This is a genomic window from Pseudomonas sp. NPDC090755 (assembly GCF_044769005.1).
Classification (GTDB): Bacteria; Pseudomonadota; Gammaproteobacteria; order Pseudomonadales; family Pseudomonadaceae; genus Aquipseudomonas.
This window is the reverse complement of record NZ_JBIVXC010000019.1, coordinates 25,598-79,818: the sequence shown is the minus strand read 5'-3', so window position 1 is coordinate 79,818 and position 54,221 is coordinate 25,598. Positions and strand designations below refer to the sequence as shown.

The 54,221-nt window shown below is 63.8% G+C and carries 58 protein-coding genes and 1 riboswitch (1 of these 59 cut by a window edge); of the genes, 20 read left to right on the top strand and 38 right to left on the bottom strand.

From position 1 onward, the window contains the following. Positions 1-314, bottom strand: the 5' portion of a protein-coding gene (locus ACIQUS_RS22775) for a tetratricopeptide repeat protein (protein ID WP_403051840.1). 115 nt of this gene lie to the left of the window's left edge; only the first 314 of its 429 coding nucleotides appear in the window; its start codon is at positions 312-314; its stop codon lies beyond the left edge, outside the window. Positions 315-1,272: 958 nt separating this feature from the next. On the opposite strand from ACIQUS_RS22775, the gene ACIQUS_RS22770 reads away from it, so the two are divergent. The 3 genes from ACIQUS_RS22770 (at position 1,273) to ACIQUS_RS22760 (ending at position 3,642) form a co-directional block, all read left to right on the top strand. Next, on the top strand, positions 1,273-1,497 hold the full coding sequence (locus ACIQUS_RS22770) for a hypothetical protein (protein WP_403051837.1): 225 nt from the start codon (positions 1,273-1,275) through the stop codon (positions 1,495-1,497). Between the two features lie 256 nt (positions 1,498-1,753). Continuing rightward, a complete protein-coding gene (locus ACIQUS_RS22765) occupies positions 1,754-2,236 on the top strand; it encodes a hypothetical protein (RefSeq protein WP_403051834.1) in 483 nt (160 codons plus the stop codon). Between the two features lie 146 nt (positions 2,237-2,382). Further along, positions 2,383-3,642: an OmpP1/FadL family transporter gene (locus tag ACIQUS_RS22760; protein ID WP_403051831.1), complete on the top strand. Its 1,260-nt coding sequence runs from the start codon at positions 2,383-2,385 to the stop codon at positions 3,640-3,642. A 45-nt stretch (positions 3,643-3,687) separates the two neighbouring features. Here the strand turns inward: ACIQUS_RS22760 and ACIQUS_RS22755 are convergent, their stop codons facing one another. Next, positions 3,688-4,620 (bottom strand): LysR family transcriptional regulator, encoded by a 933-nt coding sequence (locus ACIQUS_RS22755; RefSeq protein WP_403051828.1) that lies wholly within the window; start codon positions 4,618-4,620, stop codon positions 3,688-3,690. A gap of 116 nt (positions 4,621-4,736) precedes the next feature. Between ACIQUS_RS22755 and ACIQUS_RS22750 the strand changes: the two genes are divergently transcribed. After that, on the top strand, positions 4,737-5,000 hold the full coding sequence (locus ACIQUS_RS22750; RefSeq protein WP_403051825.1) for a DUF2798 domain-containing protein: 264 nt from the start codon (positions 4,737-4,739) through the stop codon (positions 4,998-5,000). Positions 5,001-5,009: 9 nt separating this feature from the next. On the opposite strand, the gene ACIQUS_RS22745 is transcribed toward ACIQUS_RS22750, so the two are convergent. The 14 genes from ACIQUS_RS22745 to cobO all read right to left on the bottom strand — a co-directional run bounded on the left by ACIQUS_RS22745 (position 5,010) and on the right by cobO (position 16,202). Then, entirely contained in the window at positions 5,010-5,561 is a 552-nt protein-coding gene (locus ACIQUS_RS22745; RefSeq protein ID WP_403051822.1) for a glutathione peroxidase, read from the bottom strand. Positions 5,562-5,603: 42 nt separating this feature from the next. Continuing rightward, complete coding sequence (locus tag ACIQUS_RS22740) at positions 5,604-5,726, bottom strand: hypothetical protein (protein ID WP_403051819.1); 123 nt, start codon at positions 5,724-5,726, stop codon at positions 5,604-5,606. After that, complete coding sequence (locus ACIQUS_RS22735) at positions 5,723-6,925, bottom strand: MFS transporter (protein ID WP_403051817.1); 1,203 nt, start codon at positions 6,923-6,925, stop codon at positions 5,723-5,725. The genes ACIQUS_RS22740 and ACIQUS_RS22735 overlap by 4 nt, the downstream gene beginning before the upstream one ends. Before the next feature lie 62 nt (positions 6,926-6,987). Beyond that, positions 6,988-7,392, bottom strand: coding sequence for a MarR family winged helix-turn-helix transcriptional regulator (locus ACIQUS_RS22730; protein ID WP_403051814.1), 405 nt, complete (start codon positions 7,390-7,392; stop codon positions 6,988-6,990). A gap of 50 nt (positions 7,393-7,442) precedes the next feature. Further along, complete coding sequence (locus ACIQUS_RS22725; protein ID WP_403051811.1) at positions 7,443-8,171, bottom strand: adenosylcobinamide-GDP ribazoletransferase; 729 nt, start codon at positions 8,169-8,171, stop codon at positions 7,443-7,445. A 1-nt stretch (position 8,172) separates the two neighbouring features. Continuing rightward, positions 8,173-8,739 (bottom strand): alpha-ribazole phosphatase family protein, encoded by a 567-nt coding sequence (gene cobC / locus ACIQUS_RS22720; RefSeq protein ID WP_403051808.1) that lies wholly within the window; start codon positions 8,737-8,739, stop codon positions 8,173-8,175. Continuing rightward, positions 8,736-9,791 carry a nicotinate-nucleotide--dimethylbenzimidazole phosphoribosyltransferase gene (cobT, locus tag ACIQUS_RS22715; RefSeq protein ID WP_403051805.1) on the bottom strand — a complete coding sequence of 352 codons (1,056 nt, stop codon included), beginning with the start codon at positions 9,789-9,791 and terminating at the stop codon, positions 8,736-8,738. The genes cobC and cobT overlap by 4 nt, the downstream gene beginning before the upstream one ends. Then, complete coding sequence (gene cobU, locus ACIQUS_RS22710) at positions 9,788-10,309, bottom strand: bifunctional adenosylcobinamide kinase/adenosylcobinamide-phosphate guanylyltransferase (RefSeq protein WP_403051802.1); 522 nt, start codon at positions 10,307-10,309, stop codon at positions 9,788-9,790. The genes cobT and cobU overlap by 4 nt, the downstream gene beginning before the upstream one ends. A gap of 1 nt (position 10,310) precedes the next feature. Then, a complete protein-coding gene (locus ACIQUS_RS22705) occupies positions 10,311-11,765 on the bottom strand; it encodes a cobyric acid synthase (RefSeq protein WP_403051799.1) in 1,455 nt (484 codons plus the stop codon). Continuing rightward, positions 11,762-12,754 carry a threonine-phosphate decarboxylase CobD gene (gene cobD, locus ACIQUS_RS22700; protein ID WP_403051796.1) on the bottom strand — a complete coding sequence of 331 codons (993 nt, stop codon included), beginning with the start codon at positions 12,752-12,754 and terminating at the stop codon, positions 11,762-11,764. Before cobD ends, ACIQUS_RS22705 begins: the two co-directional genes overlap by 4 nt. Further along, positions 12,747-13,655 (bottom strand): adenosylcobinamide-phosphate synthase CbiB, encoded by a 909-nt coding sequence (cbiB, locus tag ACIQUS_RS22695; protein ID WP_403051793.1) that lies wholly within the window; start codon positions 13,653-13,655, stop codon positions 12,747-12,749. The genes cobD and cbiB overlap by 8 nt, the downstream gene beginning before the upstream one ends. Beyond that, positions 13,655-14,302: a 5,6-dimethylbenzimidazole synthase gene (gene bluB, locus ACIQUS_RS22690; protein ID WP_403051790.1), complete on the bottom strand. Its 648-nt coding sequence runs from the start codon at positions 14,300-14,302 to the stop codon at positions 13,655-13,657. Before bluB ends, cbiB begins: the two co-directional genes overlap by 1 nt. Further along, positions 14,299-15,594 carry a cobyrinate a,c-diamide synthase gene (locus ACIQUS_RS22685; protein WP_403051787.1) on the bottom strand — a complete coding sequence of 432 codons (1,296 nt, stop codon included), beginning with the start codon at positions 15,592-15,594 and terminating at the stop codon, positions 14,299-14,301. Before ACIQUS_RS22685 ends, bluB begins: the two co-directional genes overlap by 4 nt. Then, positions 15,591-16,202, bottom strand: a complete 612-nt coding sequence (gene cobO / locus ACIQUS_RS22680; RefSeq protein ID WP_403051784.1) for a cob(I)yrinic acid a,c-diamide adenosyltransferase — start codon at positions 16,200-16,202, stop codon at positions 15,591-15,593. Before cobO ends, ACIQUS_RS22685 begins: the two co-directional genes overlap by 4 nt. Before the next feature lie 166 nt (positions 16,203-16,368). Next, positions 16,369-16,594, bottom strand: a riboswitch (cobalamin riboswitch). A 149-nt stretch (positions 16,595-16,743) separates the two neighbouring features. On the opposite strand from cobO, the gene ACIQUS_RS22675 reads away from it, so the two are divergent. Next, positions 16,744-17,322, top strand: a complete 579-nt coding sequence (locus tag ACIQUS_RS22675; RefSeq protein WP_403051781.1) for a hypothetical protein — start codon at positions 16,744-16,746, stop codon at positions 17,320-17,322. Between the two features lie 101 nt (positions 17,323-17,423). On the opposite strand, the gene ACIQUS_RS22670 is transcribed toward ACIQUS_RS22675, so the two are convergent. The 5 genes from ACIQUS_RS22670 to ACIQUS_RS22650 form a co-directional block, all read right to left on the bottom strand. Continuing rightward, on the bottom strand, positions 17,424-17,954 hold the full coding sequence (locus tag ACIQUS_RS22670; RefSeq protein ID WP_403051778.1) for a C40 family peptidase: 531 nt from the start codon (positions 17,952-17,954) through the stop codon (positions 17,424-17,426). 135 nt (positions 17,955-18,089) lie between these two features. Further along, entirely contained in the window at positions 18,090-18,722 is a 633-nt protein-coding gene (locus ACIQUS_RS22665; protein WP_403051775.1) for a C40 family peptidase, read from the bottom strand. Positions 18,723-18,838: 116 nt separating this feature from the next. Next, on the bottom strand, positions 18,839-19,543 hold the full coding sequence (gene hda, locus ACIQUS_RS22660; protein ID WP_028943584.1) for a DnaA regulatory inactivator Hda: 705 nt from the start codon (positions 19,541-19,543) through the stop codon (positions 18,839-18,841). Between the two features lie 157 nt (positions 19,544-19,700). Further along, positions 19,701-20,774, bottom strand: coding sequence for an AI-2E family transporter (locus ACIQUS_RS22655; RefSeq protein ID WP_403051771.1), 1,074 nt, complete (start codon positions 20,772-20,774; stop codon positions 19,701-19,703). 25 nt (positions 20,775-20,799) lie between these two features. Beyond that, a complete protein-coding gene (locus ACIQUS_RS22650) occupies positions 20,800-21,849 on the bottom strand; it encodes a DUF2066 domain-containing protein (protein ID WP_403051768.1) in 1,050 nt (349 codons plus the stop codon). A gap of 342 nt (positions 21,850-22,191) precedes the next feature. Here ACIQUS_RS22650 and purM point away from each other — a divergent pair, with 342 nt between their 5' ends. From purM to ACIQUS_RS22630, 4 genes are all read left to right on the top strand, one after another. Then, positions 22,192-23,250: a phosphoribosylformylglycinamidine cyclo-ligase gene (purM, locus tag ACIQUS_RS22645; protein ID WP_403051766.1), complete on the top strand. Its 1,059-nt coding sequence runs from the start codon at positions 22,192-22,194 to the stop codon at positions 23,248-23,250. Beyond that, on the top strand, positions 23,250-23,903 hold the full coding sequence (gene purN, locus ACIQUS_RS22640) for a phosphoribosylglycinamide formyltransferase (protein WP_403051763.1): 654 nt from the start codon (positions 23,250-23,252) through the stop codon (positions 23,901-23,903). The genes purM and purN overlap by 1 nt, the downstream gene beginning before the upstream one ends. An 8-nt stretch (positions 23,904-23,911) precedes the next feature. Then, positions 23,912-24,622, top strand: a complete 711-nt coding sequence (locus ACIQUS_RS22635) for a DUF3108 domain-containing protein (protein WP_403051760.1) — start codon at positions 23,912-23,914, stop codon at positions 24,620-24,622. Positions 24,623-24,861: 239 nt separating this feature from the next. Next, a complete protein-coding gene (locus ACIQUS_RS22630; protein ID WP_403051757.1) occupies positions 24,862-25,044 on the top strand; it encodes a hypothetical protein in 183 nt (60 codons plus the stop codon). 45 nt (positions 25,045-25,089) lie between these two features. On the opposite strand, the gene ACIQUS_RS22625 is transcribed toward ACIQUS_RS22630, so the two are convergent. From ACIQUS_RS22625 to ACIQUS_RS22595, 7 genes are all read right to left on the bottom strand, one after another. Next, complete coding sequence (locus ACIQUS_RS22625; protein WP_403051754.1) at positions 25,090-25,629, bottom strand: DUF2058 domain-containing protein; 540 nt, start codon at positions 25,627-25,629, stop codon at positions 25,090-25,092. A 25-nt stretch (positions 25,630-25,654) separates the two neighbouring features. After that, positions 25,655-26,485: a nucleoside triphosphate pyrophosphohydrolase gene (gene mazG, locus ACIQUS_RS22620; protein WP_403051751.1), complete on the bottom strand. Its 831-nt coding sequence runs from the start codon at positions 26,483-26,485 to the stop codon at positions 25,655-25,657. Positions 26,486-26,566: 81 nt separating this feature from the next. Further along, a complete protein-coding gene (gene relA / locus ACIQUS_RS22615) occupies positions 26,567-28,807 on the bottom strand; it encodes a GTP diphosphokinase (RefSeq protein WP_403051748.1) in 2,241 nt (746 codons plus the stop codon). A 99-nt stretch (positions 28,808-28,906) separates the two neighbouring features. Further along, positions 28,907-30,265 carry a 23S rRNA (uracil(1939)-C(5))-methyltransferase RlmD gene (rlmD, locus tag ACIQUS_RS22610; protein WP_403051745.1) on the bottom strand — a complete coding sequence of 453 codons (1,359 nt, stop codon included), beginning with the start codon at positions 30,263-30,265 and terminating at the stop codon, positions 28,907-28,909. Beyond that, complete coding sequence (cysM, locus tag ACIQUS_RS22605) at positions 30,265-31,167, bottom strand: cysteine synthase CysM (protein ID WP_403051742.1); 903 nt, start codon at positions 31,165-31,167, stop codon at positions 30,265-30,267. The genes rlmD and cysM overlap by 1 nt, the downstream gene beginning before the upstream one ends. A 118-nt stretch (positions 31,168-31,285) precedes the next feature. After that, complete coding sequence (locus ACIQUS_RS22600) at positions 31,286-32,698, bottom strand: histidine kinase sensor domain-containing protein (RefSeq protein ID WP_403051739.1); 1,413 nt, start codon at positions 32,696-32,698, stop codon at positions 31,286-31,288. Next, positions 32,670-33,386, bottom strand: coding sequence for a response regulator transcription factor (locus ACIQUS_RS22595; protein ID WP_403051736.1), 717 nt, complete (start codon positions 33,384-33,386; stop codon positions 32,670-32,672). The genes ACIQUS_RS22600 and ACIQUS_RS22595 overlap by 29 nt, the downstream gene beginning before the upstream one ends. 218 nt (positions 33,387-33,604) lie before the next feature. Between ACIQUS_RS22595 and ACIQUS_RS22590 the strand changes: the two genes are divergently transcribed. From ACIQUS_RS22590 to ACIQUS_RS22575, 4 genes are all read left to right on the top strand, one after another. After that, on the top strand, positions 33,605-36,358 hold the full coding sequence (locus ACIQUS_RS22590) for a response regulator (protein ID WP_403051733.1): 2,754 nt from the start codon (positions 33,605-33,607) through the stop codon (positions 36,356-36,358). Positions 36,359-36,423: 65 nt separating this feature from the next. After that, the gene (locus tag ACIQUS_RS22585) at positions 36,424-37,413 is read left to right on the top strand and encodes a 2-hydroxyacid dehydrogenase (RefSeq protein ID WP_403051730.1); all 990 of its coding nucleotides are present in this window, start codon (positions 36,424-36,426) and stop codon (positions 37,411-37,413) included. A gap of 31 nt (positions 37,414-37,444) precedes the next feature. Then, a complete protein-coding gene (locus ACIQUS_RS22580; protein WP_403051727.1) occupies positions 37,445-37,882 on the top strand; it encodes a hypothetical protein in 438 nt (145 codons plus the stop codon). Further along, on the top strand, positions 37,861-38,283 hold the full coding sequence (locus ACIQUS_RS22575; protein ID WP_403051724.1) for an META domain-containing protein: 423 nt from the start codon (positions 37,861-37,863) through the stop codon (positions 38,281-38,283). Before ACIQUS_RS22580 ends, ACIQUS_RS22575 begins: the two co-directional genes overlap by 22 nt. 80 nt (positions 38,284-38,363) lie before the next feature. Here the strand turns inward: ACIQUS_RS22575 and ACIQUS_RS22570 are convergent, their stop codons facing one another. Next, complete coding sequence (locus ACIQUS_RS22570) at positions 38,364-38,834, bottom strand: TlpA disulfide reductase family protein (RefSeq protein WP_403051721.1); 471 nt, start codon at positions 38,832-38,834, stop codon at positions 38,364-38,366. A gap of 86 nt (positions 38,835-38,920) precedes the next feature. On the opposite strand from ACIQUS_RS22570, the gene arsC reads away from it, so the two are divergent. The 3 genes from arsC to ACIQUS_RS22555 are packed head-to-tail and all read left to right on the top strand — an operon-like array spanning position 38,921 to position 40,285. Beyond that, a complete protein-coding gene (gene arsC, locus ACIQUS_RS22565) occupies positions 38,921-39,274 on the top strand; it encodes an arsenate reductase (glutaredoxin) (RefSeq protein ID WP_403051718.1) in 354 nt (117 codons plus the stop codon). Further along, the gene (gene wrbA, locus ACIQUS_RS22560; RefSeq protein WP_403051715.1) at positions 39,271-39,876 is read left to right on the top strand and encodes an NAD(P)H:quinone oxidoreductase; all 606 of its coding nucleotides are present in this window, start codon (positions 39,271-39,273) and stop codon (positions 39,874-39,876) included. The genes arsC and wrbA overlap by 4 nt, the downstream gene beginning before the upstream one ends. Continuing rightward, a complete protein-coding gene (locus tag ACIQUS_RS22555) occupies positions 39,869-40,285 on the top strand; it encodes a DUF2069 domain-containing protein (protein WP_403051712.1) in 417 nt (138 codons plus the stop codon). The genes wrbA and ACIQUS_RS22555 overlap by 8 nt, the downstream gene beginning before the upstream one ends. 86 nt (positions 40,286-40,371) lie before the next feature. On the opposite strand, the gene ACIQUS_RS22550 is transcribed toward ACIQUS_RS22555, so the two are convergent. Both ACIQUS_RS22550 and ttcA read right to left on the bottom strand, forming a co-directional pair. Further along, on the bottom strand, positions 40,372-41,043 hold the full coding sequence (locus ACIQUS_RS22550; RefSeq protein WP_403051709.1) for a DNA-3-methyladenine glycosylase I: 672 nt from the start codon (positions 41,041-41,043) through the stop codon (positions 40,372-40,374). 5 nt (positions 41,044-41,048) lie between these two features. Further along, positions 41,049-41,873 carry a tRNA 2-thiocytidine(32) synthetase TtcA gene (gene ttcA, locus ACIQUS_RS22545; protein WP_403051706.1) on the bottom strand — a complete coding sequence of 275 codons (825 nt, stop codon included), beginning with the start codon at positions 41,871-41,873 and terminating at the stop codon, positions 41,049-41,051. 273 nt (positions 41,874-42,146) lie between these two features. Here ttcA and ACIQUS_RS22540 point away from each other — a divergent pair, with 273 nt between their 5' ends. Both ACIQUS_RS22540 and ACIQUS_RS22535 read left to right on the top strand, forming a co-directional pair. Then, complete coding sequence (locus tag ACIQUS_RS22540; RefSeq protein WP_403051703.1) at positions 42,147-42,746, top strand: Yip1 family protein; 600 nt, start codon at positions 42,147-42,149, stop codon at positions 42,744-42,746. Between the two features lie 150 nt (positions 42,747-42,896). Continuing rightward, positions 42,897-43,391: a SprT family zinc-dependent metalloprotease gene (locus ACIQUS_RS22535; RefSeq protein ID WP_403051700.1), complete on the top strand. Its 495-nt coding sequence runs from the start codon at positions 42,897-42,899 to the stop codon at positions 43,389-43,391. Positions 43,392-43,588: 197 nt separating this feature from the next. On the opposite strand, the gene ACIQUS_RS22530 is transcribed toward ACIQUS_RS22535, so the two are convergent. The 4 genes from ACIQUS_RS22530 to ACIQUS_RS22515 all read right to left on the bottom strand — a co-directional run bounded on the left by ACIQUS_RS22530 (position 43,589) and on the right by ACIQUS_RS22515 (position 47,935). Beyond that, complete coding sequence (locus ACIQUS_RS22530) at positions 43,589-44,911, bottom strand: dicarboxylate/amino acid:cation symporter (protein ID WP_403051697.1); 1,323 nt, start codon at positions 44,909-44,911, stop codon at positions 43,589-43,591. 289 nt (positions 44,912-45,200) lie between these two features. After that, entirely contained in the window at positions 45,201-46,547 is a 1,347-nt protein-coding gene (locus tag ACIQUS_RS22525; RefSeq protein ID WP_403051694.1) for an ATP-binding protein, read from the bottom strand. Beyond that, a complete protein-coding gene (locus tag ACIQUS_RS22520) occupies positions 46,544-47,221 on the bottom strand; it encodes a response regulator (protein WP_403051691.1) in 678 nt (225 codons plus the stop codon). The genes ACIQUS_RS22525 and ACIQUS_RS22520 overlap by 4 nt, the downstream gene beginning before the upstream one ends. 111 nt (positions 47,222-47,332) lie before the next feature. Then, positions 47,333-47,935, bottom strand: a complete 603-nt coding sequence (locus ACIQUS_RS22515; protein WP_403051688.1) for an outer membrane beta-barrel protein — start codon at positions 47,933-47,935, stop codon at positions 47,333-47,335. Positions 47,936-48,058: 123 nt separating this feature from the next. On the opposite strand from ACIQUS_RS22515, the gene ACIQUS_RS22510 reads away from it, so the two are divergent. Further along, entirely contained in the window at positions 48,059-48,760 is a 702-nt protein-coding gene (locus ACIQUS_RS22510) for a 4'-phosphopantetheinyl transferase (protein ID WP_403051685.1), read from the top strand. A gap of 3 nt (positions 48,761-48,763) precedes the next feature. Here the strand turns inward: ACIQUS_RS22510 and fhuF are convergent, their stop codons facing one another. From fhuF to ACIQUS_RS22495, 3 genes are read right to left on the bottom strand one after another with little or no spacing between them, the layout of a single operon-like run. Beyond that, the gene (gene fhuF, locus ACIQUS_RS22505; RefSeq protein ID WP_403051682.1) at positions 48,764-49,312 is read right to left on the bottom strand and encodes a siderophore-iron reductase FhuF; all 549 of its coding nucleotides are present in this window, start codon (positions 49,310-49,312) and stop codon (positions 48,764-48,766) included. Next, on the bottom strand, positions 49,309-50,925 hold the full coding sequence (locus tag ACIQUS_RS22500) for an ATP-binding protein (protein ID WP_403051679.1): 1,617 nt from the start codon (positions 50,923-50,925) through the stop codon (positions 49,309-49,311). The genes fhuF and ACIQUS_RS22500 overlap by 4 nt, the downstream gene beginning before the upstream one ends. Continuing rightward, positions 50,922-51,644 carry a response regulator gene (locus tag ACIQUS_RS22495; RefSeq protein WP_403051676.1) on the bottom strand — a complete coding sequence of 241 codons (723 nt, stop codon included), beginning with the start codon at positions 51,642-51,644 and terminating at the stop codon, positions 50,922-50,924. The genes ACIQUS_RS22500 and ACIQUS_RS22495 overlap by 4 nt, the downstream gene beginning before the upstream one ends. A 765-nt stretch (positions 51,645-52,409) precedes the next feature. On the opposite strand from ACIQUS_RS22495, the gene ACIQUS_RS22490 reads away from it, so the two are divergent. Next, on the top strand, positions 52,410-54,221 hold a 1,812-nt coding region (locus ACIQUS_RS22490; RefSeq protein WP_403051673.1), incomplete at its 3' end, for a ribonucleoside-diphosphate reductase subunit alpha.

The window sequence follows — 54,221 nt, the reverse complement described above, 5'->3', positions numbered from 1 at the left end:
AGCCGACCGTATTCGAGCTGGGCACGCCGGTCACCGGCACGGGCCGCCTGGCGCAACAGGTCATGACCGATGCGTCGGTCACGGGCATTGCCGCAATCACGACAGAGCATTTGCCCCAGGCGGCTCTGGGCGACCACCACCCCCTGGCGGGCCGGTTGTTTGAGCAGGCGTCCGGCAAAATGCTTGATATTGGGGTTGTCACCCAGGCGCGGGTTGTCGAGCAGCCACAGGGCGACCTTCAAGGAGAAACGCTTGGGCTCGGACGAAGGCGATTGTGGGGAAGCATTTTCAGGAGGGTTAGCACGAAACTTCATGACAAACAGCGAAGGCAACTCGAGAGGCGCGCCACTCTACCCCATTTTTCTGACAATGGCCCGAGCGTTTTCCACACTTTTTTCAAAATATTTCTGTGTTTATTTATTGACGCTGATCCGAGGAATTTATCCCGATGAGAAGCCCACCTGACGATTGTCCGACACATCGGAAAAAGCTGGCACGCCCGTCCTAGAGCAAGCGCTCGGGACAATCCACAGAAGCTGTGGATAACTCGGTGGACAACCCCCTCCAACACCCCGCAAACCCCTATGGAATGGGGCTTTGGCTCAAACTGTCGATTTTTTCACCAGCTAAAATAAGTGTTTTTTTTCATTGACTTAAGCGCTTAGCCAAGTCATTGGCGGGTCGCTCGGGTGCTGTTGCAGGGCTGTAACATCGATTGCGCCAAGTGTGTACAACCGCCCCAAAGAAAGGCAGATCGCTGCACGAATTTGGCACGTTGCCTGCCTTGCGCCCGCAAAACTGCCCTTCCCAGCGAGCCAAAAACACGCGATACTGATCGGCTTCCCCGATGAAAAACCCATATTCCTTGCCAAGACCCGGCCAGTGCTGTAGTCTTGCCGCCGTTAGTACCAAGCTGAAAGTCAATTCTGGCCAAAGCAGTCCTTTCAGTGCCCTGCCCACCTCCGGACAGCGCCTGTTGAAACCAGGACCGGCCCACTCGATGGTTCCCAGGTAAATCTCACACTTACCCTGACCGAACCAACCTGCAGATTGATCAGGATCTTCACCCCGCGGCATAGAACCTCGACCCGGTGTGTTGCCTGTCCTCTGACGTACCTACCAGTCAGCCCCAGCGCCACATGATCAATGCGCCCACAACTGGCTGCCCTGTTCCAGTCAGGTTCTTCGCCCAGGCCTAAATGCCGGCGTTACTGGAACGTTTTAACAGTGCACGGATCGAAACCGTGTCTATTGCAGGAACATCCAATAACTATGACTCACTCTACCCATACTCAGGCTGCGATTCGCACCCTATCCCAGGCATTTGCCCCACTGAACTGCTTGATCCTGGCGTCGCGCAAAGGCGGCTTCAGCTTCACCCTGGTCAATGAGCACGGCATTGCCCGTCACAGCGAGCGCCTGTACCCCGAGCAGTACAGCGAAGCCGAACCGCTCCAGGCGGTGATCGAGCGCACCCGCCAGGCCCTGGTTGCCTGATTCGCGCTGTCGCTGCACCGCTCAAGCCCCGCCCTCTGGCGGGGCTTTTTGTTTCCAGGCCCCAGGAATGGCCTAATCACTCCACGGCATATGATTTATAACTGGAAGCTGCAAATGTTTTTAAAACAGGCCTTTACAGCTCGAATATGACACTACACTTCAACTCAAGCGGCCCAAGCCGCTTCCGGCGGGCCTGACCGACTCACCAGCTGCCAAGCTCCAGTGTCCGCCGGCCATCTTCAAGTTCGAGGGCTTTATGGGTATCGCCGCGAGCGAGTTGAGCCAGTTTGTCATCCGCCCGACCCTGATCTACCTGGGTCGTCACTGTGCAAGCGCCGAAGCTTTGTTACTGGGAGTTGCCGCCAGCCAGTCGGCCCTGGGTTCGGCCCTGCACGACCGCCGTGGTCACGGCCTCTACCGCATCGGCGAACACCGCCATCAGACGCTCTGGGATCAGTTCCTGGCCCGCGACCCGGAACTGGCCAGCCTGGTTCGTGGCCTGGCCAGCCAGCACGCCTTTCTCAGCGGCCCGCACCTGGAACTGACCGTCAACCTGCGTTACGCCACCGCGATCGCCTGGATGCTGATCGAGGAACAGGCGCCGAAACTCCCCGCTGCCGATGATCTTCTGGGCTTGGCGCGCATCTGGCGCCAGACCTTCCAGCCCCAGGGACGCCTGCGTGATTTCACCTGCGCATGGGAAACCTGCATCGCCCCTGTGACTCTTCAAGCCTGCTGATAGTCACTGAACTCCATTTTGGGAGAATCCCCGCAATTTTGGTCGGATTGTCCTACAAAACCGCTCTATCTCCAGTGTTTCAGCCTATAGCGCTGAGGTCGAAATGTTGGTAATTTTCGCCCCGGAGATCCCAAGGAGTTCTAATAATGAAAAAAGTAATGCTCAAAACCTCTCTCAGCCTCGCCGTCACACTCGCCTCGACTCAACTGTTCGCCAGCGGCTTCGCCCTCAACGAACAGAGCGTCAGCGGCATGGGCACAGGTTTCGCGGGTCGTTCTTCTTCTGCCGATGACGCCAGCACTGTTTTCGGCAACCCTGCCGGTATGTCGCGCCTGAAACGTGAACAGGTCACCGTAGGTGGCGCGGCCATCATCGCCAAGTCCGACATTTCGGGCAGCGGCACCTTCGGCGGCAGCACCGATGGCGACATGGTTCCTGTCGTCGGCGTGCCCATGGGCTTCTACGTCAAGCCTATCGACGATCACTGGAGCGTCGGTTTCGGCGTCTACGCACCCTTCGGCCTGGTGACCGACTACGAAAGCGACGCCGCCAGCCGCTACTGGGGCAAGAAAAGCTACGTTGAAGTCATCACCTTCCAGCCGACTGTCAGCTATGCCTTCAACGACAAGGTCTCGATCGGCTTCGGTCCGACCTTCAACCGTATCAAGGGCGAGCTGAGCTCGAACATCCTCAACCCACGCACCCCGGGCCGCAACGACGGCGAGGTGAAGATCAAGGGTGACGACGTCGCCGTCGGCTACAACATCGGCGTGATGGTCCAGGCCACTGACAGCACCCGCCTGGGCCTGACCTACCACTCGATGGTCGACTACAAGCTCGAAGGCAACACCAAGATCAACTCGGCCCTGATCGGCCCGTTCAGCGGCAGCAAGTTCGACGCCGAACTGAAGATCAAGACCCCCGAATCGGTGGACATGTCGGTCACCCACGAGCTGGATGACCAGTGGACCCTCTACGCGGGCAGCACCTGGACCCGCTGGAGCCGCCTGGAAGCCATCACCGTCACCAACGAAGTGCCTGCGCCGCTGGCCGGCCCGTTCGGTACCATCAGCGAAGAGCAGAACTGGCACGACACCTGGGCTCACGCCATCGGTGCCTCGTACAAGCTGAACAAGCAGTGGGTATTGCGCACCGGCTTCACCGTCGACCAGTCGCCGACCAACAACCACGACCGTTCGCCACGTATCCCGACCGGCGATCGCAAGGTCTTCAGCCTGGGTGCCGGCTACAGCCCGAACGACGACATGACCATCGACCTGGCCTACTCCTACCTGTGGGAAGAAGACACCAAGGTCAACCTGAGCAGCCCGACCAAGGGTGCGTACAACGCCAAGTACGAGAACAGTGCTCACGGCCTGGGGGCCTCGCTCACCTACCGCTTCTGATTCATCCCCCTGCTGCACAAAAAACCGCCGGATCCGGCGGTTTTTTTATGCCGCAGAACCAGGCCAGGTCCCGGCCAGGTTTTCCTGCAGGTAATCCATGAACGCCCGCACCTTGGGGGTTATGGCAAAGCGGTCGGCGACACACAGGTAGATGTCCATCGGCTCGGTTTGCGCATAGGCCTGGCTCGGCTGCGAGTATTCGAACAGTGCCACCAACTGCCCTCGCTCGATAAAGGGCCTGGCGATGAACTCGGCCAACCGGGTAATGCCGCCATGGTGGGCAGCCATTTGCGCCAGCACTTCGATGTCGTCGCTGATCAGCACATCGCCGAACTCGGCTTCAAAGCGCAATCCATCACGCACAAAACCCCAGCGCAGGAATCGCCCGTCCACCGGGTAGCGGAACACCAGGCAGCGGTGCGCCTTGAGCTGCTCCGGCGCTGCCGGCCAGCCCGCTTGAGCCAGGTAGTGCGGGGATGCGCAGCAAATGAACGGGACCTGGGCAATACGCCGTGCCAGCAAGCCGTCGTCCAGTTGAGGCTTGATACGGATACTCACATCCACGCCCTCCCGGGCATGGTCGACTCGCCGATCATTCGTAACCAATTCAATCGAAAGCTGCGGATAGCGAGCATTGAACGCGGGAATCAACGGTGCCAGCACATGACGGGCGAAGGCCGAGGACGAAGCGATGCACAGGCGCCCCTTGGGTTCGCTGTCGGGCGTCAGTACAGCCAGGTGCGCCTGCTCGAGATCACGCTCGATGTGCTTGACCTTCTCGTAGTAGAGCGTGCCACTGGGCGTCAATGCCATGCTGCGGGTGGTTCTCGACAACAAGCGTACGTCCAGGTGCGCTTCGAGGCGGGCAATGTTCTGACTGACCGCTGCCGCACTCAAGCCCAGGCTGCGGGCGCCACCGGCAATGCTGCCAGCCTCCACCACCTTGATGAAACTCTTGATCGAGCCCAGTAGATTCATACGGATCAATCCTGCATTCGTAAGAATCCCTTTATAAACACCTAAGCCCCGCAGGTCTACCGGACGCGGCTGCCTGCTTGTTAGGCTGCGCTACCCGATTCAGTCCAGGAGCACGCATGAGCATCACCACCACTACCCGCAACCGCCGCAAGCTTGGCGCTCGCGCCACCCCGTACGTGTTCGCCTTCTACATGTCGGCGATCATGGCCATGCTGATGTGCCTGGTCATCACGGCGGCCAATTCAGGCATTGACGAGCACCTGCTGGGCAAGGCGCTCAAGGCCTATCAGTTGGCCATGCCGGTCGCCTTCGCCTGCGTGCTGGTGGTGCGCCCACTGGTGCTCAAGCTGGTGGCCTGGACCGTCCACCCCGGCAACTGAAGCGGCCATTCACGGCTGCGAAGCGATGGCTTTCTCGATGGCGGCGGTGAATGCCGGATCGTCCGGCTTGGTCAGGCTGGAGAAACTACCGACCACGTTGCCCTGGCGATCGACCACGTACTTGTAGAAATTCCACTTCGGCGCGCTGCTCTGCCTGGCCAGCTCAGCGAACAGCGGCACGGCGTCTTTGCCACGTACCGGCTGGGCCTTGGTCATGGTGAAGGTGACGCCGTAGTTGGCGTAGCAGACCTTGGCGGTCTTCTCGGCGTCGGCGTCTTCCTGCTTGAAGTCATTGGAGGGTACACCGAGCATCTCCAGGCCTTGCCCATGGTAGGCCTTGTAGACCCCCTCCAGGCCCTCAAACTGCGGAGCAAAGCCACAGTAGCTGGCGGTATTGACCACCACCAGCGGCTTGCCGGCAAAGCGCTGGCACAGGTCGATCTGCTCCTTGCCGCGCAGCTCCGGCAGGCTGCCCTGAAGCAGCGCCGGGCAATCGGCCGCCTGCACGAGCGCGGCGGCCATCAGGGAAAACAGTGGAGCCAACATCCAGCGTGTGCGCATTGTTCTCTCTCCGTTGAACCACCTAAGAAGTGCAGAGTACTCCTAGCACACGCCCATGCCCAACTGCATCAACGCCAGGCCACCCTCATGCCAACCCCACCAGACCAGGGCCAGCAGCAACAGCGCCGCCAGGGCCAGCAGTCCGCGCAGGGCCAAGCGGTTCATGCCGCTTGCGCCTGCAAGCGGGCCACAGGACGCTCGCGCACCGGCCAGTTGAGCGCCGCCGCCAACAGGCTGAGCAGGATCGAGATCTGCCAGACCAGGTCGTAGTTGCCGGTCTGGTCATACACCACCCCGCCCAGCCAGCCACCCAGGAACGCACCCAACTGATGGAACAGGAAGACAATGCCGCCCAGCATCGACAGGTTGCGCACGCCGAACAGGGTCGCCACCGTACCGTTGGTCAGCGGTACGGTCGACAGCCACAACAGACCCATGGCGATACCGAACAGGTAAGCGCTGAACTGAGTCACCGGCGCCCACAGGAACAGTACGATCACCACCGCTCGCAGCAGGTACAGGGCCGTCAGCAACCGCGGCTTGGACATGCGCCCGCCCAACCAGCCGGCCGTGTAGGTGCCGACGATGTTGAACAGGCCGACCAGGGCCAGCACCGTGGTACCGACGGTGGCGGGCAAGTGCTGGTCGACAAGGTAGGCCGGCAGGTGCACGCCGATGAACACCACCTGGAAGCCGCAGACGAAAAAGCCCAACGCCAGCAACCAGAAGCCGGAGTGCGAACAGGCTTCGTGCAAGGCCTGGCCCAGGGTCTGCTCAACGCCGTGACTGGGCAGTGGCCGGTCCTTGAGCAGGCTCACCAGCGGCACGATGAAGGCCACCGCCAGGCCCAGCACCAGCAAGGCCGCCGACCAGCCCAGCCAGCCGATCAGGCCGAGGGTGCCCGGCAGCATGGCGAACTGGCCAAAGGAGCCTGCAGCGCTGGCAATGCCCATGGCCATACTGCGCTTCTCGGCTGGCACGGCGCGGCCGACCACGCCGAGAATCACCGAGAACGAGGTACCCGACAGGCCGATGCCGATCAGCAACCCGGCACTGAGCGACAGGCTCAGGGCCGAATCGGACATCCCCATCAGCACCAGGCCGGCGGCATAGAGGATACCGCCGACGATCACCACCTTGGCTGCACCCAGGCGGTCGGCCAGGGCGCCGGCAAACGGCTGGGCCAGGCCCCAGATCAGGTTCTGTAGGGCAATGGCGAAAGCGAAGACTTCACGCCCCCAGCCGAAATCCGCGCTCATGGGGGCCAGGAACAGGCCGAAGCCATGTCGCACGCCCAGGGACAGGGCGAGGATCAACGCCGCCCCCAGAAGAATCCAACCACTGGTTTTCCATACCGATGTCATGCTTGTTCTCTCCCGGAAGCCGCAAGGTTATACGGGTATATACCCGCTTTTATGGGTAAAAATCAGGACAACAATTCCAGCAAGCGTACCAGCTCTTCGCGCTGCCCTTCGCCCAGGGTGGTGATCAGCTTTTTCTGCGCCTGCTCCCAGGCCGGCTGCGCGGCCTGCAAACGGGCCTCGCCCTGTTCGGTCAGCAGTACCAGGCGGTTACGCAGGTCCTGCCCTTCGGCCAACGCCACCAGGCCTTCGGCTTCGAGCACCTTGAGGTTGCGCCCCAGGGTGCTACGGTCCAGGCCCATGGCCTCGGCCAGGGTCGAGATGCTCGGCTGATCGAGACGTCGCAAGTGCCGCAACAGGGAAAACTGGGCGACATTGATCCCGAAGCCTTCGAGCGCCTCGTCATAGTGTCGGCTCACCCCACGGGCAGCACGACGCAGGTGGGTACAGATGCATTCACTGGTCAACATAATGCGTGTATATACCCGCATTGGTTCGACGGCAAGTTTTTCTTCATTCGCTAGAGCACCAGAGCGATCAATACCACCAGTTCCACAAGCTCCAGCAAGGCGCCGGCGGTATCGCCGGTGGTGCCGCCCAGGCGCCGGATCATCAACTGCCGCAAGGCGAAGAATGCCACTGCCGCCACCAGCACCGCCCACAGCCCGGTGAGCCCCGCCAGCAGCCAGCAGGCGCCCACGCAGGCCAGCAGCACCAGGCGCGCGCTGCGGCCCGGCAGGTGGTCGGCCAATGCCTGGCCCAAGCCACCGGCGCGCACATAGGGCGTGCAGAGAAACAACGCCAGCAGCGCCGCCCGGCCTATCAGTGGCACCAGCAACAACAGCACGCCCTGATCACGTTCAACCAGCGCCAGCAAGGCACAGAACTTGAGCAGCAACACCAGCACCAGGGTGACCACGGCTATCGGCCCGCTGCGTGGGTCTTTCATGATCAGCAAGGTGCGCTCGCGATCGCCAAAGCCACCCAGCCAGGCATCGGCGCTGTCGGCCAGGCCATCCAGGTGCAGGGCACCACTGAGCAGTACCCAGGCGCTGAGCAGCAAGGCCGCGTGCAGCAGCAACGGGCTGCCATCGAGCACGGCGTTCAGCCCCCACAGCAGGCCGCCGAACAGCAGGCCCACCAGCGGGTAGCACAGCAGCGAGCGGCCCATCTGCTCAGGAGCCGGCATGCCGGGCAGGCGCACCGGCAGGCTGCTGAGAAATTGCAGGGCGATCCAGAAAGGCAGCATCTCAGTACTCCCGCAAGGTGCCGTCGGCGCGCACCTCAAGCCGGCACAAGGCGCCATGAGCGACTTCGACCTGCAGCAACTGCTCGCGCGGCAAGCCGCGGGCGCGGGCCAGCAACAGGCGCATCACCCCGCCGTGGGTCACCAGCAGCACACGCTTGCCAGCGTGCTGGCGGTGCAGCGTGGCAATGGCATCCAGCACCCGGGTGGAAAAATCACTGACCGGCTCACCCCCGGGTGGTGTGTAGGCATAAGGATCGGCCCAGAACTGCCCCAGTTGCTGCTCGTGAGTCAGCATCAGGTCAGCGGCGCTGCGCCCTTCCCACTCACCGAAATGCAGCTCCTGCAAACCGGGCTCCAGTTGCAGCGACAACTGCCGTTGTTCGCCAAGCCTTCGGGCAAAGTGCGCACAGCGTTGCAGGGGCGAACTGACCAGGACATCCCAGGGGCCGCCATCGGCCACGGCCGCCTGCATCTGCTCCCAGCCCCTGGCGGTCAGCGCATCGTCCAGGCTGCCGCGCAGGCCGCCGCCCAATTCGGTTTCGCCATGGCGCAGCATGTCGATGATCATGCCGGACGGTCCGCCACCGCCGCTTCGGCGAAGGTCGCCATCTGCCCGTGCAGATCACACGCCAGGCGCAACAAGGGCACCGCCAGGGCCGCACCGCTGCCCTCGCCCAGGCGCAGGCCGAGCTCCAGCACCGGCTCGGCGTCAAGCTCGGCCAGCAATCGACGATGACCGGGCTCGGCGCCACGGTGACCGAACAGCAGCCAGTCGCGGCACGCCGGGTTGATGCGCACCGCCACCAGTGCGGCCACGGTGCAGATGAAGCCATCGACCAGTACGGTGACACCGGCCTGGGCACACCCCAGGTAAGCACCAACCAGCGCGGCAATCTCGAAGCCGCCCAGGCAGAACAAGGCCTGCAAGGGATCCGCCGACAGGTCGCCGTGCAGTGCGAGGGCGCGTTCGATCACCTCGGCCTTGTGCCGCACGCCAGCGGCATCCAGGCCGGTTCCCGGACCGCTCAGCTCACTGGCCGGGCAACCGAGCAAGGCACAGGCCAGGGCGCTGGCCGACGTGGTATTGCCGATGCCCATCTCGCCGCCGATGAACAATTGCGCGCCAGCGGCCGCCGCACGCAGTGCGCTTTCACGGCCACCCTGCAGCGCCAGCACGCCTTGCTCACGCGTCATCGCTGGCGCCTGGGTGAAGTTCGCAGTACCCGGACCGACCCCCAGGTGAAGCACCCCCGGCAGCTTCAAGCGGGTGTCGATGGTACCCAGGTCGACCACCGCCAGTTGCGCTCCCAGTTGCCGCGCCAGCACGCTGATCGCCGCACCACCGCCGACAAAATTCTGCAGCATCTGCCCGGTCACAGCCTGCGGATAGGCGGAAATACCTTCGGCGACCACGCCATGGTCACCGGCAAAGATCACAATACTGACCTGATCCAGGCGGGGCTTGAGTTGCCCCTGCAGGCCGGCAAGCTGTACGGCGATCTGTTCCAGTCGCCCCAAGGAGCCTGCCGGCTTGGTCAATTGCTGTTGACGCGCCAAGGCCTGTTCATGGGCTTGCAGGTCAACGGTATGGCAGGCGTCAAGCCACCAGGTCTGACTCATGGTGCGGATCCTTTGAGGGTTAGGGGCAGCCCGGCGACAGTGAGCACCACGCGCTGGCAGCGCTCGGCAATGGCCTGGTGCAGCCAGCCGGCTTCATCGACATAACGACGGGTCAGCTCGCCCATCGGCACCACGCCAAGGCCCGTTTCGTTGCTGACCAGGATGATCTCGCCCGCAAGCGTAGCCAGGCAATCGAGCAAGGCGCTACGTTCGGCGGCCAGGCGCTCGGGGTCGTCCAGCATCAGCAGGTTGGTCAGCCACAGGGTCAGGCAGTCCACCAGCAGGCAGCGGCCGTCACTGGCGTGGGTACGCAACACCTCGGCCAGGGCCAGGGGCTCTTCGATCAGCCCCCAAGTGGCGGGCCGGCGTTCGCGGTGCAGTTGCACCCGGGCGTTCATCTCGCCATCGAGCGGTTCGCTGGTGGCGATGTAGGTGACTGGCAAGCCGCTGCGCTCGGCCAGTTGTTCGGCCAGGCGGCTCTTGCCGGAGCGGGCACCGCCGAGGATCAGGTTGAGCATGTCAGTTCAATCCGCACAATTGACGCAGGCGCGTGGTGTCCAGGTGCTGCTCGACCAGATCGGCCAGGCGCTCGATATCGCGTTCGCGCAGGGCCTGGTAATCGATCAGCTCGACGTCCGCAAGACCGGCCCAGCGCAACAACGCAGCGCAGGACTGCGGGCTTTCGAACAGGCCGTGCAGGTAGGTGGCCAGGATCTGCCCGTCGGCGCTGATGGCGCCATCACAGCGACCGTCCGCCAAGCGCACCGCCGGCCGCTCGAGCGCCGGGCCACAGGTGACCCCGGCATGAATTTCATAGCCGCTGATCGGCGCCTGTTCCAGTTCCAGGGTGCCACTGACGTTGCGCAGCTGCTTTTCGGCTTCCAGCACCGTGACGAAATCGAGCAGGCCCAGGCCGTCACTGCTGCCCGCCGCCCCTTCCAGTCCCAGCGGGTCGTCCAGCTGTTGGCCGAGCATCTGCAGGCCGCCACAGATGCCCAGCAGCTTGCCGCCATAGCGCAGGTGACGCGTGATCGCCTGGTCCCAGCCGCGGGCACGCAGTTGCGCCAGGTCGCCGCGCACGCTCTTGGAGCCGGGCAGGATGATCAGGTCGGCTGGCGGAATGGCATCGCCGGGACCGATGAATTGCAGGTCCACCTGCGGGTGCAGGCGCAGCGGGTCGAAATCGGTGTGGTTGCTGATCCGTGGCAGCACCGGCACGATCACCTTGAGCGCGCGCGCCGCCTTGTCGCCCTGGCGCTGGTCGATGCCATCCTCGGCCTCAAGGTGCAGGTCCATCACATAGGGCAGCACGCCCAGCACCGGCTTGCCGGTTCGCGCTTCGAGCCAGTCCAGGCCCGGCTGCAGCAAGGCGATATCGCCGCGGAAGCGGTTGATGACAAAGCCTTTGACCCGCGCCTGTTCACTGGGCGAGAGCAATTCCAGGGTGCCCACCAGGTGCGCGAAAACACCGCCGCGGTTGATGTCGGCGATAAGGATCACCGGGCAGTCCACCGCCTCGGCAAAGCCCATGTTGGCGATATCGCCAGCGCGCAGGTTGATCTCGGCCGGCGAGCCGGCCCCTTCGACCATCACCACCGGGTAGGCAGCGCTCAAGCGCTGGTGGGAGGCCAGCACCGCCTGCATGGCGATGGCCTTGTAGTCGTGATAGGCCACCGCGTTCATGCTGGTGACCGCGCGGCCGTGGACGATCACCTGGGCGCCGGTGTCGCTGTTGGGCTTGAGCAGCACCGGGTTCATGTCGGTGTGGGGCGCAAGCCTGGCCGCCTGGGCCTGGACCGCCTGGGCCCGGCCGATCTCGCCACCGTCGGCGGTCACCGCGCTGTTGAGCGCCATGTTCTGCGGCTTGAATGGCACCACCGCCACGCCCTGGCGCAACAACCAGCGGCACAGTGCGGTAACCAGGGTGCTCTTGCCGGCATCGGAGGTGGTGCCCTGCACCATCAAGGTACTCATGGGTGTTCCTTGCGATAATCGTTGAAGGCCTGCGCCAGGCGCTGGAAATCCCGGTCGCTGGCCGGCAGGCCGAAACGCAGGCTGGCAGGCGCCGTGAACAGGCGCAGGAGAATGCCGCGCCGGGCCATGAATTCATGCAGCTGTATGGCCTGATCGGTCACCACGTACTGGAACAGGTCACAGCCACCGGTGGGGACAAAGCCGGCATCACAGAGCACGCTCGCCAGACGCTGGCTGGCCTCGGCGCAGCGAATGACCTGCTGCTGGTGCGCAGCAGTGTCGAGCAGGCAGGCCTGGCCAAGGATGCGGGTCGGCCCGCTGACGGTCCAGGGTCCCAGCAACTCGGCGAGTTGCAGCAACAAGGCGCGCTCGGCCAGGACAAAGCCCAGGCGCACACCGGCAAGGCCGAAGAACTTGCCGAACGAGCGCAGCACGATCAGGCCGGGGCGATCGGCGTGGGTGGCAATGCTGTGCGACGGGGTGTTGTCCATGAAGGCTTCATCGACCAACAACCAACCGCCTCGACTCACCAGGCGGGCATGCCAGGTGAGCAGCTGTTCGGCTGGCAGCAGACGGCCAGTGGGATTGTTCGGGTTGACCACCACCAGTACATCGAGGCTGTCGAGCACCTGCTCGACCTGCTCTTCCCGCAGCTCGATCAGTTCATGACCGGCGCGCCGCCAACCCTCGGCATGCTCGGCATAGCACGGCGACAACACCCCGACCCTGCTGCGGGCACGCAACTGCGGCAAGGCCTGGATCGCCGCCTGGGAGCCGGCGACCGGCAGCAGTGGATTGACGCCGTAATAAGCGGTCGCCGCCTGCTCCAGGCCGTCATCGGTTTCCGGCAGGCGCGCCCAGGCACGCAACGGGATCTCGGGAATGGCAAAGGACCAGGGCGCGATACCGCTGGACAGGTCCAGCCAATCTTCCCGGGGGATGCCGTAGTGCTGTATGGCGCGTTGCAGGCGCCCGCCGTGTTCAAGCATAGAGTTCCGCTCCCAGGCACAACAGCAGCAGCCACAACCAGACACCCTTGCAGACCAGGCGCCAGCCACGTTCGATGGCGTCGGCGTCGGCCACCGGGCCTTCGCCCAGGCGCGTGCGCTCATGCAGTTCGCCGTGATAGACAGCAGGACCACCCAGCTCCACGCCGAGCGCCCCCGCCCCTGCCGCCATTACCGGGCCGGCATTGGGGCTGTCCCACAAGGGCGCCTGGCGCCGCCAGCAACTCAGGGCCAGGCGGGTCTTGCCGAGCACGGCGTAGGTCAGGGCCACCAGCCGTGCCGGAATATAGTTGAGCACATCGTCGATGCGCGCCGCCGCCCAGCCGAAACGCTCGAAGCGCTCGTTGCGGTAGCCCCACATGGCGTCCAGGGTGTTGCTCAGGCGATAGAGCACCACGCCCGGCGCGCCGGCGACAATGAACCAGAACAAGGCGGCGAACACCGCATCACTGCCGTTTTCCAATACCGACTCGGTAGCGGCCCGGGCCACGGCGGTTTCGTCCAGTTCGCGGGTTTCGCGACTGACCAGGTAGCTGACGCGCTGACGCGCTTGCTCCAGGTCACCGCTGCGCAAGGCGCTGGCCACCGGGATCACATGTTCGCCCAAGCTGCGCAGGCCCAGGGCGCAGTACAGCGCCAACACGTCCACCAGCCAGCCGATATAGGGCAACCAGGACAGCAGCGTGATCAGCAGCGTCAGGGGGATCACCGCCAGGAACCAGGCGGTGACGCCATGGCTGCGCCAGCCACGCCCCCCGGCATTGAAGCGCTGCTCCAGACGCCCGGCCAACCGACCGAACGCCACCAGTGGATGCCGACGCTGGGGCTCTCCCCACAGCGCATCCAGCGCCACGCCGGCAACACTCAGCAACGCCACACTCATCAAGACTCTCCCCACTGGTTTTCAAACAACATGTCGCTCAAGGGCCGCACCGTGGTCCAGCCTTCGAGGGCCAGCATCGGTGCCGGGTAGAACGCCTGGACCGGTCCCAGGCAAAGAATCGCCAGCGGCTTGGCACCTGCCGGCATGCCCAGCAGCGCTGCCAGCGCCACCGGCTCGAACAGCGACACCCAGCCCATGCCCAGCCCTTCGGCGCGGGCCGCCAGCCAGAGGTTCTGGATGGCACACGACAGCGATGCCAGGTCCATTTCCGGCAAGGTCCGGCGACCGAAAATGTGTTTCTCGCGGTCATCCATCAATGCCGCCACCAGCAGTTCGGCGCAGTCGTTGATGCCTTCCACCTTGAGCTGCATGAATTCGTCGGAACGCTCACCCAGTGCCTCGGCAGTGCGCACCCGCTCTTGCTCCACCAGACCCTGGATGCGCTGGCGCAGGTTGCGGTCGGTGATCCGGATGAAACGCCAGGGCTGCATCAGGCCGACACTGGGGGCCTGATGCGCAGCTTGCAGCAGACGCGCGAGCAGTTCGGGCGCCACGTCACCCTGGATGAAATGGCGCATGTCGCGGCGCTCGCCGATCGCGCGGTACACCGCAGCGCGTTCGGCTTCGGTGAAGGCCTGGTCGCTCATGGTGCCAACAGCGCCGCCGACGCCCGGGGATTGGAGGCGAAATAGAAATGCACGTAGGACGCCGTCAGCCGCCCGCAGCGATAGATCGCCTCGGCACCACGGCCGCCATTGGGGCTCTGGCCACGGGCAATCGGCTCCAGCGCGGTACTGGTCAGGGAGTGGTGATAGGTGTGCCCGCGCAGGTTGCCTTCGGGCAGCTCCACCGCCTGCAGGGCCAGGGCGGCCAGGCGCTTTTGCATCACCGCTTCGCCCTGCAGCAGGCCCAGCAGCTCGGCGCGCTCACCGGCCACATCGGTCAGGGCATCGAGCAGGTAGAGCATGCCGCCACATTCGGCGAGCAAGGGCTTGCCCGCCTGGTGGTGGGCGCGAATGGCGCTCAGCATCGGTGCATTGGCGGCCAGCGCCCGGTGGTGCAACTCCGGGTAGCCGCCCGGCAGGTACAGGCTGTCCGCCACGGGCAGGCAGGTGTCATGCAACGGCGAGAAGAACACCAGCTCGGCGCCCATGGCCCGCAGCAAGTCGAGGTTGGCGCCATAGGTGAAGGCAAAGGCTTCATCCCGGGCCACGGCGATGGTCACGCCGTCGAGCAGGGGCGCTGTGTTCAGCTCACTCGGCGCCGCGAACGCCACCGGTGGCGGCAATGACGATTCACAGCTGGCGCCCAGGGCGTCGGCAGCCGCGTCCAGGCGCAGGTCCAGGTCATTGAGTTCACTGGCCTGGACCAGGCCCAGGTGGCGGCTCGGCAGTTCGATGCCGGTTTCCCGCGACAGGCCGCCATACCAGCGCAGGCCCTCGGTCAGGCTGCCTTCGAGCAACTGGGCATGACGCAGGGTGCCGACGCGGTTGGCCAGCACCCCGGCAAACGGCAGGTCGGGCTGGTAGCGCGCAAGGCCCAGTGCCAGGGCGCCGAAGGTCTGGGCCATGGCCGTGCCATCGATCACCGCCAGCACCGGCACGCCGAAGTGACGCGCCAGGTCGGCGCTCGACGGCGTGCCGTCGAACAGGCCCATGACCCCTTCGATCAGGATCAGGTCGGCCTCGCCCGCCGCTTCCCACAACAGGCGCCGGCTCTCCTGCTCACCGACCATCCACAGGTCCAGCTGGTAAACCGGTGCACCGCTGGCCCGCTCGAGAATCATCGGGTCGAGAAAGTCCGGGCCACACTTGAACACCCGTACCTTGCGCCCCTGGTTGCGGTGCAGGCGCGCCAGGGCGGCGGTCACCGTGGTCTTGCCCTGCCCCGATGCCGGCGCGGCGATCAGGACCGCCGGGCAGTGCCGGGTCTGACTCATAGCTCGACGCCCTTCTGGGCACGGATACCGGCCTGGAAGGCGTGCTTGATCATGCCCATCTCGGTGACCGTGTCAGCCAATTCGATCATCTCGTCCTTGGCACCGCGGCCGGTGACGATCACATGCTGCATGGGCGGGCGGGCCTGCAGGTCACTGAGCACCTGGTCTAGGTCGAGGTAACCATGCTTGAGGGCGATGTTCAGCTCATCGAGCACCACGAAGGCGATGTCCGGGTCCTGCAGCATTTGCCGGGACACGGCCCAGGCGGCTTCGGCAGCGGCGATGTCGCGCTGGCGGTCCTGGGTTTCCCAGGTGAAGCCCTCGCCCATCACGTGATAACGCACCTGCTCGGGAAAACGGCGGAAGAACAGCTCTTCACCGGTGCTGTTGCGACCCTTGATGAACTGCACCACGCCGCACTGCATGCCGTGGCCCATGGCCCGGGCCAGCATGCCGAAAGCCGAACTGCTCTTGCCCTTGCCATTACCGCTGAGCACCAGCAGCAGACCGCATTCGTTGGGGGCGTTGGCGATACGCTCGTCGATTACCGCCTTCTTGCGCTGCATACGGGCCAGGTGGCGTTCGTCACGCTCGGTGGATTCAGTCATCGAAGCTCTCCGCAAACCACTGTCGACCGATCCACGACGAGCGTAGCAGCACGAGGCTGTACAGGTTTCGTGGCCAAGGATGGGCGACAGATGAATGGATTAGGCAGACGGAGAAGCGCGCAGGGCCGCGGCACGAGGCCGAAGAAACCGCGCATCACCCTCCGTGATGCCGTTGACTGTAACAGGCCGGTCTCCGGGCTTGTGAGCGGGGACAAGGACACCCGGGGTCGCGCGCCTTCCCGGGTGTCGACACCCAGTGGCCATGCGCGGCCTTGACTCACCTACCGTTGCGGGGGCAGCGCCGGATTCGCGCGCCTTTGCGCGCCCACCGGCTTCCCTGTTTCACCCTGTCAGGCCACAGCCCACAGAGCACCTGAAACAAGTCGCGAAGGTTAGAGGGTTGCACCGGGAGCGTCAATGAAAGGCACCCTACCGGCCTGGATCAATAGCGACCTGATCATCTTGTGTCACCCTGACATCAGTGATATCAAATAGCCACAACCCGGCTGTACTCGATCACAATGATAAAGGAGAGAGCAGCATGCAAGGCCTGATCATCAACAACACGCGTCTGGAATTCCTGCGTCCGGTGCTGGAACGCTGGGTCGAGTGCATCGATCGCTTCAACCAGGTCCTGGGCGATGGCGAAGCCGCCTACTGGCACGGCGCCCAGGCCAACCTCGGCCTGCTGTCGGCAGCGGCCTGGCAAGCCGAGCTGGTCACCCTGGCGCAGCACCAGAGCAAGAAACAGCGTGATGATGGCGACCGCGACGGTCGCTGCGACCTGTACATCGCCAGCCGCGAAGAAGCCGTCTACCTGCAGGCCAGCCAGCGCTGGCCACGGATTGCCAGGCTGGACCTGGCCAATGCCCTGGCCGAAACCGCACAGGCCGCACGGCTGGTCGCAGCGCCAAGCCAGCTGAAAGTCGCCGCACTGTTCGCCAGCCCCTGGAAAGCCGGACAGCACGCCAGCCCCGAAGAACTCCAGGACCTGGTCGACGACCTGCAGAAACACACCGCCTGCGCCATTGCCTGGTACTTTCCGTACGCCTACCGCAAGCTGCACAACGAAGCCGGGCAGTATCACCCCGGGGTCGCCCTGCTGCTCAAGCAGGCCTGAAGTCCCCAATCGCAGGCTTCGCCAGCGCCTACAGGGCTACACCTGCCTGTGGGAGCCGGCGAAGCCTGCGATGCAAGGCGAAGCCTTACCGATGAGGTGGCTCAGGGAACACGCGCCAGTGCAGGCGGCAGGACCCGCTTGGCATTCAGATAGGCTTTCTGCCAGTAGCTGTTGGCCAGGTAATCCAGACGAACGGTACCACCGGTGGCCGGCGCGTGGACGAAACGCCCTTCCCCGACATAGATCCCGGCATGGCTGACCTGGGACCCGCCATTGGTGGCAAAGAACACCAGATCACCCGATTGCAGGTCATTGCGCTCGATGTTCGGTGCGCGGATGCCGATCATTTCCCGGGTCGAGCGCGGCAAGGAAATGCCCGCTGCGTCACGGTAGACGTAACCGATCAGGCCACTGCAATCGAACCCCGAATCCGGTGTGTTGCCACCCCAGCGATAGGGCGTACCCACCAGTCCCAGAGCCCGAAACAGGACATCATCGGCAACCGGGGAAAAGTAAACCTGAGGCGCCATGACCACAGGCTCGACCACTTTGGGCGGGTTCGGGGCATGGCTTGAGCAGGCACCGAGCAGTGCCAGCAGGGAAAGTAGAGCGAAGCGCGCCTGAATCGCCATGGTCAGAACATCCTGTCTGAAGCCGTCCCGGGGATGAGCCGGAAAATAGTTGAGAAATTAGATTAGACGCTTTCTATAAACACGCACGGCGACGCGCTTTTCAGCTACGTCGCCGTGGGATTGCAAGGCTCATGATCAGTTACGCGAGATAACGGTCTCGGTCGGTGCCATGGCCAGTGCACGTTTGGCTTCGATGAAGGTCTTGCTCCAGTAGCGGTCACCGAGCTTGTCGATGCGTACGCCACCGCTGCGGCGGCTACTGGAGTGGATGAACTGATCGTCGCCCAGGTAGATGCCGGCATGGCTGACACGCCCACGGCCATTGGTGCTGAAGAACAGCAGGTCACCTGGCTTGAGGTTGTTACGGGCAACCAGTGGCGCATTCACGTTGATCATTTCGCGGGTCGAACGCGGCAGCTTCAGGCCAGCCTCTTCGCGGAACAGATAACCGATGAAACCGCTGCAATCAAAGCCCGACTGCTCGGAGGTGCCACCGAAACGGTAACGGGTACCGATCAGCGACATGCCACGCTCGAGGATGTTGTCGGCCAGTGCCGGCAGCTGGTAAGGCTTGCTGCTGGCGAAATTCTGAAGATCTACTTCGGTGGCCAGCTCTTCCTCGAACAGCGATGCGCTGGAGGATTTGGCCGAGGCCTGGGTGGCTACCGGTTGTTGAACCTGCTGCTGCGAAACAGGGCCATGGGCCGCGCAGCCAAAAAGCAGGGTCACAAGTGCGAGGGGCACGAGGGGTGCGAAGCGCTTTAGCATGGGCACGACCGTGTCTTTTGATTTAGTGAAGGCGAGACTATGCCTTCTATCGCATCGATTTGCAAATTCAATCGAAAAAAATGTGACTTTTATGTGCCGAGGCTCTAGCGCCTGCCTTACCAGCCTAAAGTTTCTTTCAAAAACGGGATGGTGAGCTTGCGTTGTGCCTGCAACGAAGCCTGATCGAGGCGCTCGAGCAAGTCGAACAGGGCACTCATGCTACGCGTGCCACGGGTCAGGATGAAATGCCCGACCTCGTCGGTCAGGTGCAGGCCACGACGCGAGGCGCGCAATTGCAGGGCGCGCAGCTTGTCTTCGTCCGACAGCGCACGCATCTGGAAGATCAGCGCCATGGTCAGGCGCGACTTGAGGTCGGCGAGCTTGATCGGCAGTTCCCGTGGCGAACTGGAGGCCGCCAGCAGCAGACGCCGGCCACTGTCACGCAGGCGGTTGAACAGGTGGAACATGGCCTCTTCCCACTCTGGCTTTCCGGCAATCACATGCAGGTCGTCCAGGCAGACCAGTTCGTACTGTTCCAGGTTATCCAGCAGTTCGACGCCGCGGTCGAGCAGTTGCGCCAGTGGCAGGTAGACAGCGGGCTCGCCCAGTTGCTCGAAGCGCAGGCAGGCGGCCTGCAAGAGGTGGGTACGACCGACGCCCTGCTTGCCCCAGAGGTAGATCAGGCTTTCGGTCCAGCCGGCGTCGGCTTCGCAGAGTCGCTCGACGTAGCCCAATGCGGCGGCGTTGGCACCCGGATAGTAGTTGATGAAGGTGGCGTCATCACGCAGACGCACACCCAGGGGCAACTGGATCGGTTTCATGCTGGCTGGGCGGATCCGAAGAACCACAAGGGGCCTTTTGTGAAAAGTCTGCAAAGTTTATACCCGTGGCGCCGGTCGCACAATCGGCGTGGACCACAAGCAAAATCAAAGGCTTGCATCGGCAGACGGCAACCGATGCAAGCACTTGGCTATTAACCTAGAGATCCGGGTCGATCTCGCCGGCATAGATGCCCGACTCTTTATAGAGGTCATGCACGTGGCGCAGCAGTACCATGATCACCGCGGCCACCGGCAAGGCCAGCAGCACCCCGGTGAAGCCGAACAGCTCACCGCCGGCCAGGATGGCGAAAATCACCGCCACCGGGTGCAGGCCGATGCGGTCACCCACCAGCAGCGGCGTCAGGACCATGCCCTCCAGGGCCTGGCCCACCATGAACACCGCCGCGATACCGAGCAACGGGTAAGGATCGCCGCCGAACTGGAACAGCCCGGCAATCATCGCCGCGCCGATGCCGATGATGAACCCCATATAAGGCACGATGGCCGCCAGCCCCGCCAGCAGGCCGATCAGCAAGCCGAGCTCCAGGCCGACCAGCATCAGGCCGGAGGCATAGATCACCCCCAGGGCCAGCATCACCAGCAACTGGCCACGGACAAAGGCGCCGAGCACTTCGTGGCACTCACCGGCCAGGGCCACCACCCGCGCCTCGCGCTGGCGCGGCAGCAGGCTGCGGATCTTGGCCATCATCAGGTCCCAGTCACGCAGCAGGTAGAAGCTCACCACCGGGATCAGCACCAGGTTGGCCAGCCAGCCCAGCAGCGCCAGCCCGGACGCCGTGGCCTGGGACAGGATGACCCCGACGATGTCGGTGGTCTGGCCCATATGGGCACTGATGGCTGCCTTGATCTTGTCGAACTTCCAGAACCCTTCGGCCAGGCCAAGGCGCGTTTGCACCCAGGGCAAGGCGTCGTGCTGCAGCCAGTCGAGCATCTGCGGTGCCACCTCGTACAGCCGGACCAGCTGCCTGGCCAGCATCGGCACCAGGACCAGCAGCAACAGGGTCAGCAGCAAGGTGAACAGGGTGAATACCAGCACCACGCCCCACGTGCGGGACAAGCCGGCACGCTCAAGGCGGTCGACCAGCGGATCGGCCAGGTAGGCCAGCAGGATGCCGACCAGAAACGGTGAAAGGATCGGGTGTAGCCAGTACAGCAGCGCGGCGCACAGCAGCACCACGCCGAGCCACACCCAGCGACGCATATCAGTCATGAACGGCTCCAGGCCAGGTCAGGGTTTACCAACGAAAACGCAGCCCGTTGAAGGGTTTTGCAGCAGCAGTCTGTGTGGCGCCCGGATTGGCCGGGTCGACCACAGGTTGCGGCGCCGGCGGTTCGGCGGGCAGCTCCTGCAGTTTGGCCAGGCCCAACTGGGCCCGCAGTTGATCCGGGTTACCGGTCAGTTGCCAGGTCATGGTATCGCCCTGGACCCGGTTCAAGCGCGCGCCATAGGGTTCCAGCACCCTGCCCAGCTCGGCATAGCGCACCAGGGTCATGCCCTGGACCTGCACCTGCATTTCACTGCTGGCCCCAGGACGGGCGACAAAACGTGGCGCCAGGCGGGTGCTGACCGCCAGCATCACGGCATCGGCCAGGGCCGCCTGGTCGGCAGCCTCGACTTTGCCCTGCTCGCGCTGGTTACCCAGCCACAGGCGCCAGACCCCCTGCCACTTGCCATCGACCTCGCTGGCATGCACGGCCAGCAACGCATCGGCACCATAGCGCTCGGAAGCGCTGCGCAAGGGCGCCGGATCCGAACCTTCCAGATGCTTCGCCGTCGCCACCAGTTGCTCATCAAGGTCGGCCAACGGCAGGCGCAGCGGCAAGCCACGGTGCCGGGCAGCGCGGCGCAGTGGTTCGGCACTGCCCTGGCCGTCGCCGACCAGGCTGGTACCTTCGCTGCTGTCGTTCAACCACCAGCCCAGGATCGAGGGCCGGTTGTTGCCCCATAGGGCCAGGCCGGCCTGGCGCAAGGTACGCTCGGTGCTGCCCGGGTCGAAATCCACCAGCACGGTTTCCGGAGGACCGGCTTCGAAGCCGAACTGGCTGATGATCTGCTGCGGATCCTTGCGCAACGCCGCCAGGGCCGGGCTCTGCACCGCCTTGGGATCGCCGGTCAGGCGCAGCATGAGGGTCTCCAGGGCTTTTGCGGTGGCCTGGGCCCGGGCTTCGGCGCCCTGGCCCTCGACCGGTTCGCGGACCTGATACAGGCTGGAGAGGGTTTCGGCCTGGGCCGACAGCGCCCAGAAGGCCAGGCAGCCAACGGCCAGGTAGTTTCGCAAACGCATGAAGGATTCCTGTCCTGGTAATAAAGAAGCGATGCTCGCGGCCAGTTGCCCATAGACCGCAGCACCCTGCAAAACATTCGGTCAGCGCCGACAAATTCATCCCATTGTCTTGCTATACCTTATACAGCCTGCGCCCTGGCAACCAGTCGGACACCGTGAAAGCATATTTTTTAGCGGATCTGGGCCCTGCCCGTCGGCCTGAGGATGGCCGCTACCGGGCAACCCTGATAAAATCGCGCGCCTTCGCAGACCGGCGACGGTCAGGCAGCCGGAAAACCCTCCGCCTTGCCTGGCAGGTCACGGTCGATTCCCCCGAATCCCTCCCCCCTAAAGGCCTGGATCATGAGCAAGCAACCCTCCCTGAGCTACAAGGACGCCGGTGTAGACATCGACGCCGGTGAAGCATTGGTCGAACGCATCAAAGGCGTTGCCAAGCGCACGGCGCGCCCGGAAGTCATGGGCGGCCTGGGCGGTTTTGGCGCCCTCTGCGAAATCCCGGCCGGCTACAAACAGCCGGTTCTGGTCTCCGGTACCGACGGCGTCGGCACCAAGCTGCGCCTGGCGCTGAACCTGAACAAACATGACAGCATCGGCCAGGACCTGGTCGCCATGTGCGTCAACGACCTGGTGGTCTGCGGCGCCGAGCCGCTGTTCTTCCTCGACTACTACGCCACCGGCAAACTCAACGTCGACGTTGCCGCCACCGTGGTCACCGGCATCGGCGCCGGCTGCGAACTGGCCGGCTGCTCCCTGGTCGGCGGTGAAACCGCTGAAATGCCGGGCATGTACGAAGGCGAAGACTACGACCTGGCCGGCTTCTGCGTCGGCGTGGTGGAAAAGGCCGAGATCATCGACGGCTCCAAGGTCGCCACTGGCGATGCGCTGATCGCCCTGCCGTCCTCCGGCCCGCACTCCAACGGTTACTCGCTGATCCGCAAGATCATTGAAGTCGCCGGTGCCGACATCGAAAACATCCAGCTCGACGGCAAGCCGCTGACCGAACTGCTGATGGCCCCGACCCGCATCTACGTCAAGCCGCTGCTCAAGCTGATCAAGGACACCGGCGCAGTCAAGGCCATGGCCCACATCACCGGTGGCGGCCTGCTCGACAACATCCCGCGCGTACTGCCAAAAGGCGCCCAGGCCATCGTTGACGTCGCCAGCTGGGAGCGTCCAGCGGTGTTCAACTGGCTGCAGGAGCAAGGCAACGTCGACGAGCACGAGATGCACCGCGTCCTGAACTGCGGCGTCGGCATGGTCATCTGCGTGGCCCAGGACCAGGTCGAGGTCGCCCTGAAGAACCTGCGTGACTCCGGCGAGCAGCCATGGGTCATCGGCCAGATCGGCGTAGCCGCCGAAGGCGCTGCCCAGGTCGAGCTGAAAAACGTCAAGGCGCACTGATGCCGAGCGAGACCTGCGATGTAGTGGTATTGCTGTCGGGTTCCGGCAGCAACCTGCAAGCCCTGATCGACAGCACCCGTGCCGGGGACTCCCCGGTACGGATCCGCGCCGTGATTTCCAACCGCGCCGATGCCTATGGCCTTGAGCGCGCCCGTGCCGTCGGAATCGACACCGCCGTGCTCGACCACAAGGCCTTCGACGGCCGCGAGGCCTTCGACGCGGCCCTGGTCGAACTGATCGACGGCTACCAGCCGCAGCTGGTGGTACTGGCCGGCTTCATGCGCATCCTCAGTGCCGGCTTCGTCCGTCACTACCAGGGGCGCCTGCTGAACATCCACCCGTCCCTGCTGCCCAAGTACAAGGGCCTGCACACCCATCAGCGGGCCCTCGAGGCTGGCGATGCGGAGCATGGCTGCAGCGTGCACTTCGTCACCGAGGAACTCGACGGCGGGCCGCTGGTCGTACAGGCAGTGATACCGGTGGAGCCAGACGACACGCCAGAGTCCCTGGCGCAACGGGTCCACAGCCAGGAACACCGGATTTACCCCCTGGCGGTGCGCTGGTTTGCCGAAGGGCGTTTGCGCCTGGGCGAGCACGGTGCTCTACTGGATGATCAACCGCTGGCGGCCACAGGCCATTTGATTCGACCCTAGGAGATATTATGCGTCGCGCCCTGCTCTTCGCTCTCGCCGTGCTCGCACTGCCGCTCCAGGCAGCCGATCTGAAGCCTTTCTCGGCCAGCTACACCGCCGACTGGAAACAGCTGCCCATGAGCGGCACCGCCGAGCGCAGCCTGGAAAAGAACGCCAACGGTACCTGGAGCCTCAACTTCAAGGCATCGATGATGATCGCCAGCCTGACCGAGCAAAGCACCCTGCGCCTGGACAAGGACACCCTGCTGCCACAGAGCTACCACTTCGAACGTGGCGGCCTGGGCAAGGCCAAGAAGGTCGACCTGAACTTCGACTGGAACAGCAAGCTCATCACCGGTACCGACCGTGGCGACGCGATCAAGCTGCCGCTCAACCGTGGTGTGCTGGACAAGTCCACCTACCAGCTGGCCCTGCAGCATGACATCGCTGCCGGCAAGAAGAGCGTGAGCTACCAGGTGGTCGATGGCGACGAGATCGACACCTACGACTTCCGCGTGCTGGGTACCGAAAAGGTCAGCACCAAGACCGGCCAGGTGGACGCCATCAAGGTCGAGCGCGTACGCGACCCGAGCCAGAGCAAGCGCATCACCGAGCTGTGGTTCGCCAAGGACTGGGACTACCTGCTGGTCCAACTGCGCCAGGTCGAGACCGACGGCAAGGAATACGTGATCGTGCTGCTGGACGGCTCGGTCGACGGCAAGGCGGTCAAGGGCAACTGATTGCCCTGGCTGCTGGTTATCCCCCAAACCCCGCCTTGTGCGGGGTTTCTTTTTATACCCAGGTAGGAGCGGGCTTGCCCCGCGATCGCGATCGCCAGTTACATCGCATCGCGGGGCAAGCCCGCTCCTACAGACATGAAAGATGTTTCATGCGCTGTTTATTTACTTAGCCTGCTAACAAATTCTATAAAAGAGTCCTGCGACACGGTGCCGCAGTTAACTGAACCTGGAGTTTGCAGATGACTGTCAAAGTAACTGAGCGCGACGAAAGCAAGATGTCCTACGAAAGCCTGGCAGCAGGCCTGCGCATCTGGGATGTGCACCAGCAGGATGAGCTGGTGGGCATGTTCCACAACGAGCATGAGGCCCACAGCTACCGCATGGAACTGGAGTTCCTCGAATCCAGACAGCCACCGCAATAACCCACCGCCAGCCAAAACAAACCCCGCCGAAGCGGGGTTTGTCGTTTACCACATCAGATCGTCCGGGATCACGTAGGCGGCGTACGGATCATCGGCATCCGGCTCTTCAACCTGGGTGTTGAGCAGGATGATGCGCTTGGGATCGCGCTCCTGGATCTTCAACGCCGCTTCCCGCGGAATCACTTCGTAGCCGCCGCCATGGGCGACGATGGCCAGCGAGCCGCTGCTCAGCTTGCTGCGCATCAGGGCGTTGACCGACAGACGCTTGACCTTCTTGTCATCGACGAAGTTGTAGTAGTCCTCGGTGTTCAGCTTGGGCAGGCGCGACACTTCGATCAACTGCTTGACCTGGGCGGCACGGGCCTTCTGCTCGGCCTTCTCCTGCTGCTGGCGGTTGAGCTCCTGGTCGCGCTTGGCTTTATCGGCCATGGCTTCACGTGCCAGGCGCTGCTGGGTGTCGTCGACTTCGACCTGGCCCTTGTGTTCCAGGCGCTTCTGTTTCTTCTGGTCTTTGGTGACCTGCTTGACCTGCTTCTGGTTGACCAGACCGGCTTTGAGCAATTGGTCGCGAAGGGAAAGGCTCATCGTTCACTCACTTATATGCTTCAGCTCAGCCGCAGCTGGGCAGGTTCTTTTCCTGACGTTTGGCTTCGCCCCACAGTGCGTCCATGTCGTCCAGGGTGCAATCTTCGATCGGACGCCCCATGTCGCGCAATGCCTGTTCGATAAAACGGAAACGTCGTTCAAATTTCTGGTTGGCGCCGCGCAGGGCGTTTTCCGGGTCGACCTTCAGGTGCCGAGCCAGATTGACCGTGGCGAACAGCAGGTCACCCACTTCATCGGCCAGCGCCCTATGATCGTTGTCGGCCATGGCCTGGAGCACTTCGTCGAGCTCCTCGCGCACCTTGTCCAGCACCGGCAAGGGATCCGGCCAGTCGAAGCCGACCTGGGCCGTGCGCTTTTGCAACTTGGCGGCCCGGGACAGAGCCGGCAAGGCGGCGGGGACATCGTCGAGCAGGGACAGTTGCTCAGTGACGCCCTTCTCTGCACGCTCCTGGGCCTTGATCTCTTCCCAGCGCTGCTTGACCTGGGCTTCGTCGAGCCGGGGCGTATCCAGCGGCGCATACAGCTCGCCGGTGGGGAACACATGGGGGTGGCGACGAATCAGCTTGCGGGTGATGCTGTCGATCACCTGGGCAAACTCGAAGCGGCCTTCTTCACGGGCCAGCTGGCAGTAATAGACCACCTGGAACAGCAGGTCGCCCAGCTCGCCCTGCAGGTGCTCGAAGTCACTGCGCTCGATGGCATCAGCCACTTCGTAGGCTTCTTCGAGGGTGTAGGGAATGATGGTCGCGTAGGTCTGCTTGAGGTCCCACGGGCAGCCGTACTGCGGGTCGCGCAGGCGGGCCATGAGGTGGAGCAGGTCGTCTAGGGTATGCATCTCTGGTCTCTGCTATGGCCTTATCGCGGGGCAAGCCCGCTCCCACAGGTGTGGGAGCGGGCTTGCCCCGCGATAGCGATCTCAAGGCGTACGGTTACGCCGCGTCTCAATGATGTTCGGCAACTGCGAGATCCTGCCGAGCAGGCGTCCAAGCGCATCCAGGCCTGGAATCTCGATGGTCAGCGACATCAGCGCGGTGTTGTCTTCCTTGTTCGAGCGGGTGTTGACCGCCAGTACGTTGATCCGCTCGTTGAGCAGGACCTGGGAGACGTCACGCAGCAGCCCCGGGCGATCGTAGGCACGGATGATGATATCCACCGGATAGGTCTGTACCGGCACCGGCCCCCAGCTGACCTGGATGATCCGTTCCGGCTCGCGCCCGGACAGTTGCAGCACCGAGGCGCAATCCTGGCGGTGGATGGTCACCCCGCGGCCCTGGGTGATGTAGCCGACGATCGCGTCCCCCGGCAAAGGCTGGCAGCAGCCGGCCATCTGCGTAAGCAGGTTGCCGACGCCCTGGATCTGGATGTCGCCACGCTTGCCCGGCTTGTAGCCGGTGGCCTTGCGTGGCACCAGCTCGACGTGACCACTGCGCTCCGGCTCGACCAGTTGCTGGGCCGCGTTGACCAGGTGCGCCAGGCGCAGGTCGCCAGCACCGAGCGAGGCGAACATGTCCTCGGCGGCCTTGAGGTTGGCCTTTTCGGCCAGGCGCTCGAAGTCCACCTGGGGCAAACCCAGGCGATTGAGTTCGCGTTCGAGCAATGTTTTACCGGCGGCGACGTTCTGGTCGCGCGCCTGCAGCTTGAACCAGTGGACGATCTTCGCCCGCGCCCGCGAGGTGGTGACGTAGCCCAGGTTCGAGTTCAGCCAGTCACGGCTGGGGTTGCCGTGTTTGCTGGTGATGATCTCGACCTGCTCGCCAGTCTGCAGGCTGTAGTTGAGCGGCACGATGCGCCCGTTGATCTTCGCGCCACGGCAGTTGTGACCGATCTCGGTGTGCACGCGGTAGGCGAAGTCCAGCGGCGTGGCCCCCTTGGGCAGGTCGATGGCATGACCGTCAGGGGTGAAGACATAGACCCGGTCCGGCTCGATATCGACCCGCAGCTGTTCAGCCAGGCCGCCGATATCGCCCAGTTCCTCATGCCATTCCAGCACCTGGCGCAACCAGGAGATCTTCTCCTCGTAGTGGTTGGAGCTGGATTTGACGTCGGTGCCCTTGTAGCGCCAGTGCGCGCAGACGCCCAGCTCGGCTTCCTCGTGCATGGCGTGGGTGCGGATCTGCACTTCCAGCACCTTGCCCTCGGGGCCGATCACCGCGGTGTGCAGCGAGCGGTAGCCGTTTTCCTTGGGGTTGGCGATGTAGTCGTCGAATTCTTTCGGGATGTGCCGCCAGAGGGTATGGACGATACCCAGCGCGGTGTAGCAATCGCGCATTTCCGGCACCAGCACGCGCACCGCGCGCACGTCGTAGATCTGGCTGAACTCCAGGCCCTTACGCTGCATTTTGCGCCAGATCGAGTAGATGTGCTTGGCCCGGCCGCTGATATCGGCCTTGACCCCAGTGGCCAGCAGCTCGTTCTGCAACTGGTTCATCACATCGCTGATGAAGCGCTCACGGTCCAGGCGCCGCTCGTGCAGCAGCTTGGCGATCTGCTTGTACTGGTCAGGTTCCAGGTAGCGGAACGACAGGTCTTCCAGCTCCCACTTGATATGACCGATACCCAGGCGGTGAGCCAGCGGCGCATAGATATCGAAGACCTCGCGGGCGACCCGATGGCGCTTCTCGTCATCGGCGCCCTTGACCGCACGGATGGCGCAGGTGCGCTCGGCGAGCTTGATCAGCGCCACGCGCACGTCGTCGACCATGGCCACGAGCATCTTGCGCAAGTTCTCGACCTGCGCCTGGGAGCCCAGCACCAGCGACTGGCGCGGGCTGAGACTGGCACTGATGGCGGCCATGCGCAGCACGCCGTCAATCAGCTTGGACACTACCGGGCCAAAGCGCTGGCCGACTTCGGCCAGGGTCACCTTGCCTTCACGTACCGCCCGGTAGATCACAGCGGCAACCAGCGAGTCCTGGTCGAGCTTGAGGTCGGCGAGGATTTCGGCGATTTCCAGGCCGGCCTGGAAACTCGACGTGCCGTCGGCCCAGGAATGCTTGGCCGGGTTGCCCTTTTTCTCGACTTCCTGGGCGAACTCGCAAGCCCCCTTGAGGGCCTCGCGGTCCAGCGCCAGGTCGACGCTCACCACATGATCCAGCCATGCTTCGAGATTGATACTGCCGTCGGTGTTGACCGGCTGGTGCACTCTCACCTGTACCATCTTTGTTTACCTTTCTCTACAGCGCATTCACGATGCGCCTGAAATCACTGGTGCTGCCCCTGCCGGACCCAAGGTGCAGCGCCGAACGCGCCAGCCCCGCTAGCCCGCTTCGAATAACGCCATGGCTTCGACATGCGCCGTCTGAGGAAACATGTCGAGAATCCCGGCACATTTTAACCGGTAACCCTGCCGGACCAGCTCAAGCGTGTCACGGGCCAGGGTTGCCGGGTTGCACGAAACGTATACAAGACGTTTCGCACCAAGGTCTGCGATTTTACGTACCACCTCGTAAGCACCGTCTCGCGGTGGGTCCAAGAGTACCGCAGAAAAGCCTCCAGCGGCCCAGCCGGAGGTGGACAAAGGCTGCGATAAATCGGCCTGAAAAAACCGGGCGTTATGCACATTATTGCTTCGCGCATTGGCTTCTGCCCGATCGACCATGGCCTGCACGCCTTCTACCGCAACCACTTCACGCGCCTGCCGGGCCAGCGGCAGGGCAAAGTTGCCAAGGCCACAGAACAGGTCCAGCACCCGCTCGCCGGCTTGCGGCGCCAGCCAGGCCAGCGCCTGCTCGATCATCGCGGTGTTGACCTGGGCGTTGACCTGGACGAAGTCGCCCGGCCGGTAGGCCAGTTCAAGGTTCCAGGGCGCCAGGCTGAAGCCCAGGCTCTGACTCGCATCGAGCGGGTAAGGTTCACCCTCCCCCTGCAACCACAGCTGTACCCCTGCCTCGGCGCAGAACGCCTGCAGGCGCTCCAGGTCGGCCTCAGCCAGCGCAGCGGTATGGCGCACCAACATGGCCAGCGCCGTGCCGCTGAACAGTTCGACATGACCAACCACCTGCGGCTTGCTCAAGCTCTGCAGGAGCATTGGCAGATGACGCATGATCGACTGCAAGGGTTGTACCAGCACCGGACACTCTTCGATGGCGACAATGTCCTGGCTGGCTTCGGCGCGAAAACCCACTTCGAGCTTTTTCGCTTTTGCGTCCCAGCGCACCGCCACCCGCGCGCGGCGCCGGTAGCCGAATTCCGGACCGCTCAGGGGCGCCGCCCACTGCTCGGGCACGACGCCGGCGACCCGCTGCAGTTGCTCGGCCAGCAGGCGCTGCTTGAGCGCCAGCTGGTCGGCATGGGGCAAATGCTGCAGGTTGCAGCCACCACAGCGGTCGAAATGCTTGCACGGCGCCTGGCGGCGATCCGCGCTGGCGCTGAAGACCCGCTCCAGGCGCGCCTCGACCACCTTGCCGTGGGCATTGAGTACCCGCGCCTCGACCTCTTCATCGGCCAGCGCACCGCTGACAAACCAGGTGCGCCCCTCGAAAAAGGCGATGCCGCGGCCATCACCGGCCAGACGCTCGATGCGCAGGCGCTGCTTCTTGCCGGTGGGGATTTGAGGCGTGCGGCTGCCGCCAGTCGGCTGGAAGCGCAGGCCACTGTTGCGTTTACTTTTGGACATCAGTTCGCCGCGTCGAAAATACCGGTCGACAGGTAACGGTCGCCTCGGTCACAAATGATCGCCACAATCACGGCGTTTTCCAGCTCGCGGGACAGGCGCAACATGGCCGCCACTGCACCACCGGAGGACACGCCACAGAAAATGCCCTCTTCCCGGGCCAGCCGGCGGGTGGTTTCTTCGGCTTCGCTCTGGGCCATGTCGACCACGCGATCGACACGATCGGCCTGGTAGATCCGCGGCAGGTACTCTTCGGGCCAGCGACGGATACCTGGAATAGCCGAACCTTCCATCGGCTGCAGGCCGACGATCTGGATCGCCGGGTTCTGCTCCTTGAGGTACCGCGAGCAGCCCATGATGGTGCCGGTGGTGCCCATGGAGCTGACGAAATGGGTAATGGTACCCTGGGTCTGGCGCCAGATCTCCGGGCCGGTGCTGACGTAGTGTGCCTCTGGGTTGTCGACATTGCCGAACTGGTCGAGCACCAGGCCACGGCCTTCGGCCTGCAGACGGTCGGCCAGGTCACGGGCGCCTTCCATGCCTTCTTCCTTGCTGACCAGGATCAGCTCGGCGCCATAGGCGGTCATCGCCGCCTTGCGCTCGGCACTGGAGTTGTCGGGCATGATCAGGATCATCTTGTAACCCTTGATCGCCGCCGCCATCGCCAGGGCGATCCCGGTGTTGCCCGAGGTCGCCTCGATCAGCGTATCGCCCGGCTTGATCTGCCCACGCAGTTCGGCGCGGGTGATCATCGACAACGCCGGCCGGTCCTTGACCGAGCCTGCCGGGTTGTTGCCTTCGAGCTTGAGCAGGAGGGTGTTGCTGGTCTGGCCGGCAATGCGCTGCAAGCGGACCAGAGGCGTGTTGCCGACGCAATCGGCGATGGTTGGGTACTGCAAGGTCATGGCGTAGTTCGCAATCCAGACTGCGGGGGCAACTATCATACCGGCAAACGGGATTTGCCCATATCACGCAATGTGTTGGCTATATAGCTGCAAGCTATAAGCCACACGCTGCAAGCGGCTAACTGCGCGCTTGCAGCTTGAGGCTTGCAGTATGCGGCTCAGCTGCCACCGGCAGCTGAATATACAGTCGCAAGCCCTGCCCGGTGTTCTGCGCCCACAATTTACCTCCCTGACGGGCAATAGCATTGCGCGCAATGCTCAGCCCCAGGCCAAAGCCGCCGTCACCCGGGCGCGAGCCGTCGAGCCGGGTGAACGGGGCGAAAATCCGCTCAAGCTCCGTTTCAGCCACCCCGCCCCCCTGGTCTTCGAGCCAGAGCAACCAGTACTTACCGTGCCGATGACCGTCCAGGCGAATCATTCCGGTGGCCGGGGAATGGCGAATGGCATTGCGCAGGATGTTCTCCAGGGCCTGGGCCACGCTATTGAGATTGCCCTGCACCCAGCACGAGGCATCCAGGGCGCAATGCAGCTGCGCAGGCGGCCATGTGCTTTCGAAACAGGCATCCTCGGCGAGCATTTCCCACAGTGCCTGGACCTGGATCGGCTCCTGACTCGGTGGCGCCCGCTCGGTGTCGAGCCAGGCCAGTTGCAGGGCATCCTCCACCAACCGCTGCATGCAGTCGATTTCGCGACCCAGGCGCTCCCGCAATTGCCCGGCGTCCGCCTCGCCCTCGCAGGCCACGCGCAGGCGGCTCAAGGGGGTACGCAGTTCATGGGACAGGTCGCGCAGCAATTGTTGCTGCAAGGCCACGGTGCCCTGTAGCCGCTCGGCCATGTCGTCGAAGGCCCGGCCCAATTCGCCCAGCTCGTCCTGTCGGCTGGTGGTGCTGCTGGCTACCCGTGCCGACAGCCGATCGGCGCGCCAGGCATTGGCCTGCTCGCGCAACTGGATCAACGGCATGATCAGCATGCGGTACAACCCCACGCACAACAGCAGGGTGAACAGCCCCGGAATGATGCCATTGGTCAGCGCCTGCCAGTACAGCCGGTACTGCCCGGGCAACAGGCGTTGCGGCAGCTCGATCACCAGCAGACCGAGCTCCGGGCGTTCGACGAAGGGCACGCGCATCCAGGGCAAGCCTGTCACCCGGCGGCTGACAGGCCAGTCGACACCCCGCAAGAACGTCATCTTGCGGCTCTGCTCCGGGGTCAGCGGCGTGCTGCTCAGTGATTGCAGGTCTGGCCCGACCACACTGATCCAGGTGCTCTCCCTGTCGGCCATGTCGGCCAGCCAGGCATCGACCCCGCTGCGCCCGCCCTGCAGCCAGGCCTGCTCGGCCTCGGCCGCATAACCGCTGAGCAGGATCCTGGCTTCATCGGACAGGTAGGCGTTCTGGGTCTGCATATGCCGGCCCCAGGTCCAGCTCAGGCCGATCATCAACAGGCAAAAACCCACCAGCAGGATCGCCAGCTTCCAGAACAGCGAATGGCGGTTGGGCACCTCAGCTGACCTCGGCGGCGCTGAGTACATAGCCTTTGCCCCAGACCGTACGCACTTCTCGCTCCTGGTAGCCGATGGCCTTGAGCTTGCGGCGGATCTGGCTGACATGCATGTCCAGGCTGCGGTCATGACGGGCGTAGCCACGCTGCAGGACTTGCTGATACAGGAAAGGCTTGCTCAGCACTTCTTCATCGCTGCGGTGAAGGATGTCCAGCAGGCGGTATTCGCTCAGGGTCAGACCGGCCCACTGCTCCCCCCAGCAGACATCGCAGGCTTGCTCGTCAAACTGCAGCTCGCCGGCTTGAACGCTGGAGACCTGCTGATGGCGACGCTCCAGCGCCACCCGCCGCAGGATCGCTTCGATACGCACCTTGAGCTCGGCCAGGCTGAAGGGCTTGGGCAGGTAATCGTCGGCGCCACGCTGGAAGCCACTGATACGATCGGCTTCGGCGCCCAGGGCCGACATCATGATCACCGGTGTCGCGCTGCTCTCGCGCAGCCTTGCCAGTACCTCAAGACCATTGAGGCCGGGCAGCAGGATATCCATCAGCACCACATCGAAGTGCGCCTGGCGCGCAATATCCAGGCCGTCACGCCCGTTCTTGCACCAGGTGACCTTGAAGCCGTCACGTTGCAGTTCTTCATGCAGGTAAGCCCCCAGGACCGGGTCGTCCTCGATGGCGAGAATGTTGGATTCGCTGATAGCTACAGGATTCATTGGCAGGTGCTAGTAATTCTCAATTACGCAATTATTGAGGAATTACCCCGCCCAGGCAACCTGCACCTGCGTTCTCATCGCGCCGCGTAGGATTCCACTGACGGCAAAAGTTAAGACAAATGAGTGCATTGCGCAGGAAGGCGCGGTACTTTTCCGATTTGGTCTGTCAGCACACGCTGACGGAGGCTTACAGCACTTGCCGGGCACAGGAGCATTGTGTGCTGAATCGTTTGGGAATCCGCAGCCGCGTATTGCTGCTCGCCTTGCTACCTGCCGGGTTGATGGCTGTGGTACTGGGCTGTTATTTCACCTGGCTGCAGCAAAGCGAGCTGCAATCCCAATTGCTGCAGCGCGGCAAGATGATTGCCGAGCACCTGGCACCGCTGGTGGCGCCAGGCCTGGCGCGCCATGACCCGGCGCAACTGGAGCGCATCGCCGCCCAGGCCCTGGACCAGCCCGATATCCGCGCCGTGGCCTTCCTCGGCCCAAGCCGCAACAGCCTGGCCCATGCCGGCCCGAGCATGCTCAACCAGGCACCGGCTGGCGGCGGCACCGAGCTGCTGCAACGCACCGGCAACGACGCCACCCGCTACCTGCTGCCGGTGTTCGGCCATCACCGCGACCTGGCCGGCGAGCAGATCCCGAGCGAAGCGGATCGCCTGCTGGGTTGGGTAGAAATCGAGCTGTCCCATAACGGCACCCTGTTGCGCGGTTACCGCAGCCTGTTCACCAGCCTGCTGCTGATTTTCTTCGGCCTGTTGACCACGGCGATGCTGGCCCTGCGCATGAGCCGCACGATCAATGACCCCATTGGCCAGATCAAGCATGCCGTGACCCAACTCAAGGACGGCAACCTGGAACAGCGTCTGCCAGTGATGGGCAGTTATGAGCTCGACGAGCTGGCCGCCGGCATCAACCGCATGGCCGAGACCCTGCACAACGCCCACGAAGAGTTGCAGCACAGCATCGACCAGGCCACCGAAGACGTGCGCCAGAACCTGGAGACCATCGAGATCCAGAACATCGAGCTGGACATGGCGCGCAAGGAAGCCCTGGAGGCCAGCCGGATCAAGTCGGAATTTCTCGCCAACATGAGTCACGAGATCCGTACCCCGCTCAATGGCATCCTCGGCTTCACCCATCTGTTGCAGAAAAGCGAACTGACCCCGCGCCAGCTCGACTATCTGGGCACCATCGAGAAGTCCGCCGGCAGCCTGCTGGGGATCATCAACGAGATCCTCGACTTCTCCAAGATCGAGGCCGGCAAGCTGGTGCTCGACAGCATTCCGTTCAACCTGCGCGACCTGATCCAGGACACCCTGACGATCCTCGCCCCCGCCGCCCATGCCAAGCAACTGGAGCTGGTCAGCCTGGTGTACCGCGACACGCCGCTGTCGCTGGTGGGCGACCCGCTGCGCCTGAAGCAGATCCTCACCAACCTTGTGAGCAATGCCATCAAGTTCACCCGCGAAGGCACCATCGTCGCCCGGGCCATGCTTGAAGAAGAACACGAAGACAGCGTGCAGTTGCGCATCAGCATCCAGGACACCGGCATCGGCCTGTCCAGCCAGGATGTCCGGGCGCTGTTCCAGGCCTTCAGCCAGGCTGACAACTCGCTGTCGCGCCAGCCGGGCGGCACAGGTCTGGGGCTGGTGATCTCCAAGCGCCTGATCGAGCAGATGGGCGGCGAAATCGGTGTCGACAGCACGCCGGGCGAAGGCTCGCAGTTCTGGGTCAGCCTGCGCCTGCCCAAGGCCCGTGACGATGCCGAGGACCTGCCACTGCAGTCGCTGGTGGAGCGCCGGGTCGCCATCGTCGATGGCCATGAACTGGCCCGCCAGGCCCTGGAACACCAGTTGGAAGATTGCGGCCTGCAGGTCAGCGCCTTCCATTCGATCGATTCCTTGCTCAACGCCGTGGCGGCCGGGCGGATGGCCGGCGAGCCATTTACCCTGGCCGTGCTGGGGGTCAACCTCAATGGCGTGTCGCCGGAGCGCCTGGGCCAGTACATTTCCCAACTGGAGCGTCTGGACTGCCAGGCCCTGGTACTGTGCCCGACCACCGAGCAGGCGCTGTACCACCCTTACCTGCCCAACGCCCACAGCCAGTTGCAGGCCAAACCTGCCTGTACACGCAAGCTGCGTCGGGCCCTGCTGGAGCTGGTGCAGCCGCGCCGCAGCGCCAGCGAAGCCAAGATCAGCTGCGACCAGCCGCTGCCCAAGGTGCTGTGCGTCGACGACAACCCGGCCAACCTGCTGCTGGTGCAGACCCTGCTGGAAGACCTGGGCGCTGAAGTGCTGGCGGTCGACAGTGGCTACGCCGCGGTCCAGGCCGTGCAGGACGAACGCTTCGACCTGGTGCTGATGGACGTGCAGATGCCGGGCATGGACGGTCGCGAATGCACCGAGCAGATCCGCCGCTGGGAAAACAGCCAGAGCGGCGCGCCCCTGCCCATCGTCGCCCTCACCGCCCATGCCATGGCCAATGAAAAGCGTGCCCTACTGCACAGCGGCATGGACGATTACCTGACCAAACCGATCAGCGAGCGCCAGTTGGCCCAGGTCGTGCTCAAGTGGACCGGCCTGACCCTCGGTGCGCCGCGCAGCGAGCGGGTACCGGAGCGCGCCGCCGACAGCGGCGAGCTCAAGGTCCTCGATCCGGAGGAAGGCCTGCGCCTGGCGGCGGGCAAGCCGGACCTGGCCGCCGACATGCTGGCCATGCTGCTGGCTTCGCTGGAAGCCGACCGCGAGGCCATCCGCCTGGCCCGTGAGGCGGCTGATCGCACCGGCATGATCGAGCGGGTCCATCGCCTCAACGGCGCCTCCCGTTACTGCGGGGTACCGCAGTTGCGGGCAGCCTGCCAGCGCAGCGAAACCTTGCTCAAGCAGAATGACCCCGAAGCACCGCGTGCCCTGGACGAGCTGGACCGGGCCATCACCCGGCTCGCAGCCCAGGCGCGCCTGAGTGCCTGACCTGGGGCAAGGCGATGCCCTTGCCCCAGGCCTAGACTGTGCGGCCACCGACCCAGGAAGATCCCATGCGCATACTGTTATTCAGCAGCCAGACCTACGACCAGGACAGCTTTACCCGCGTACCGGCAGCGCCGGGGCTGGAGCTGCACTTTCAAGCCGCGCGGCTGTGCGAAGACACCGCAGCCCTGGCCGCCGGCCATGAGGTGGTGTGCGCCTTCATCAATGACGACCTCGGCGCCCCGGTGCTCGAACGCCTGGCCGCCGGCGGAACGCGCCTGATCGCCTTGCGTTCGGCCGGCTACAACCATGTCGACCTGGCCACGGCAAAGCGCCTGGGCCTGGCGGTGGTGCGGGTGCCGGCCTATTCGCCGCATGCCGTGGCCGAACACGCCGTGGCATTGATCCTGGCCCTCAACCGCCGCCTGCACCGCGCCTACAACCGAACCCGAGAAGGCGATTTCAGCCTGCACGGCCTGACCGGCTTCGATCTGCACGGCAAGACCGTCGGAGTGGTCGGCACCGGCCAGATCGGTGCGACCTTTGCTCGCATCATGGCCGGTTTCGGCTGCCAACTGCTGGCCTACGATCCCTACCCCAATCCCGAGCTGCTGGCCCTGGGCGCCCGCTACCTGGAACTGCCGGCGCTGTTGCGCCAGGCGCAGATCATCAGCCTGCACTGCCCGCTGACCGAACAGACCCGCCACCTGATCAACGCGCAAAGCCTGGCCGACCTGCAGCCCGGCGCAATGCTGATCAATACCGGACGCGGCGCCCTGGTCGACACCCCGGCATTGATCGAGGCCTTGAAGAACGGCCAGCTCGGCTACCTGGGCCTGGATGTCTACGAAGAAGAAGCCCAGCTGTTCTTCGAAGACCGCTCCGACCTGCCCTTGCAGGACGACGTGCTGGCCCGGCTGCTGACCTTCCCCAATGTGATCGTCACCGCCCACCAGGCCTTTCTCACCAAAGAAGCGCTGGCGGCCATCGCCCAGACAACCCTGGACAACATTACCCGCTGGGTGGCAGGCAATCCGCAAAACTTGGTCGAGGGTTGATGCTAGGATACGCGGCAGATTTGGAGGACCCATGGTCGAACACGATTTCCGCTACAACCTGTTTAACCCGCAACACACCCTGATCGAATGCCGCGCCCTGGTACCGGGCCGCTATCAAGTGACCGGCAATGGCGGTTCGATCAAGAAAAGCGATGTCCTGCTGGTGACCCTCAAGGGCAGCAAGGACTTGTCCATGCGCCTGACCGTGGAAACCGTACGCCATCTGATCAACCCGACCGGCCAATGGGTCGCGGTGGCCAGCGGCCCGGTGTTCGGCGAACTGGCGATCCACCAGTGGCAGGTCAACTGCGACAGCTGCCAGGCCAGCCTGGACTTTGAATTCGCGGTGGACTCCAAGCTGGGCAAGAAGGCCCAGCAACCAGCTGCCAGCGCACGCATCGCCGAGCTCGGCTGGATCAGCCGTGGCGACAAGCATGTATGCCCTAAATGCAAGGAGACCGCTCAGTGAAAACGCAGTTGCTCTGCGCCCTGGCCGGCACCACCCTGCTGGGCTGCGCCGCCGAGCCGATGAAGCTGGAGCAGGAACGCAGCTACCTGCTGGAGTGGATTGGCGAACGTCCGCTGATGGACTACAGCCACCTGACCCTGACCCTGGCGTCCGATGGCCGCGCCTATGGCAATGCCGGCTGCAACCACTGGTTCGCGCCTTACCAGCTGGAGGGCGACAAGCTCACCTTCGGCAAGGTCGGCAGCACCCGCAAATTGTGCGCGCCAGCCCTGATGGAGCAGGAAAAACGCTTCCTCCAGGCCCTGGAAACCGTGCAGCGCTGGGATATCTCGCCGATCGAGCAGGTGCGCTTCTGGCCGGCCGAGGGCAAGCCGCTGCGCTTCTGGCCTGAAGAAGGCTGAGTGGGAGCTGGCATCGCCAGCGATGCAAGCAGCGCGTAACAACTGACACCGCGCCGATTCCATCGCCGGCGATGCGCCCCTCAGCTCTTGGCGTCTTTAAGCGCCTTGATCTTCTCGTTCAACCCTTCAAGGGTCTGCTCCCCCATCAACTGCTCACGCACCTTGCCCTTGTCGTCGATGATGTAGGTCACCGGCAAGGCTTCGCTGCGCGGCAGCTCGAAGCGCTCGGCCGGGTCGCTGGCCAGTACGGTGAAGCCGATGCCCAGGGCTTCGCTGGCCTTTTTCAGCTCCTCACCCTGCAGGCCGTCAAAGTTCACCCCGACCACCTTCACGCCCTGGGCCTGCCATTGCTTGGCCGCGGCATTGAGCTCCGGGATTTCGATACGGCACGGGCCGCACCATTCGGCCCAGTAGTTGAGCACCAGCCAGTGCCCGTCGATCTGCTCGGCCTTTACCGCCTGGCCATTCTGGTCCAGGCCATAATCCGCACCGCAACCGCCAAGCAACAGGCTCGCGGTGATGGCCAGTGCTGCTGCCAAACGCCTTGTCATGGGTCAATCCTTCTCGAAGTTTCAAGCAAAATGCGATGTCGCTGCGGTTAGAATAGCCGCCACCCCCTGCTGGATGCGACCCGAACATGACCGACCTTACGCTTTATCACAATCCGCGCTGCTCCAAATCCCGTGGTGCCCTGGAGTTGCTCGAAGCCCGTGGCCTGGCCCCGACCGTGGTCCGCTACCTGGAAACCCCGCCCAGCGCCGCGGAACTTGCGACCCTGCTCGGCAAGCTGGGCATCAGCGCGCGCCAGCTGCTGCGCAGCGGCGAGGATGAGTACAAGGACCTGAACCTGGCTGATCCGTCCCTGAGCGAAGCCCAGCTGATCGACGCCATGGTCAAGCACCCGAAACTGATCGAGCGGCCGATCCTGATCGCCGGCGACAAGGCCGTGGTCGGCCGGCCACCGGAGAAGGTGCTGGAGATCCTGCCGTGAGCACGCCGTACATCCTGATCCTGTACTACAGCCGCCACGGCTCGACCAGCGAGATGGCCCGGCAGATTGCCCGCGGCGTCGAAATGGCCGGCCTGGAGGCACGCATCCGCACGGTGCCGGCGATTTCCACCGAATGCGAAGCCGTGGCCCCGGACATCCCGGAAACCGGCGCCCTCTATGCCACCCTGGACGACCTGCGCCATTGCTCGGGCCTGGCCCTGGGCAGCCCGACCCGCTTCGGCAACATGGCCGCACCGCTCAAGTACTTCATCGACGGCACCAGCAGCCTGTGGCTCAGCGGTGGCCTGGTCGGCAAGCCGGCAGCGGCCTTCACCTCCACTGCCAGCCTGCACGGCGGCCAGGAGTCGACCCTGCTGTCGATGCTGCTGCCGTTGATGCACCACGGCATGCTGATCATGGGCCTGCCCTACAGCGAATCGGCGCTGCTGGAGACCCGTGGCGGCGGCACGCCCTATGGCGCCAGCCATCACGCCGGGGCCGACGGCAAGCGTGACCTGGACACCGATGAAATCACCCTGTGCCGCGCCCTTGGCCAACGTCTGGCCAGCACCGCCAAACTGCTGGAGAACGGCCGTGGCTAAAAAGCCCAAGGTGCTGCCCGCGATCGAATGGCTGGTGCCGCGCCTGCGCCTGGCCCGGGCCTTGAGCCTGGCCAGCTTCTTCGGCCTGATCGCCCTGCTGACCCTCAACAACCTGCTGTTCGCCGACCTGCACGGTGCACGCATCGGGGTGATCCTGGCGGTCGAGCTGGTGCCGCTGGCCCTGCTGCTGCCCGGCATGCTGCTGGGCAACGCCCGCGCCCACGCCTGGACCTGCTTCGTGGTCAACCTGTACTTCATCAAGGGGGTGCTGGCCGCGTTCGACCCGTCACGGGCGCTGTTCGGCTGGCTGGAAGTGGCGATCAGCCTGGCGCTGTTCGTCAGTGCCCTGCTGTATGTGCGCTGGAAGTTCCAGTATGAGCGGCGCCTGGCTGGGGAAGGCTCGAACTGAGCGGGGCCGTCATCGCAGGCTTCGCCAGCTCCCACAAGTAGTGCATGTGGGAGCTGGCGAAGCCTGCGATGACGGTACCACCGCTCTCAATGATTGACGGTGTGCGCCAGCATCACCGACAGCTGGCACAGTGGCCGGCCACTCTCGGCGTGCCACTGGTTGAACGCTGCCTGCACCAGCGCCAGGTCACGCTGGCTGGTCGGTGGCTTGTCGATGATGTCCTGGGCGATCAGGGCCGCGGCCATGTCGTCGGTGGGGATGAAGGTATCCTTGCCGACCATGCGCAAAAAGCGCGGTGCCGACAGCCCGCCGAGCTGGTTGCCATGCTTGGCCAGGTACTTCCATAGCCCGATGATGTCGGTCACCGGCCAGTCGGCGATCAGGGCGCCGAAACTGCCCTTCTCTTTCTCGATGTCGAGGATCATCTGCGCATTGCGCGGCACGCTCTTGAGCTTGCCCAGGTGACGAATGATGCGGGTGTCCTGCATCAGCCGCTCCAGGTGCTCGGCGCCCATCAGCACCACCTTTTCCGGGTCGAAGCCGAAGAACACCTGCTCGAAGGCCGGCCACTTGGCATCCACCAGGCTGTGCTTGAGCCCGGCGCGAAACACCCGCAGGGCCAGGGTCGACAGGTAGCGGTCGGCACTGATTGCCCGCAACTGCTCCGGGCTTCTGGCCTGGGGCAGGTGCGCTTCCAGGGCAGCAGCGGAGCCGAAGCGGTTCAGGCAGTACTCATGCAGCCATTGGTAGTCGCGCATGCCGGTCAGATATTCAGCACGTCGAGGAAACGCGGCGTGGCGTTCTCATCGATCTTCAGGTTGGCGAAGTCGAACAGGTTGCGGTCGGCCAGCTGCGACGGCACTACGTTCTGCAGGCCGCGGAAGATGTTCTCGGTACGGCCCGGGGTCTTGCGCTCCCACTCCACCAGCATCTCCTTGACCACCTGGCGCTGCAGGTTTTCCTGGGAGCCACAGAGGTTGCACGGGATGATCGGGAATTCTTTCATGTCCGAATAGGCCTGGATGTCCTTCTCGCTGCAGTAGGCCAGCGGACGGATCACCACGTTGCGACCGTCGTCGGCGCGCAGCTTGGGCGGCATGGCCTTGAGGGTACCGTTGAAGAACATGTTGAGGAAGAAGGTCTCGACGATGTCATCGCGGTGGTGCCCCAGGGCCATCTTGGTCGCGCCGATCTCGTCGGCGAAGGTGTACAGGGTGCCACGGCGCAGGCGCGAGCACAGCGAGCAGGTGGTCTTGCCCTCCGGGATCAGCTCCTTGACCACCGAGTAGGTGTCCTTCTCGACGATGTGGTACTCGACGCCCAGGGTCTGGAGGTAGGCCGGCAGCACGTGCTCGGGGAAGCCCGGCTGCTTCTGGTCCATGTTCACCGCGACGATCTCGAACTTGATCGGCGCCACTTTCTGCAGGTGCAGCAGAACATCGAGCATGGTGTAGCTGTCTTTGCCGCCGGACAGGCAGACCATGACCTTGTCGCCGTCTTCGATCATGTTGAAGTCGGTGATGGCTTCGCCGGCGAGACGACGCAGGCGTTTTTGCAGTTTGTTCTGGTTGACCGAAAGGGTGCCCATAGCGCTTGGAATCCGCGAGGTGTGACAAAAGCCGCACATTTTACGCACAAACCGTCGGCAGGCGTAGACCAATCCGATAAAGACTGCAAGGTGATTAGCCGTGACCCTGACAGCGCGATTTGCTCTAAAAAGCCGGCTTTAAGCGGCTAACTCCTTCCTATACTGCGACATAAGGCCACGGTAAAAAAGCTGACCTCGATCCTCTGGCCCGTACCACTTGGGGTCGCAAGCGCTCCGCTGGGGGGCGATGCAACAACGATAGGAGTGACTGGCATGATCCATCACGTTGTTGGGCTATTTACGCATCCTGATCAGGAATGGAAAGAAATACGTGGCGAGGAAGAAAGCATCAGCCACATGTACCTGACCCACACCCTGATACTGGCGGCCATCCCGGCGGTATCGGCGTTCATCGGTACAACCCAGGTCGGCTGGGTCATCGGCGATCGCGCTCCGGTCATGCTGACCCAGGAAAGCGCGCTATGGATGACCATCATGTCCTACCTGGCCATGCTTGGTGGCGTAGCGGTCATGGGCGCGTTCATTCACTGGATGGCACGTACCTACGATGCCAATCCGAGCCTCGCCCGCTGCATCGCCTTTGCCACCTACACCGCAACACCGCTGTTCATCGGCGGCCTGGCGGCGCTGTACCCACACCTGTGGCTGGGAATGATCGTCGGCACGGCAGCCGTGTGCTACACGGTCTATCTGCTCTATGTCGGCCTGCCGACCTTCATGAACATACCTTCGGATGAAGGCTTCCTGTTCTCGAGTTCGGTACTGGCGGTCGGCCTGGTGGTGCTGGTAGCCATCATGGCCTTCACCGTGATCATCTGGGGTCTGGGCGTGGGACCGGTCTATACCAATTAGAAAACGACTAGAAAACTATTAGAAAACAAAACAACATAGGTGCTGTAACCCTCAGGCCGCCGCAAGGCGGCCTGATGCTGTGTGCTGACCGGTGGCTCGGCAGCGTTGCGGCGCTTGCGGCATAATTGCCGCCCAGGAGTGTTCCCCGATATGCCCGAGCTGCTCAAATCCCGCGTCGAAACCTGTTACCTGCAAGCCGAAGCCTTTTTCAAACGCCCCTTCCCGCGCCCCGAAGTCAGCTTCAAGCTGCGCGGACAAAAGGCGGGCGTCGCCCACCTGCATGAGAACCTGCTGCGCTTCAACCTGCAACTGTATCGCGAGAACAGCGAAGACTTCCTCAAACAGACCGTGGCCCATGAAGTGGCCCACCTGGTGGCCCATCAACTGTTCGGTGACCGCATCCAGCCCCACGGCGAGGAATGGCAACTGATCATGCGCGGCGTCTATGAACTGCCGCCCCATCGCTGCCACAACTATGCGGTCAAGCGTCGTACGGTGACCCGCTACATCTACCGCTGCCCCTGCGCCGGCAGCGACTTCCCGTTCTCGGCCCAGCGACACAGCCTGGTGCGCCAGGGGCGGCGCTACCTGTGCCGACGCTGTCGGCATACCCTGGTGTACAGCGGCGAGACGCGGGTGGAATAGCCGCCGTATGGGGCTGTGCACCTGTGGGAGCTGGCGCAGCCTGCGATGACGCCCGTGCAATCGCCCCCGGACTACGGCCGCTGCGCGGCCGATCGCAGGCTTCGCCAGCTCCCACAGGGTTACTGGTCAGTCTCTGTAGGCAACAGGCACAAAAAAGCCCATCCGAAGATGGGCTTTTTCATTTCGCAGTCGCCGTCTTAGCGAGCAACACCTTCAGCCACGCCCAGGTCGTCGACCGGACGGGTATCGACCAGTGGCGAGCCACCGGAGGCCAGCTCGGCCTGCAGCTTGTCTTCGTCCAGCTCCTTGACCCACTTGGCCACGACCACGGTGGCCACGGCGTTGCCGATCAGGTTGGTCAGGGCACGGGCTTCGGACATGAAGCGGTCGATGCCGAGGATCAGGGCCAGGCCGGCTACCGGCAGGTGACCTACCGCCGACAGGGTGGCCGCCAGAACGATGAAGCCACTACCGGTCACGCCCGCAGCACCTTTGGACGCTACCAGTAGCACCAGCAGCAGGGTGATCTGGTGGGTGATGTCCATGGTGGTGTCGGTGGCCTGGGCGATGAACACAGCCGCCATGGTCAGGTAGATCGAGGTACCGTCCAGGTTGAACGAGTAGCCGGTGGGGATCACCAGGCCTACTACGGATTTCTTCGCACCCAGGCGCTCCATCTTGGTCAGCATGCGTGGCAGGGCCGACTCGGAGGACGAAGTACCCAGCACGATCATCAGTTCTTCACGGATGTAGCGGATCAGCTTGAGGACGCTGAAGCCATGGGCGCGGGCGATACCGCCCAAAACCACGAGGATGAACAGCACGCAGGTGACGTAGAAGCAGGCCATCAGGTAGCCCAGCTGCACCAGCGAGCCGACGCCGTACTGGCCGATGGTGAAGGCCATGGCACCGAAGGCACCGACCGGCGCCAGCTTCATGATCATGTTGATGATGTTGAACATGACGTGGGCGAAGCGGTCGATCAGGTCCAGCAGCGGCTTGCCGTAGGCACCCAGGCGATGCAGGGCGAAGCCGAAGATCACCGAGAACATCAGCACCTGGAGGATGTCGCCGTTGGCAAAGGCGCCGACCACGGTGTTGGGGATGATGTTGAGCAGGAAGCCGACCGTGGTCTGCTGCGCGCCGGCGGCGGCATAGGCGGCCACGCTGCTGGCATTCAGGGTGCTGACATCGATGTGCATGCCGGCGCCGGGCTTGACCACGTTGACCACCACCAGACCGATGATCAGGGCGATGGTGGAGACGATTTCGAAGTAGAGCAGCGCGTAGCCACCGGTCTTGCCGACCGATTTCATACTCTGCATGCCAGCGATGCCGCTGACCACGGTGCAGAAGATGATGGGGGCAATGACCATCTTGATCAGTTTGACGAAGCCGTCACCCAAAGGTTTGAGGGCAACGCCGGTTTCGGGGTAGTAGTGGCCCAGCAGGATACCGATGGTGATCGCTACTAACACCTGGATATACAGCGATTTGTACAGTGGCTGACGCGTCGTCATGGCTATTTCCTCAAGTGTACGGCCCGATCCTTCCCAGGACGCGAGCGATACCTAAAGCGCGAACCCTCCTGCACTGGAGGGATTTGTTGTGTCGAGCTGCCTGGCAGGACTCTGCAGGGTCAATAGCAAGCCTGATGCCAAAATGCGCTCGATCGGTGCAAAGCCCGTATTGCGCGGGTTTGCTTGCACTGTGAGGACGCAGTGAAGGGGTCAGGGTTGGCGGATTTCCGCCCGCCACCCTGGGCAAATGAAAGGTGATGGCGGTAATCCGCCCACGGGGGATGGCGGTTCAGTCCCGGGAAAAGCCGATGCGAAACGCCGCTCCGCCCAAAGGAGAGTCATCGAGGGCAAGGCTGGCGTCGTAGCTGTCGATGATGTCCTTGACCACCGCCAGGCCGATGCCCTGCCCCGGGTGCTGGCGGTCGAGGCGCTCACCGCGCTGGAGGATCCGCTCACGCTGGTCAGGCGGCACGCCAGGCCCGTCATCCTCGATACACAGCTCGACCTGCGTGTCGCCACCGTGCCAGCTGATGCGTACCTGGCCCAGGCACAGGCGGTATGCGTTTTCCAGCAGGTTGCCGAGCAGTTCGAGCAAGGCGCCCTGCTCCATGGGCACCATGGCCTGCTCGGGAACCTCGAGGCTGACCTTGACCTGCTTGTCGCGGTAGACCTTGGCCAGGGTGCTGCACAGGCTGTCGAGCAAGGGCCGCAGGGCTACCTGGTGGCGCACCAGGCCGCTTTTGCGCAGGCTGGCGCGTTGCAGTTGGTAGTCGATCTGCTGGCTCATGCGCTCGATCTGGCTTTGCAGGATGCGCGCCTGTTCGCGGTCTTCACGGCGCTGCGCCATGCTTTCACTGACCCCTTGCAACACGGTCAGCGGGGTTTTCAGGCTGTGGGCCAGGTCGCCCAGCGAGTCACGGTAGCGTTGGCGCTGCTCGCGCTCGCTGCGCAACAGGCGGTTCAACGAGCCGGTGAGGCGCAGCAGCTCCCGAGGATGCTCAGCGCTGAGCCCGTCGCGGGCGCCGGACTCGACATCATCAAGCTCGTGGCTCAACTGACGCAGCGACCGCAGGCCCCAGGTCATACCCGCCCAGAGCAGCGCCAGCAAGGTCAGCAGCGCCGCGCCGAAGCCCAGGTACAGGCGTTCGCGCAGGCCATTGAGGGTTTGCTGGTACTCGCGCAGCGGCTGCAGGGCGACGATGCTGAAGGCTGCGCTCTTGCCTCCGAGCAGCTTGACCTCCACGTCATAGACGAAATACTCCTCGCCATCGACCTGGCGGATTCGCGCGAATTCGTTGCCGCGCCCGTCATAGCGCGGGGTGTAGTTGATGTTTTCATCGGCGGTGGCCCGCGAGCGCCACACCAGGTTGCCCTGGCGGTCGAAGATATAGCCGAGCAGGCGGCTGTCGGGCAGGTCGAATTTCTCGTCGGGCAGCAGCACCGGCATCTGCAGTTGATTGTTCTCGACGCGTGCCGCGGAGATCAGGGTGGTGACGTCCGAGGCCAGGCGCTTTTCGATCGCCTCCTGCAAGGCCAGGCTGAAGGCCTTCTGCAGGGCCGGCAGCAAACCGAGCATGAACAGCAGCGCCAGCAGCGCTGCTGCCACCATCAGCCGCAGGCGTAGCGAACGAATCACCGGCAACGCTCGGTGAACAGATACCCCATGCCACGCACCGTATCGATGGGCTTGAAGCCGTTATCGCCCTCAAGCTTGCGGCGCAGGCGGCCGACCAGCACCTCGATCACGTTCGGGTCACGCTCGTCGTCATCCGGGTAGAGCTGCTCCATCAGGCGTTCCTTGGCCACTACCTGTTGGTGATGGCGCATCAGGTATTCGAGAATGCGGTATTCGTAGGCGGTCAGGGCCAGGGGCTGCTCATCCAGGGTCGCCTGCTTGCGGTTGAGGTCCAGCAACAAGGGACCGGCGGCAATGGTCGACTGGGTGAAGCCACTGGAACGGCGCAGCAGGGCATTGAGCCTGGCTTCCAGTTCTTCGAACTGAAAAGGCTTGACCACATAATCGTCGGCTCCGGCCGCCAGCCCTTCGACCTTGTCCTGCCAGTTGCCGCGTGCGGTCAGGATCAATACCGGAAAGCTCTTGCCCCGGGAGCGCAGCTGGCGAATCAGGTCCAGCCCGCTCATGCCCGGCAGGCCCAGGTCGATCACCGCCAGGTCATGGTTGTACTGTTCGGCCTGGTACAAGGCTTCTTCGGCATCGGCCACCGCTTCGACCACATGCCCGCTTTCCGTCAAGCGGCTGTACAAGTGATGACGCAAGAGTGCCTCATCCTCGACCACCAGCAGTTTCATACGCTCCTCCCTACGCGTGCCGACAAGTCGGCATAAAACGAATCCTGTGCAGAAGAATAACAGCGAACCGGCCCTGCAACTGCAGGCCGGTTCGGGCAGGCTACGCGCCGGTCAGAAGGCGTAGTTGAGCGCCAGGTAGGTCTGGGCGCTGCTGTCCAGGCGCAGGGTGCCGACTTTCGGGCCGCCATGCTCGGCCAGTTCGGTGCTGGCGTTGCTGCGCAGGTAACGGTAACCCAGTTCCACCGACGCCTGGTCGCTGACCTGTTGCAGCACACCGGCCTGCAGGCCGACGGCGTAGCCGGTGTCGGTGTCGCGGCTGTAGCCGGAGGACTCCTGGCTGATTTTGGTCAGGCCGGCGCTGGCACCGCCGAACAGCTTGGTGGTGTTGCCCAGCGGGTAGAACACATCGTAGCTGCCCAGCAGGTTTTCCTGGCGCATCTTCAGGCCGCTGTGGTCGTTGGAGACGTTGTCGTAGGTAAGGTAGTAGCGCCCCTGGTCGTTCATCTGGCCAATACGGATGCCATAGGTGCCGTCCTTGTGGATGATGCCGTCGGTGTTCAGGTGATCGGTGTTGCTGCTGAGCAGGCCGGACTTCTTGATCTTGTCGCTGGTCTGGCCGTAGGTGACGCCGGCGAAGGTGGTGTCGGCGGCCTGCGCGGCGGCGCTGGCGCCCAGAAAGGCCACGGCGAGGAACAGGGTATTGAGGGTTTTCATGGTACTGACTCCTTGTGATGCCCTGAGTGGGTGTGGAAGCCAGACTACGCAAGCGGCCCTGAACGGCCGCTGAACCCTGCCTGAACCTTGGCTGAACAGCTGGCCCACGGCACAATACCGGACATGAATCGACTTCCCTCCTGCTGCGCCCCGCTGCTGCACGATTGGCCCCTGCCCCGCCCGATCCCCGGTGCGGTACTGGTCAGTTGCCCCTTCGACCCTGCCCTGCTGGCCAGCGATGACTTTGCCCGCGCCGGTATCGAGCAGACACCCAGCCTGCAACGCTCGGTGGCCAAGCGCCAGGCCGAGTACCTGGCCGGCCGGGTGTGCGCCCGGGCAGCCTTGCAGCGCCTGGACGGTCGCGAGTACGTCCCCGGCACCCACGAGGACCGCTCGCCGATCTGGCCGGCGGGCATCAGCGGCTCGATCACCCACGGCAAGGGCTGGGCCGCCGCCGTGGTGGCACACCGCAGTGATTGCCAGGGACTTGGGCTGGACCAGGAAAGCCTGCTCAGTGACGAGCGCGCGGCACGCCTTTGCCGGGAAATCCTCACCGAGGCCGAACTGCAACGGATGGACACCGGGCAAACCGGCTTGACCGTCACCCTGACCTTTTCCCTCAAGGAAAGCCTGTTCAAGGCCCTCTACCCTATCGTCCAGCAGCGCTTCTATTTCGAGCACGCCGAAGTGCTGGAATGGAGCGCCGACGGTCAGGCACGCTTGCGCCTGCTGACCGACCTGTCGACGCAGTGGCATAAAGGACGGGAGCTTGAAGGGCAGTTCTGCCTGCAGGATGACCAGTTGCTGAGCCTGGTCAGCGTTTGAGCCTCACGCCAGCAACGGGCAGTGTTCGCAGTGCCCGACCCAGTCCACCTTGTAACTCAGGCAGCACGTGCGCCGCCGACGCCGGCCGGCGCTATCCAGTGTGACGGCGGCGTACAGCGGGCTGCCTGGCGTTTCGAGCAAGCGGCGCAACCCGCCGCAATCGGCCAGGTCTCGCTGCAGGGCCTGATCCAGGCAGTCCCCGGCATTGCCCCACAGCACGGTCGCAGCCACCTCGCCCAGCGTCGCCAGGCGCTGTACCAGCGGCTTGAGGTGATGCTCCAGCAGTTGCTCAAGGTCGCCACAATACCCAGCACGTGCGCTCAGCTCGAGCGGCAGGCCACGGGTATCCAGGACGATGCGGGCTTGCGTAAACAGCGGCAACTGCTCACCGCTTGCCGCCAACCGCCAGACCAGGGCGAAGTAGTACTTGGACCATTGCGACACCAGCACCGGGCGCTGCGCCGGCATCAACCCGGGGCCGTACAGGTCGAGCAGCAAGGTATCGAAGCGAGCCGGACTCAACACCTGCTCCAGCCTCTGTGGCACGCTCACGGTGCATCCTGGGTACGCGGCCAGCTCAGGCTGAAACGGGCCCCGCCCAGCTGTTCGCTGTGACCGACCGAGGCGCGGCCGTTATGCCAGTAGATGATCCGTCGCACGATCGACAACCCCAGGCCATGGCCGCCGGAGGCGCGGGTGCGGCTGTCGTCGAGTCGGGTGAAGGGGGTGAAGATGCGATCCCAGACGCTTTCCGGCACACCCGGGCCATCGTCTTCGACATCGATCCGGCAGCGCTGGGTGCCCAGCTGATAGCTGAGGCTGACCCGGGATTCGGCATGGCGCATGGCATTGCTGACCAGGTTCTGCAGGGCCCGGTGCAGGTAGCGCGGCTCAGCCTCGACCCAGGCGCCCTGCTCGTCCTGCCCCGGCTCACCGATCTGGCATGGGCCGCGGAACACCCTGACATCGCTGCGCAGTGGCGCCAGCTCGGCAATCACCTGATCGAGCAAGGCATCCAGATCGACCCGCTGGAAATGCAGGGCCGGCGCGCCCTGCTCGAGGCGGGCGTAGGTGAGCATCTCGTCGACCAGCTTGTCCAGGTCCTGGATATCGCCATCCATGCCGCTGAGGTACTTCTCGCGGGCCTGCTCGTCACGGGCGCTGGCAATCATCTCCAGGCCAAAGCGCAGCCGCGCCACCGGGGTGCGCAGCTCATGGGAGACCGCCCGCACCAGCTCGCGCTGGATGGCCAGCGAGCGCTGCAGGTGCTCGGCCATGCCGTTGAAAGCAGCGGCCAGGCGCCCCACCGAATCGGCATCGTCAGCGGTCACCCGGGTATCCAGGCTGCCCTGGGCAATGCGCGTGGCAGCGGTTTCAAGGGCGGACAGGCGCCGCTCGAGCTGGCGCACCAGCAAATAGACGATCAGGCCGATCAGGCACAGGCCCAGGGCGGCAATCAGCACCAGCATCTGCGGTGGATAAGGGTTCAACTGGTACAGCGGGCCGATTTCCAGGGCCCAGGGCGTGCCGACCATGCCGGCATAGACGCGGATCGAATCGCCGTCCTTTCCCAGCGCCAGCACCGTGTCGCCCTCGTCGACGCGGCGGCGCTGGTCTTCGTCCATGTCGGTCTGTTCCACACGCCGCAGGTTCAGCTCGAAACCAAAGCCCTTGTTGCGCTTGAGCTCGGCCAGGCGCCGCGGCTGCTCGCCGATCGGGTAGCGCACCAGTTCGTCGATCAACAGGTAAATCGTGGCGCGCGCCAGTTGCTCGCTGATCTGCTGCACTTCCCCGATCAGCAGCAGATCCTGGGTACCGACCTGGCGCATGACCTTGGCCGCATGGGGACCGGTCTTTTCCACCAGCACCTGGCCGCGCTGCAACTGGCTGCGCTGCCCACCATCGAGCCCCGCCGCCGACAGGGGTTGCAGTTGCAGCGGAATGCCCAGCAAACGCTCCCAGATCAGCAGGTTGCGCTTGCGCTCGAGCGCCCCCAGGGGCACCAGGTTGTCGGCCATCAGGGTAAAGGTACCGTGAGCCAGGCGCTCGCGGTGCTGGGCGGCACGCACCTCGTTGAGCAGGTGCAGGCTGAGTACGCCGAGCACGGCCACCAGCACCAGCGCGGCGAGCATGCCGCCATAGATGCGCAGGAAAATCGAATTCATCGCACCTGGCCCATGGCCTCGGCCGCCTCGCGCACGAACAGGTAGCCCTTGCTGCGGATGGTCTTGATCATCCGGGGGTGTTCGGGGTCATCGCCGATCTTCGGGCGGATCCTGGAGATGCGCACATCGATGGAGCGGTCCTGGCCGTCGTAGCCCACCCCCCTCAGCGAAGTGAATATTTCTTCCCGCGACAGGGTGCGCCCGGCGTTGCTGACCAGCAGCCAGAGCAGGTCGAACTCGGCGCTGGTCAGCTCGATACCGTTGTCGTGCAACCAGGCCTCGCGCAGGGTGTTGTCGACGCGCAAGGGCCCGAACTGCAGGCATTGCGGGGGTTCGCTCTCGGCAGGGGCCTCGCTGCGCCTGAGCAAGGCGTGGATTCGTGCCAGCAGCACACGCGGGCGCACCGGCTTGCAGACATAGTCGTCGGCGCCCAGGTCCAGGCCCTGGACCTGGTCCAGGTCGTCACTGCGCGCGGTGAGCATGAGGATCGGTCCGGCAAACTGCTGGCGCACCTTGCGGCAAATGCTCAGGCCGTCTTCGCCAGGCAGCATCAGGTCGAGCACCACCAGGTCCGGCTGCTCGGCAATGATCCGCGCCGCCGCCCGGGCACCGTCGCCTTCGACCGCGACATCGAAGCCGTTGGCCTGCAGGTATTCACGGGTCAGGTCAGCCAATCGCTGGTCATCCTCGACGATCAACACCTGACTACGCTGCTCCACGGTTCACCCCTGCCGGACATTGTTATAGGAAGAAGACCTGCATCACCCTTTCATCAAAGGGCAACATCGCCCCCGGATACTACGATGGCACCTCGCCCCTGCCAACCGCTGCCGACGCCAAACAAAACCCGTGCCAAAACGCCTCGGACCGGGCGCTTTTTTGTGATAGGGTTCGCGCCCGAAAAAATCCGCTCGAACGCCGATTCGGGCGCAAAAAAGAGTAAAGAGCGGTGGGACGTGGCCTACAGGGGCTTCCAAAAAATCACTCACAAACTACACACAAGTTATCCACAGGGCGCCGCCTTGCAATACCCCCTGGACCGCATTATCTTGTATCCCCAGCGCAGCGAAACACTAGATGTTGGGGTTTCACCAAAATCCCAAGCACAAGTCAGGCACGAAACTCAAGCCCTCTGAAGGTGCTTTTTCTGCTTGAACTTTACTTGCATTCAGCAGCCAAACCGCTCCTGCGGAGACGAAGGTTGCAAGCCCTTCCAGGGCCTTGTTTCAGGTACGCGCGTTGCAGGCAAAGCCGCAAGCGGTACCACAACAGTTTTGGGGTTTACCCCGGAACCTTTGACTTCGGCCAGGGAGCGGCAAACGATTGCCCTAATTCCTGATCTGTCCCGAAGTAGGTATGCCCGACCCGGTCGGCGCACGAGAGCCTTGTGTGTTCTTGTGCCCCCGGGTGGTTGTCGAGCTTTCGGACGGAACGGTGGGCGCCCATGAGGCGCCTGAATAAACATAGAGACTGTGGAGACACCCATGCAAACCGACACAACTCGCGAGAACCCGCAGGCCTTGGCGCCGCAGGCCGCCGATTCGAACCTGGATCTGGCTGCCACCGCCCCAGGCCAACTGCGTGTGATCAAGCGCAATGGCACTGTCGTCGCCTACACCGACGACAAGATCACCGTGGCCATCACCAAGGCGTTCCTCGCAGTTGAAGGCGGCACCGCAGCCGCCTCGTCGCGCATCCACGACACCGTTGCCCGCCTGACCGAACAGGTCACCGCCACCTTCAAGCGTCGCATGCCATCGGGCGGCACCATCCATATCGAAGAGATCCAGGACCAGGTCGAACTGGCCCTGATGCGCGCCGGCGAGCAGAAAGTCGCCCGTGACTATGTGATCTACCGCGACCAGCGTGCCAAAGAGCGTGCCACCCGTGGCAGCAGCGACGCCGCCGTGCAGCCGCACCCAACCATCCGCATCACCCTGGCCGACGGCAGCCTCGCGCCGCTGGACATGAACCGCCTGAACACCATCATCAGCGAAGCCTGCGAAGGCCTGGCCGAAGTCGATGGCGACCTGATCCAGCGCGAAACCCTGAAGAACCTCTATGACGGCGTGGCCATCAAGGACGTCAACACCGCCCTGGTGATGACCGCCCGTACCCTGGTCGAGCGCGAGCCGAACTACTCGTTCGTCACCGCCCGCCTGCTGATGGACACCCTGCGCGCCGAAGGCCTGGGCTTCCTGGGCGTGGCCGACAGCGCCACCCACCACGAGATGGCCGACCTGTACGCCAAGGCCCTGCCGGCCTACGTCGCCAAGGGCGTCGAGTTCGAACTGCTCAACCCTGCCCTGGCCGACTTCGACCTGGACAAACTGGGCAAGGCGATCGACCACGAGCGCGACCAGCAATTCACCTACCTGGGCCTGCAGACCCTGTACGACCGCTACTTCATCCACAAGGATGGCGTGCGCTTCGAGCTGCCACAGGTGTTCTTCATGCGCGTGGCCATGGGCCTGGCGCTGGAAGAAAAAGACAAGGAAGCCCGTGCGATCGAGTTCTACAACCTGTTGTCGTCCTTCGACTACATGGCCTCGACCCCGACCCTGTTCAACGCCGGTACCCTGCGTCCGCAGCTGTCGAGCTGCTACCTGACCACCGTGCCGGACGACCTGTCGGGCATCTACCACGCGATCCACGACAACGCCATGCTGTCGAAATTCGCCGGTGGCCTGGGCAACGACTGGACCCCTGTGCGCGCACTGGGCTCCTACATCAAGGGCACCAACGGTAAATCCCAGGGCGTCGTACCTTTCCTGAAAGTGGTCAACGACACCGCCGTCGCCGTCAACCAGGGTGGCAAGCGCAAGGGCGCTGTCTGTGCCTACCTGGAAACCTGGCACCTGGACATCGAAGAATTCATCGAGCTGCGCAAGAACACCGGTGATGACCGTCGTCGTACCCACGACATGAACACCGCCAACTGGATCCCTGACCTGTTCATGAAGCGTGTCTTCGATGACGGCAAGTGGACCCTGTTCTCGCCATCGGAAGTGCCGGACCTGCACGACCTGACCGGCAAGGCCTTCGAAGAGCGCTACGAGTACTACGAAGCCCTGACCGAGTACAACAAGATCAAGGTGTTCAAGACCATCCAGGCCAAGGACCTGTGGCGCAAGATGCTCTCGATGCTGTTCGAGACCGGCCACCCATGGCTGACCTTCAAGGATCCGTGCAACCTGCGCAGCCCGCAGCAGCACGTGGGTGTGGTCCACAGCTCGAACCTGTGCACCGAGATCACCTTGAACACCAACAAGGACGAGTTCGCGGTCTGCAACCTG

What these genes read in the sequence shown, in the direction of transcription:
- relA (WP_403051748.1), bottom strand. Translation starts at nt 28,807, where the DNA reads ATGGTACAGGTGAGAGTGCACCAGCCGGTCAACACCGACGGCAGTATC.
- cbiB (WP_403051793.1), bottom strand. Translation starts at nt 13,655, where the DNA reads ATGAGTGTGGCGTTGCTGAGTGTTGCCGGCGTGGCGCTGGATGCGCTG.
- ACIQUS_RS22705 (WP_403051799.1), bottom strand. Translation starts at nt 11,765, where the DNA reads ATGAGTACCTTGATGGTGCAGGGCACCACCTCCGATGCCGGCAAGAGC.
- ACIQUS_RS22585 (WP_403051730.1), top strand. Translation starts at nt 36,424, where the DNA reads ATGCGCATACTGTTATTCAGCAGCCAGACCTACGACCAGGACAGCTTT.
- ACIQUS_RS22550 (WP_403051709.1), bottom strand. Translation starts at nt 41,043, where the DNA reads ATGCGCGACTACCAATGGCTGCATGAGTACTGCCTGAACCGCTTCGGC.
- ACIQUS_RS22760 (WP_403051831.1), top strand. Translation starts at nt 2,383, where the DNA reads ATGAAAAAAGTAATGCTCAAAACCTCTCTCAGCCTCGCCGTCACACTC.
- ACIQUS_RS22665 (WP_403051775.1), bottom strand. Translation starts at nt 18,722, where the DNA reads ATGCTAAAGCGCTTCGCACCCCTCGTGCCCCTCGCACTTGTGACCCTG.
- cobU (WP_403051802.1), bottom strand. Translation starts at nt 10,309, where the DNA reads ATGCTCAACCTGATCCTCGGCGGTGCCCGCTCCGGCAAGAGCCGCCTG.
- ACIQUS_RS22510 (WP_403051685.1), top strand. Translation starts at nt 48,059, where the DNA reads ATGAATCGACTTCCCTCCTGCTGCGCCCCGCTGCTGCACGATTGGCCC.
- rlmD (WP_403051745.1), bottom strand. Translation starts at nt 30,265, where the DNA reads ATGTCCAAAAGTAAACGCAACAGTGGCCTGCGCTTCCAGCCGACTGGC.
- ACIQUS_RS22670 (WP_403051778.1), bottom strand. Translation starts at nt 17,954, where the DNA reads ATGGCGATTCAGGCGCGCTTCGCTCTACTTTCCCTGCTGGCACTGCTC.
- ACIQUS_RS22500 (WP_403051679.1), bottom strand. Translation starts at nt 50,925, where the DNA reads ATGAATTCGATTTTCCTGCGCATCTATGGCGGCATGCTCGCCGCGCTG.
- ACIQUS_RS22575 (WP_403051724.1), top strand. Translation starts at nt 37,861, where the DNA reads ATGCAAGGAGACCGCTCAGTGAAAACGCAGTTGCTCTGCGCCCTGGCC.
- ACIQUS_RS22635 (WP_403051760.1), top strand. Translation starts at nt 23,912, where the DNA reads ATGCGTCGCGCCCTGCTCTTCGCTCTCGCCGTGCTCGCACTGCCGCTC.
- ACIQUS_RS22745 (WP_403051822.1), bottom strand. Translation starts at nt 5,561, where the DNA reads ATGCGCACACGCTGGATGTTGGCTCCACTGTTTTCCCTGATGGCCGCC.
- purN (WP_403051763.1), top strand. Translation starts at nt 23,250, where the DNA reads ATGCCGAGCGAGACCTGCGATGTAGTGGTATTGCTGTCGGGTTCCGGC.
- ACIQUS_RS22655 (WP_403051771.1), bottom strand. Translation starts at nt 20,774, where the DNA reads ATGACTGATATGCGTCGCTGGGTGTGGCTCGGCGTGGTGCTGCTGTGC.
- ACIQUS_RS22755 (WP_403051828.1), bottom strand. Translation starts at nt 4,620, where the DNA reads ATGAATCTACTGGGCTCGATCAAGAGTTTCATCAAGGTGGTGGAGGCT.
- ACIQUS_RS22580 (WP_403051727.1), top strand. Translation starts at nt 37,445, where the DNA reads ATGGTCGAACACGATTTCCGCTACAACCTGTTTAACCCGCAACACACC.
- ACIQUS_RS22570 (WP_403051721.1), bottom strand. Translation starts at nt 38,834, where the DNA reads ATGACAAGGCGTTTGGCAGCAGCACTGGCCATCACCGCGAGCCTGTTG.
- bluB (WP_403051790.1), bottom strand. Translation starts at nt 14,302, where the DNA reads ATGAGCGACCAGGCCTTCACCGAAGCCGAACGCGCTGCGGTGTACCGC.
- ACIQUS_RS22630 (WP_403051757.1), top strand. Translation starts at nt 24,862, where the DNA reads ATGACTGTCAAAGTAACTGAGCGCGACGAAAGCAAGATGTCCTACGAA.
- ACIQUS_RS22725 (WP_403051811.1), bottom strand. Translation starts at nt 8,171, where the DNA reads ATGCTGCCTTTCTGGATCGCCCTGCAATTTCTCAGCAGCCTGCCGGTG.
- ACIQUS_RS22540 (WP_403051703.1), top strand. Translation starts at nt 42,147, where the DNA reads ATGATCCATCACGTTGTTGGGCTATTTACGCATCCTGATCAGGAATGG.
- ACIQUS_RS22675 (WP_403051781.1), top strand. Translation starts at nt 16,744, where the DNA reads ATGCAAGGCCTGATCATCAACAACACGCGTCTGGAATTCCTGCGTCCG.
- cobO (WP_403051784.1), bottom strand. Translation starts at nt 16,202, where the DNA reads ATGACTGAATCCACCGAGCGTGACGAACGCCACCTGGCCCGTATGCAG.
- hda (WP_028943584.1), bottom strand. Translation starts at nt 19,543, where the DNA reads ATGAAACCGATCCAGTTGCCCCTGGGTGTGCGTCTGCGTGATGACGCC.
- ttcA (WP_403051706.1), bottom strand. Translation starts at nt 41,873, where the DNA reads ATGGGCACCCTTTCGGTCAACCAGAACAAACTGCAAAAACGCCTGCGT.
- ACIQUS_RS22740 (WP_403051819.1), bottom strand. Translation starts at nt 5,726, where the DNA reads ATGAACCGCTTGGCCCTGCGCGGACTGCTGGCCCTGGCGGCGCTGTTG.
- ACIQUS_RS22730 (WP_403051814.1), bottom strand. Translation starts at nt 7,392, where the DNA reads ATGTTGACCAGTGAATGCATCTGTACCCACCTGCGTCGTGCTGCCCGT.
- cysM (WP_403051742.1), bottom strand. Translation starts at nt 31,167, where the DNA reads ATGACCTTGCAGTACCCAACCATCGCCGATTGCGTCGGCAACACGCCT.
- ACIQUS_RS22600 (WP_403051739.1), bottom strand. Translation starts at nt 32,698, where the DNA reads ATGTACTCAGCGCCGCCGAGGTCAGCTGAGGTGCCCAACCGCCATTCG.
- mazG (WP_403051751.1), bottom strand. Translation starts at nt 26,485, where the DNA reads ATGCATACCCTAGACGACCTGCTCCACCTCATGGCCCGCCTGCGCGAC.
- ACIQUS_RS22650 (WP_403051768.1), bottom strand. Translation starts at nt 21,849, where the DNA reads ATGCGTTTGCGAAACTACCTGGCCGTTGGCTGCCTGGCCTTCTGGGCG.
- cobD (WP_403051796.1), bottom strand. Translation starts at nt 12,754, where the DNA reads ATGCTTGAACACGGCGGGCGCCTGCAACGCGCCATACAGCACTACGGC.
- ACIQUS_RS22625 (WP_403051754.1), bottom strand. Translation starts at nt 25,629, where the DNA reads ATGAGCCTTTCCCTTCGCGACCAATTGCTCAAAGCCGGTCTGGTCAAC.
- ACIQUS_RS22530 (WP_403051697.1), bottom strand. Translation starts at nt 44,911, where the DNA reads ATGACGACGCGTCAGCCACTGTACAAATCGCTGTATATCCAGGTGTTA.
- ACIQUS_RS22595 (WP_403051736.1), bottom strand. Translation starts at nt 33,386, where the DNA reads ATGAATCCTGTAGCTATCAGCGAATCCAACATTCTCGCCATCGAGGAC.
- cobT (WP_403051805.1), bottom strand. Translation starts at nt 9,791, where the DNA reads ATGAGTCAGACCTGGTGGCTTGACGCCTGCCATACCGTTGACCTGCAA.
- arsC (WP_403051718.1), top strand. Translation starts at nt 38,921, where the DNA reads ATGACCGACCTTACGCTTTATCACAATCCGCGCTGCTCCAAATCCCGT.
- ACIQUS_RS22685 (WP_403051787.1), bottom strand. Translation starts at nt 15,594, where the DNA reads ATGAGTCAGACCCGGCACTGCCCGGCGGTCCTGATCGCCGCGCCGGCA.
- ACIQUS_RS22535 (WP_403051700.1), top strand. Translation starts at nt 42,897, where the DNA reads ATGCCCGAGCTGCTCAAATCCCGCGTCGAAACCTGTTACCTGCAAGCC.
- ACIQUS_RS22770 (WP_403051837.1), top strand. Translation starts at nt 1,273, where the DNA reads ATGACTCACTCTACCCATACTCAGGCTGCGATTCGCACCCTATCCCAG.
- purM (WP_403051766.1), top strand. Translation starts at nt 22,192, where the DNA reads ATGAGCAAGCAACCCTCCCTGAGCTACAAGGACGCCGGTGTAGACATC.
- ACIQUS_RS22515 (WP_403051688.1), bottom strand. Translation starts at nt 47,935, where the DNA reads ATGAAAACCCTCAATACCCTGTTCCTCGCCGTGGCCTTTCTGGGCGCC.
- ACIQUS_RS22750 (WP_403051825.1), top strand. Translation starts at nt 4,737, where the DNA reads ATGAGCATCACCACCACTACCCGCAACCGCCGCAAGCTTGGCGCTCGC.
- ACIQUS_RS22765 (WP_403051834.1), top strand. Translation starts at nt 1,754, where the DNA reads ATGGGTATCGCCGCGAGCGAGTTGAGCCAGTTTGTCATCCGCCCGACC.
- cobC (WP_403051808.1), bottom strand. Translation starts at nt 8,739, where the DNA reads ATGATCATCGACATGCTGCGCCATGGCGAAACCGAATTGGGCGGCGGC.
- ACIQUS_RS22520 (WP_403051691.1), bottom strand. Translation starts at nt 47,221, where the DNA reads ATGAAACTGCTGGTGGTCGAGGATGAGGCACTCTTGCGTCATCACTTG.
- ACIQUS_RS22735 (WP_403051817.1), bottom strand. Translation starts at nt 6,925, where the DNA reads ATGACATCGGTATGGAAAACCAGTGGTTGGATTCTTCTGGGGGCGGCG.